The organism is Streptomyces sp. NPDC060031 (genome assembly GCF_042736805.1).
Lineage (GTDB): Bacteria > Actinomycetota > Actinomycetes > Streptomycetales > Streptomycetaceae > Streptomyces.
The window spans coordinates 1-56299 of record NZ_JBHWVM010000024.1; the positions used below are offsets into that span (position 1 = coordinate 1).

The following is a 56299-nucleotide window of genomic DNA, read 5'->3' on the forward strand; positions in this document are numbered from 1 at the left end:
CAGCCCCACGGCGGGGGGCGGGCCACCGGCTCCCCAGCCCGTTACTGTCCCGCACATGAAGATCTCCACGGTTCGGGCGGTCAACGCCCTCACCACGCGCTGGGCCGGACACGCGGCGACGGACGGCACGGGCACGGTGTTCACGGCCCCGGGACTCTGGCCACTGCTGGCCCTCCTGGCCGACGGCGCCGCCGGGCCGGCCCGCGCCGAGCTGGCGGAGGCCGTCGGCATACCCGCCCCGGCGGCGGCCGGGGCTGCCCGGGAGCTGCTGACCGCTCTCGATGGCGTACGGGGCCTGCGCGCGGCCACCGGCCTGTGGGCGCGGCGGGACCTCCCGCTGGAGGAGGGATGGTCGGCCCGGCTTCCCGCCGGGACCCGCGGCGCCCTGACCGGCGACGATGACACCGACAAGAAGGCCCTGGACGTCTGGGCCGCCGACCGCACCGACGGCCTCATCGAGAAGATGCCGGTCGACCTCGACCGGGAAACCCGCCTCGTGCTCGCCTCCGCACTGGCCCTGCGCCTGCGGTGGATACGGCCCTTCCGGCCCGGGACGGCCTGGATCGACGAAGGCCCCTGGTCCGAAAGGCCGTTGCTCGGCCTGAGCCGCAGTACGGCCCTCCTGGACCGGGTCCGCGTCGCGCAGGCTCCGACCGGGCCGGTGAGCCTGCTGGAGGTGGTGGGCGACGGCGGCGTAGACGTCCACCTCGTCCTCGGCGAGCCACAAGCCTCGCCGGGCCAGGTCCTGCAGGCCGGCATCGCGGCCGTTACCCGCGCGATTCCCTCAACGGGCGCGAGCCTGCTCCCCGAGGGCAACCCGGGGCCGGGCCTGCGCATCGAGCGGGTGCCCTCGACGGACCGTCAGGAGTGGCTGCACCTCGAGACGGTGGCCTTCGAGGTGAGAGCGGATCACGATCTCCTGGACCGCCCAAGGCTGTTCGGGCTGGAGAGCGCCACGGACGACCGGCACGGTCACTTTCCGGGGATCAGCACTGACCCGCTGGCCATCGGTTCGGCCCGCCAGTCGGCCGTGGCCCGGTTCCACGCGGAGGGCTTCGAGGCCGCGGCCGTCACCGCGTTCGCCATAGGCGCCGGTGCCGCCGTGCCCCGTCTGCGGTACCGCGTCCGCCGGGCCGAAGTGGCCTTCCACCGCCCCTTCGGCTTCCTCGCGGTCCACCGGACCTCCCGCCTGGTCCTCGCCGCGGGCTGGGTGACGGACCCCCTCCCGTACGAGGAGCCGACCGGCGACAACGACGGTGCGGAGAAATGGAGTTGACCGGATCCGTCAGCGCCGCCCGGCCGAAGGACGGGCGTACGTCGTCTCAGGCGGCCGCGACGGTTTCCGCGAGGCCGTCCACCACGTCGATGAGCCGTCCGCGGCGGCGGTGGGCGGCTCTTTGCAGAGCGGCCCCGGCGCCTTCGGCGTAAACGCGGTCGAGCAGCGTGTCGACGAGGGGCAGGTCGCCCGAGGCGGCGAGTCCCGGGACCGCCCGTGCGCGCAGCCGGGCGACGAGGGCCCACGCCGGCACCGGGGCCCCGCTGACCGGGTCGAGGCCGTCGCCCTGCATGCCGTACGCGGCCGCGCGCCGGTGGGCCTCACGCAGCCTTGCGGACTCCAGGACCGGGGCCGGAACCCCTTCGGCCGCCTCCGGACCCAGGGTGGCGGCGAGGCCTCGTACGAGCAGCGCGAGGAGTACGACGGTGTCGATCCGGGCGTTCACGTCGGCGACGCGGATCTCCAGGGTCGGGACGTGTTCGGACGGCCGGGCGTACCAGTAGATCATTCGCCGGTCCAGCACCGTTCCGCTCCGGACGAGCGCGTCGGCGACCCGCTTGTACCCCGCTTCGTCGAGGACCGGGGCGGGCCCCACGGTGGGCCAGCGGGCGTGCTCCACCGCCCGCCAGCTGGCATATCCGGTGTCTTCGCCCCGGCTGAAGGGGGAGTTGGCGGCGAGCGCCTGGAGGGAGGGCAGCCACGGGCGCATCCGGTTGGCGATCTCGAGGGCCTGGGCCCGGCAGCCCATCCCGATGTGCACGTGGCATCCGCACACCGCCTGGCCGTAGTCGCCGAGGACCGACGCGAAGCGCGAAGCCATCCTCCGGTAGCGGTCGTCGCGGGTGACCGTCAGGGGAAGCTCCGGCGGTATGACGGGGGTTCCGGCCGCGAGCAGCAGACATTCCTCGGCGGCCGCGGCGCGGATCACCTCGGCCCGCAGCCCGGCCAGTTGGGCTCTGAGCGCGGCAGGGCTCGCCGTGGGACTGGTGCACACCTCCACCTGGGCGGTGAAGAACTCCTGCTGCACCAGCGGGCCGAGCGTGCGCGAGGCGGCTTCTATGACGCGGGGTCCACGACCCACCGGGGCCCGGCTGCGGCGGTCGACGAGCAGGAACTCCTCCTCGACGCCCATCGTCAGTGCCGTGACCCGGCTCGGGCCGTTCTCCGTCCCAGGTGCCACGGTCGTTGGGCGGGCTGCGCCTCCGCCTGTGCCTCCGCCTGGGCCTCCAGGATGTTCCGCAGAAGGCTTGGACACGGTCAGTGACATCGGAAACGCCCTCCGGCTACTGGCTGGGCTGCTGATGAGGGGCGCATACCCCTCGGATCGCCGCTCAAGCAGGGGCGCGGCCGTCAGCGTTCCGGGATGAAGGGGAGGTAGTCCTCCCCCCCGGAGGGGATCACCGCGTAACTGGCCTCGGGAAGCTCGTTCCACACGCCGGGCAGGTCTCCCAGCGGCTCGGAGACGACGATGCGGGTTTCGTCGGAGATCTCGCTGAGGTAGTGCAGCTCCGGGTGGAGGTGGCGGACGGTCTCGGCACGGCTGCTGTAGAACAGCGACCGCGACGCGCCCCCGCTGGAGTAGCGGAAGGCCCAGACGCGTTCCCCGTCGCTGACCGCCACCGTCATCTGGAGCGGTTCCGGCACGCCGTGCTCCTTGCCCAGCCGCTCCACCAGCCCCGCCATCCTGGCGACCGCGTCCGGGACGTTCTGGTCGAGGCCGTAGGTGACCGCCAGGTAGAACATCACCTCGGAGTCGGTGGACCCTTCGATGGACGGGAAGAGCGCCGGGTCGACGGCCATGCACAGGTCCCGCTGCAGCCGCTGGAAGTCCGCGATGGCCCCGTTGTGCATCCACAGCCATCGGCCGTGACGGAACGGGTGGCAGTTGGTCTGCTGGACTGCCGAGCCCGTCGAGGCCCGCACGTGCGCGAAGAACAGCGGTGAGCGGACGTGCGCGGCGAGCTCGCGCAGGTTGCGGTTGTTCCAGGCAGGTGCGGTGTCCCGGAACACGGCCGGTGTGCCGTCACCGTCCGTGCTGTACCAGCCGATGCCGAAGCCGTCGCCGTTGGTCGCTTCGACACCCATGCGCGCACGGAGGCTCTGGTTGATCAGCGAGTGCTCCGGACGGTAGAGCACGGCGTCCAGCAGCATGGGCGAACCCGAGTAGGCGAGCCAGCGGCACATGCGCACCATTCCTTTCGCGGCCTGCTCCGAGCGTAACTCCGCGACCGGCCCCCCTCTCGCTGTGACAGGCGACGCGACGCCGCGGGCAGGCGCCCGCACCCACATGCGTGACCGACCGAGTCGTACGCGGCTCTCACCGCCACCCGCGCATTCCGTCAAGTGCGCAGTCCTGCGGCACCAGCGGATCACGAGCCGGAGCAGGACGGTGAGGGTCAGGGCCCAGACGGCCGCGAAGGCCCAGATGAGCGCCGGAGTGGAGGTCGAGACGGCGCACGCGAGCAGAGCAGCGCACGCTGCGCCGAGCAGGCACGGGCCCAGGCCGATCCAGTGGCGGCGGCTCCGGTTCCCGGGCGACGCCCAAGGCCTGATGCCGCGGCGCAGCGTACGCAGCCTGCGTCTGCCCTTGTTTGTCCTGGGCGGCCACCCGGGCCGTGGGCCCCGTAAGCAACGCGGCAGCCGGTCAAGCGGGTGTTACGAGGGGCCGGGCCCGGCCGGCCCGGCGATGCCGAACAGGGCGCCGTCGGGGTCCCGCAGGGTGATCTCGCGGGTGAGGGAATCGGGGTCCGGGCCGGGAAGGCGGCTTCCGCCCAGGGTGGTGGCCGTCTTCACCGCGGTTTCGAGGTCGGGGACCCGGAAGTGGACGTCCCAGCTGGGCCTGACCTGCGGGTCGGGGGCCTCGGCCAGTGCCCCGCCGCGCAGGCGGGCCACCGTCCGGCGCCCGTGGCGCAGCAGGATGCGGTCGTCCTCCTCGTCGTACGCGACTTCGCAGCAGCCGGCGTGGTCACAGGCCCACTCGAGCACTTCCGCGTAGAAGATGGCGGCGTCGAAGGCGTTCCTGGTGCGCAGCTCCAGCCAGGCAGGGGCGGCCTCGCCGCCGATACCCCAGTCGGGGATGGCGGCTCCCTGCCAGATCCCGAACGCCGCCCCGTCGCGGTCGGCGCCGAGCGCCGCCCGTCCGGTGCCGAAGGACAGGGGGCCGACGGCGACGGTCCCGCTGCGCTCGAGAATCCGCGCGGCCGTGACGTCGGCGTCGTCCACGGCGAAGTACGGCGTCCAGGCCACGGGGATCGAGAGCGCCCGGGCGAGAGTGCCGAGGCCGGCGACCGGGACCCCCTCGAGGAAGCCGACGGAGAACCCTTCACCGAGGCGGCCGGGGCGGAAATCCCAGCCGAGCACCGCGCCGTAGAACTCCTGAGCCGCGCTGAGGTCGCGGGTCATGAGAGTCACCCAGCAGGGTGCACCGAATGTCTCGTGACTTGATGTCGACACGCCACCAACCCCATCCGCCTCAGGGGACCCGGACCCCTCCCACATTACTCGCAGGCCGACCACGGTCAGTGACGAAATGATTGCGGGAGGGGTGCGGCCGACGCCGCCGTCCGGACGCTCGGGGAGCCTCGGGCGGTGCGTCTACCAGTAGTGCTTGCGTCCTCCGACCGCGTGTCCGACGGAGCCGAGGATCCACAAGACGACGCCGATGATGAGCAGGATGATCCCGATGGTCCACAGGATCGAAATTCCGAAGATGAAGCCGAGGATCAACAGGACGATTCCAAGTGCGATCATGACGTTCTCCGATCTCGCAAGTCCCTTATGCCCTATTTTGGCGGCGGAATGCGCAAGCCGCGATCCTGCTTGCCGGAGCCGTAGGGCCAGGGTGCGGGTGAGGGGTTCTGCGCGCCGTCTACGAGGAGCGGCTGGCCGACGCCGACGTCGTCGCGCCCGCGCTGCCGGCCGGACACGGGACGGCGGTATCGGGTCCGCCGCCGGCGGAGTCCGCGCAAAGCTCCAGCAGGCGGTCCATCGCTCGCCGGACCTGCTGGAAGTGCTGCCAGGGGTCCTCGGGTTCCCCGGATCCCCTGCGGCCCGTCGGCTGCCCGGTACGGTTCATGGTCTGCTCCGATCCGGCCTCGAACGTGTGGGAAGGCGTATGCCCACCCGAAGCCCCGGTACGCCTGTGGGCCGTACGGAAAACGCAGGGCCCCGCGCGCGCCGGGCCCCCCGCGCGCCGGGCCGCGCCCGGTCGGACGCAGCCGTGGCGTCGGGTGCGACGCCCCAGCTCGGGGCGCGGCGGCCATGGCGACGCGCGCCCGCTTCCCGTGGCTCCCCGGTGTACGTGCCGTCACTGTGACGCTGGTGGGGGACCCGGGTCGGGGCGGCGCTCGGCGCCCACGAGCGTGGACGTGCCGGCGTGGGCGGGGTCGATTCCGGCCGTGAGGCGGGCCCCGGTGTGATCGCCCAGGAGGTCGAGCAATGCCCGCAGCCCGTTCTCGTCGCAGGGCTCGGTGCCGTCCAGGAGGCGGAGCAGCCGTAGGGGCTGCGGCTGCCAGTTGTACGCGAGCACGGTGATGCCGTACGCGCGGGCGTGCTCTTGGAGGCCGAGCAGGCAGCGCAGGCCGGAGACGTCCATGAAGCGCACGTGGTGGAGGTCGCAGGCGAGGACGTCGACGCCGTCGCGGAAGGCGGCGGCTCGGACTCGCGCGAGCGGGGCGTCGGCTTCGTGGTCGAGTTCCCCGGCCAGGGTCAGGTGCACGGTCGGTCCGTAGCGCCGGAGGGTGATCTGGAGGGCGCCGCTGTCGATGGTGTCCATGGCGTCTTTTCGCCTCGCCAGGAAGGGGATCCGTTCATGAAGGCCTACCCCGGATCCACCCGGGGGTACCAGGCGCGGCCCTCGCGGATCCCATGGGCGTGATCATGCTCGTCCGGGGCAGCCCTACCACGTGACCCCCGAGGGGGCCCGGAGGGGGAATGTCACGGGAGGAGGGCGAGCCGGCGCACCGGATGGTGACGAGCGTGCAGCAGGCGAAGGGTGAGGAGGGATTCCGATGCGCTTCCAGAACCGCCAACAGGCAGGCCGGCAACTCGCCGCCACGTTGGAAGAACTGTGGGCGACCCACAGCTGGCCCGAACCGATCGTGCTCGGCCTTCCGCGCGGCGGAGTCCCCGTCGCAGCCGAGGTCGCCCGGACGCTCGGCGCTCCGCTGGACGTCCTCGTCGCCCGCAAGATCGGCATGCCCGGCCGGCCGGAGGTGGGAATCGGCGCCATCGCGGGCGACGACCCGCCCCTTTTCGACCGGCGCGCTCTGCGCATGCTCGGCCTCACCCCCCGGGAACTCACCCCCGACGTGGCTCGGGAACGCGCCGAACTGCACCGCCGCGACGCCCTCTACCGGCACGGGCGCCCCGCCCCCGTCCTGCGCGGTCGCCCGGTGATCCTGGTCGACGACGGACTGGCCACGGGGGTCACCGCCCGCGCGGCTCTGCGCAGGATCCGTGCCGAGGGCCCAGCCGTTCTCGTCCTCGCCGTACCGGTGTGCGCCGCGGGGGCCGCGGAGGAGCTGAGCCGGGACGCCGACCGGGTCGTCTGCCTCCGGCCCCACCGCGACCTGGGAGCCGTCGGGGCCTGGTACGACGACTTCCGCCAAGTCTCCGACCAAGAGGTGATCGACATCCTGGAGCACCAGGGAACGAGGAGACGCCTCGCGAGACCCACCGCACCCACCGCACCCACCGCACCCACCACCACACCTTGGCATCGAACCGGAGCGTGAGGAGGGCGGCATGACGGCCAAGGAGGCGCTGACGCGCTGACGCGCCATCACCACGGCGTGACCTCACCAAGACCGCCGAATCCGAAGGCCGCCTTCGAGCGGAAACTGGACGGCGTCCGCGTCCTGGCCACCCGCCGACGGGATCGACGGCCCGCCCCTGCTCTCCCGTAGCGGAAGGTCCTTCGACGCCACCGGAGTCCTCGGGAAACCGGTGGACGGCGTCGGGATACTGTCGTCATGGCCGTCACCCAACAGCTCGCACGCATTCCCGCGGAGTATCTCGCCGCCCGCCGTCGGTCAGCCGACACATCGCCGAATGGGGATCCGCGCGTCTCCGACCTTCTTGGCCGAATCGACTTCCCGGCGATCCTGGCGACCCTGCCCGCCGACGAGGCAGAGGCCGCTTCCCTGATCGGGCACGGGGCAGAGGGGATCGTCGGCGGCCTGAGGATGTACCTGATACAACACTTCGATGCCCTGCGCGAGTTCTACCGGGCTGCAGCCCAACGGCGCCTGATTCTCGCCGTCTGGTGGGACTGACGCAGGGCGGCACCGGTGCAAGCGCTCCACGATGTCAGAGCCTCCGCTGCGGCCGCTGGGCGGTGACCAGCCTTGCGTCGATCGCCGCGACACTCGTCCCCGGAGCCACGTTCCTCGGCCGCGAAGCCGGTCGGCGCCGTGCGTCCAGGCTCTCGGGCCGCCGGTGGCCGGGCTGGTAGCCACCGGCCGACCCGAGGTGATGGCAGCCCGGGGCTGCGCCGTTGCGAGTGGGCTGCGGCCGTTACGTGGTGGTGGTGCCGGGGCGGTGCGGTGGGGGAGCGGCGTCCAGGAGGGCCCACAGGCGGTGGCCGTCTTCGGCGGTGTCGGTGCCGCAGCTGTCCACGGTGCGCAGTGCCACGAGTTGGGCCAGAAGTCCGTCCCGCTGTCCCACCACGGTCTGTGCTGACGTGAGTTGATGACTGAGGGCGACGATGAGGATCAGGCCGTCCTGGTCGGCGAGGTGGACGCTGACCCGCTTGCCGCCGCCGGTGACGGCCCCCTCGACCAGGAGGCGTACGGCTGACAGCAGGTCCTCTTGCGCCGCCGCATACCCCCACTCGCCTACCTGTGCGAGGGTCCGGGCGGCGGCTTTGCCGGCGGCCCAGGCGTCGGCGCGGAAGGTGAGGGCGGTGGTACGCCGGTTGCGGATCCGCATCCTGGGTCGAGGCCCGAGCAGCGCCGACGTGGGTTTGGCGGCCGGCTGGGGGCGCGGCGCTTCGACCGGCTTCTTCTGTGGCTTGGGCGTATTCGGCGGGTACGAGGGGGGCACCTTCGGACCCTTCCCCTCCGGCAACGTGCTCATGCCGCCACGCTACGCGCATGCGCCGATCCTCGGAGCTAAACGCCCCTCAGCTGCCCTGGAGTTGAGCGGTGCGGTGGCAAGGAGGTCCACGTCGTTGACGATCCCGGCGGTGACGTAGTCGTATTCTGCGACGGGCTTCGCACTCTCCGGCGGCGCGCTCCGAAAGGACGCGGCCGGGACGGTGACCGGGGAGTCCGGGGAGTCCGGGCGCCGATCGCACCGCCGACGCCTCCGGTTCCGCGGCGCCACCCTCAACGACACCCGGCAGTAGCCCACACGGGCGCCTTCCACCTGGAAGCCACAGCGTGCCGTGCCGTACTCGACCATGGCCGGTTGTGTACGGCGCGCCTGCTGAAATTGTTGACGATTCATCAGATGGGGATGACAGTACGGCCATGACGACCCAGGTGATGCGTGAGGCGCATGGTTCCGGCCGATGGGCGTGGGGTGCGGTACTCGCCGTCCTCGCCTCGTCCTCTCTGTGCGCGGGAGCTCCCGCGAGCGCCGCCGCCGGGGTCCCGTACGACGCACGGGAAGCCGAAGTGGGCGTCAGCGGCACGCACTTCGTCGACGGTTACGGGCGCGAGGTCGTCCTGCGCGGCTTCAACGTCTCGGGCGAGACCAAGCTGGCCGAGTACGGCGGGCTGCCCTTCGCCGGCGTCGAGGACGCGCGGAAGTCGGCGCGGGCCCTGCGCGAGCTGGGCGGGGCGAACTCCGTGCGGTTCCTCCTGTCGTGGGCGGCTGCCGAGCCCGTGCGCGGGCAGGTCGACGAGGTCTACCTGAGCCGGGCGACCGCGCAGATGCGGGAGTTCCTGGCCGTCGGACTGCGCGTGTATCCCGATTTCCACCAGGACCTCTTCTCGCGCTACGTCTTCGACAAGGACAGCTGGTACTCGGGCGACGGCGCACCGCGCTGGGTGGTCCAAGCGGGCGGCTACCCGCGCGAGTCCTGCGGGATCTGCGTCCACTGGGGCCAGAACATCACCCAGAACCAGACGGTCAAGAGCGCCATGCGCGATTTCTGGGTCAACCGGAACGGCGTCCAGGACGCGTTCCTCGATACCGCCCAGGCGACGATGACGTACCTCGCGGGTCATCTGGACGCGACGGAGTTCGCGGGCATCGCCGGGTTCGACCCGTACAACGAGCCCTACGCGGGCCAGTACGCGAGCGGCGAGGACGGCGCCCCCTGGGAACAGGGCCGGCTCTGGCCCTTCTATGAGAAGTTCCGGGCGCGCATGGACGCGGCGGGCTGGCAGGGCAAGGCCGCCCTCGTCGAGCCGAACATGTTCTGGAACTCCAACCTCTCCTTCATGAAGCAGCCCGGCGGGCTCGGCGGCGTGGGAACCCTGGGGCCGCGGTACGTGTTCAACACCCACTTCTACGACCAGGCGCGGATGTCCGGCTTCTTCAACCTGTCCAAGGCGAAGGACGGCGAGTACGCCGCGGACTTCAACTCCGTACGCGACCGGTCCACCGCGCTCAACGCCCCGGCGCTCGTCAGCGAGTTCGGCCATCCGCTGACCGGCACGTCGTCCGACAAGGCCCCGTCCGTGGTCAAGGGCCAGTACCAGGCGCTCGACAGCGGACTCGGCGGCCGCACCTGGTGGCAGAACCCGGCCGCCGCCGGACCCGTACTGTCCGCGACCCAGTGGCAGTGGGACATCTACAGCGGCCGCCATCACGAGGTGATGAACGGCAACCCGGGCAAGATCCGCACTGTGGGCGACGCCTGGAACGACGAGGACCTGTCCGCCGTACGCCTCGACGGCAGCGGCGCCCCGGTCCTGCGCCAGGACGCGAGGCTCCTGGACCGGCTGTACCCGAGTGCGGTCGCCGGGCATGCGCTCGCGTTCCTCTACGAGGACCGCTCGCGCGACTCGGGTTCGCTGATGACGTGGAATCAGATTCCGTCCGCCATGCCGGAGTTGACCGGACTGGTCGGCACGGAACTGCCGTACGGAGTGCTGGTCTGGCGTGGCGCCGCCGGCGCGAGCGCGCCGACCGAACTGCACCTGCCCGCCGGCTTCGATCCCGCCCGGACCACGGTCGTCTCGGACCTCGGCGCGGTCACCGGACCCGGGACCACGGGAGCGATCGCCGTCGTCCCCGAGCCCGGCGGCACGAGCGCCCGCCGGATCCTCCTGTCCGGCGCCGCGGAGGGACTGCACTTCGCGCTGGTCAGCGCCGCCCCGGCGACGGCCGAGCAGCGCGCGGCCGTACAGCGGGAACTGGCCCGATGGGCGGCGGCCGCGTTCTGAGGCACCACGGCACCGGCGGCCCGGCGGCCCGGCGGTCAGGTGCTACGGACACGGGCGACGAGGACGGCGGTGTCGTCCTCGACGGGGGCCGTCGCGAGCCGGAGCAGCACGGTGTCGAGTACTTCTTCGAGCGGTACGCCGGTCGGCAGGACGAGGTCGGCGAGGCGCCGGAGCGAGGTGTTGATGTCCTCCTCCCGGCGCTCCAGGAGCCCGTCGGTGTACAGCAGCAGCACCGAGCCGGGCTGGAGGGTCCGGGTCACGGACCGGTAGCCGCTGAAGCCGGTGCCCAGCGGAGGGCCGGGGGGAACCGGGAGCAACAGGGTGCCGCCGGTGGTCCGGATCAGGGCGGGAGGGAGATGGCCGGCGCTGGCGTACGTGCACGTGTTCTGTGACGTGTCCACGAGGGCGAGCAGGCAGGTGGCGACGCGTTCGAACCCGAACATCGTGATCATGTGGTCGGCCTGCTCCAGGATCTCCTCGGGAGCCAGGCCGGTGGTGGCCAGGGTGCGCAGCATGGACCGGTAGTGGCTCATGGCGACGGCCGCTTCGACCCCGTGGCCCATCACGTCCCCCATGACCAGCAGGGTTCGGCCGTCCGGCAGGGCGATGGTGTCGAACCAGTCACCGCCGACCAGCGCGCCGGTGCCCGAGGGCAGATAGCGGGAGGCGACCTCCAGGTCCGGATGCGGCAGCGTCGGCTCGGAGAGGAGCGCGCGCTGCAGCTCCAGGGCCATGGTGTGCTCGCGGGTGTAGTGCCGGGCGTTGGCCAGGCTCACGGCGGCCCGTTCGGCCAGGGCCTGGGCCGCCTTGATGTCCTCCTGCGTGAACGTGGGCGACTCGCCGGCCCGAGCCAGGGAGACGGTGCCGATGGCCTGACCCGAGGCGAGGAGGGGGACGACGAGGGCGGAGTGGATGCCGAGCGCCCGGTATGCGGCGACCCGCTCGGGCTGGGGTGCGGCGGCACGGAAGGCCTCGTCGGAGGCGAGGTTGTCGTAAATCGGCCGTCCGGTCTCCAGGCAGCGGGGGATCGCCGAGCCGGGCTGGTAGTCGATGTACGCGCCGGGCCTGCCGAAGGCCCGCACCTGCTCCAGCAGCTCGGGCGCGGCGGCCATCGCCGCCCGGCGCAGCCTCAGCACCCCTTTGAGCGGCCTGGCGCGACCCGCTCCCTCCTCGGCGAGCACCTCGACGGTGACCACGTCGGCGAGGCCGGGCACCAGGAAGTCGGCCAGCTCGGCGCAGGTGGTGTCGAGGTCCGGGGTGCTCCCGATCCGGGCCGCTGCCGCGTCCACCAGCGTGAGCTGGCGGTGCGCGCTCTCCAGGGCGCGCAGGTAGTGGCGGGGGGCGCTGACCTCCAGGCCGACACCGATCAGCCCGAACACCCGGCCGTCCTCCTCCCAGCGGTGGTACGTGCTGCGCCACTCCCGCCTCTCGAAAGCGGACGCGGCACGGGTGCTGCCGCTGAGGACCAGTTCCCGGGGTTGTCCGTCGAGCAGCACCTGGCGCAGTACGCCCTCGGACCGGTGGACGTGGGGGGAGAGCTCGGCGAGCGTGTGGCCGATGAGGTCCTCGGCGGGGATCCCGTTCCAGCGCGCCATGCGCGGGTTGACGTAGAGGTACCGCAGCCGGGTGTCGAGGACGGCCACGCCGGCGTTCGTGCCGTTCACGATGTGCCGCAGCATCCGGTACTCGCGGTCTGCCGCGGAGTCCAGGGCGTCCACCGCTCCATCCTCATCCGCGCCCACGGCGCCCGCATCCCGGGGCGCCGCCGGACGGGCATGCGAAGGGCCGTGATGGCCCCGGACGAGCGCCGCAACCCCGAGGCCGCCGTCGGCAGCCAGACCCACGATCGCTGGCTCGCGCCCCGCGGGCGCACGGCCAGGGCGGTGCACCCGAGCCCGCGGTACCCGCCGCGCCGGCGAACGCGCACCGGGAGCCGGGCTGCGAAGCGACCGCTCAGCGCGGACGGTCAGCCGACTGTCGACGATCTGCTCCTCGTGGACTTCGGTCAGCCCCTGACCCAGGAGGCGTTCCAAGGCCCCGTACAGGGTGCCGGTCCGCATCGTGACGCGCCCGCCCGAGATGAGCTCCACCTCGCGCGCGATGGCGTGCCGTGGCGGGGCTCGTCGGCGAGCGCGGTCAGAAGGAGGAGGGTCGGTTCCTGCATCGCGCGATCACTCATGGCCGCACGGTATGTCACCCATCGGCATATATCGGCCGGTCTCCGGCACCGCCCCCTCCGCCCGTTCCGCCCGCACCGGCCGCGTTCGCCGGCTGCTGTCCGGTCTCGATGACGAATCCGCTGCGCGGCCGCGTCGGGATCCGGTTCAGCGGGATGGAGAGGTCCTGCTGCGGTACGGCGAAGTCCAGGTCGGCCAGCGCGGGACCGAGCGTGGCGAGCAGGGAGAGCGTGATGTCCTCGCCGGGGCAGCGATGGCCGGTGCGTGCGTCGCCTGCGCCTTGGGGGATCAGTTCATCGCGGCCCGGCTCGCGGCCGAGGAAGCGCCCGGGGTCGAAGTGGTACGGCCTCTCCCACAGGTCGGGGTCGTGATGGTGCCCGTACACGTCGAGGAGCAGCAGGGTCCCGGCCGGGACCTGGTCCCCGGCGAAGGTGAAGTCGTCGACGGCGCGAGCTCCGAGGAAAGGTACGAACGGATAGAAGCGGCGGACCTCATGGGCGAACGCGCGGGCGTGGGCGGGGCCGCCGGAGCGGAGCTGCTCACGCCGGCCGGGATGGCGGTGGAGGGCGTGGGCGGCGAAGACGGCGAACCAGGCGATGGCCACGGTCGGACGGATGATGTTCAGCAGCTCGACGGCCGCCGTGTGCGGATCGAGCAGTGTGCCGTCCGGCTCACGGTGCAGGGCGACCGCCTCCAGCGGACTCCCGGCCACGCAGGCGTGCCGGGACGCGGAGAAGATGCCGTCCGGGTGCGGTCCGTGCCCGCGGAGGTCGGTGACCGCGGCCGCGAGGGCCTGCTCTTGGCGGCGCCGGGCGCGCCGGGCCCGTACGTGCCGGGGCCCGGCGGTGGCGAAGCCGTCGACCATGGCGACGCAGTCCTCGGCGATCTCCCTGGCCGCGTCGTCCGGGACCGGCAGACCGACCCAGTCGCAGACGGCCCGGGTGAGCAGCGTGGCCACCTCGTCGAAGAGCACCACCCTGCGGCCTTCCCAGGTGGGCACGGCCTCGCGCCAGCCCGCCCCGACGCTGTCGGTCAGGGCCTTGACGGCGTCCGGGGCCATCAGCAAGGAGACGAACAGCTCCTTGCGCACCCGGTGGGGTTCCCCGTCCAGGGTGTGCACCGCTCCCCGGCCGAAAAGGGTGTCGAGCACCGGAGCCGGAAGGGCCCCGTGGCGATGGACGTGGCCCTCGTCGTAGAAGAGGGCGACGGCCTCGGGGCCGTGCAGAAGCACCGTGGGGTGGCCCAGCAGCCGGGTGTGGACCAGGGCTGCACCGTCATGCGCCCGGCGCAGGTCCGGGGCCCACCCGTAGCCGTGGGCCACCAGGGACAAGGTGGCGTCGGTCAGCAGAGCGGACATGATCTGCGGCTACCCGGATCGGGGGACCGCAATCAGCCCGGGTTCACGGCGCACGGATTCGACCCGGCCCGGGAGGGTCAGGCGTCCAGGGGGTGCCAGGCCGGCCCGAGGCCATCCTGCTGGACGTGGCCGAACACCACGTCGGCGAAGTGGACGCCGAATCCGATCGTGCCCGGCTCCGCCAGCTCGGCGACGAGGCGGCGGCGGTGGTCGGCGGTCTGGGCGCGGTCGTGGTCGAAGGCCGCGGACCAGTCGGGGTGGCCGACCTGGATCGGCGAGTGCATGGCGTCACCGAAGGCGATCAGGCGCCGTCCGCCCCCGGTGATGACGTACTCGGCGTGCCCGACGGTGTGGCCGGGGGTGATCCGGACGCGCACGCCGGGGAAGATCTCCTGCCCGTCCGTGACCGTACGCACCCGCGGTGCCAGGGCCGCGACCTGCTCGGTCATGCCCTGGGCTTCCAGGAGGTCGCGCCGGTCCCACTCGGGTTCGGAGATCAGGTACTCGGCGTGGGCGAACACGGGCCGGTCGCTGCCGGGGGCGGGGTGGCAGGCCCAGCCGAGGTGGTCGGCGTGGAGGTGGGTGAAGGCCACCGCTTCGATGTCCTCGGGGGCGTGACCGAGTTCGGCCAGGTTGTGCACGAGCGCACCCCCGTGGATCGCGTGGACGGGGCCGTCCGGCGACTCGTGCGTCTGCGGGCCGAAGCCCGCGTCGATCAGCAGCGCACGGTCACCGTGCTCCACCAGCAGAGCGCCGACGCTGCCCGCGAGGTGGCCCGTGGCGTCCAGGTACTCCGGGTGCGCGGCCCACACCTCGTCGGTGGTGTCCTGGAGCAGCTGGAGCGGCCGGAGCCGCACATCACCGTCCGGGACGTACGACACCTTCGTGTCGCCCAGCCATATCGAGCGGATTCCCGCCGGCCGGCGCAGTCGTACGTCCTGGTCCACCGTCAAGTCGGCCATGGGGTTCTCTCCTGTAAGTCGTCTAAGTCGTCAATCAGGTCGTCGCGGCGTTTCCCGCGGCGACGACGCCCACCATAAGCATCAAGTTCGAATCATTCAAGCTAGAAATGTTTCGTCTTGACGGACTTGTTAGGGTGGTGCCATGACGACGCCCCCCGAGCAGCAGGCCATCGCGGAGCGACAGCTGTGCGGTCTGGTGAACGGACTGGCCCAGCGGATCGCGGAGCATGTACGGGAGCGTGCCGCCACTCTGGGGCTCACCGCGCCCCAGGCGACCGCGCTGCGGGAGTTGAGCGGGCCGATGACCATGCGGGAGCTCGCCGAACGCATGAGTTGCGAGCCCTCCAACACCACCTTCGTCGTCGACAAGCTGGAGAAGCAGAGCCTGGTCGAGCGCCACCCGCACCCCACCGACCGCCGCGCCAAACACCTCGTCCTCACCGCTGAGGGCGCCGCACTGCGGGCGCGTCTCCTCGCGCTCCTCGCCGTGGACTCCCCGCTGTCGGGCCTCAACCCGCGGGAGCAGCGCGTCCTTCACGGCCTGCTGGAGCAGGCCGTCACCTCTCCCTGAGCCGCCGCCGGTTGCGGCGCGGCAAGCGTGGGGGTCAGGCGGGCCAAGTGCCGGTGACCCGCTTGGCGGCCAATGCGCCGCTGCGGTCGATCAACGCCTTCACGACTGCGAAGACGGCACCCTGCAGCGCCGCGGCGATGAGGATCTCCCGCCACGACCGGTGCTGGTCGGTGGCCTTCGGCGCGTCGTCCTCGTGACCGAGCCGCTTCCAGACCTGCCTGAACGCGGCGCCGGCCAGCGCGCCACCGGTGGCGCCGAGGGCCAGTCCCACCGGCTTGTAAGCGATCTTCGAGGCCTTCACCGCTGCCTCCGTCCCGTGACCTGCCGCGCCACCAGCCATACGGGGCCCGCGGCGCCCGCGGTCAGCATCCACCGGTCGCGCCAGCACGGCCGAGTCCTGGTCATCGGTGCTCCCTTTCCCTGCTCGTTCCTCGCTCGCGTTCCTTGCGCGCATTCCTTGATCTCGGCGGACCGGCGGACCGTTCTCCCGCGCCCGCTTCGTCTTCGGGGCGACTGCCCGGTCTCGCGCGCGGCTAACCCCGATGCCCCGGGCTGCGCATAAGTCGTTCGCGCGGGGGAAGGCGTGAGTCCAGTCCCCGCAGGATCGACAGCGTCGAGGTGTAGGGCGACGGGCCAGGGAAGGAGGCGGACCGTGGTGCAGATGACGGCCGACAGCGTGGGCGCGCCGTGCTGGCTGAGCCTCATGGCACGTGATCTCCGTGCGGCGGAGGGCTTCTACGGCGCCGTGCTCGGCTGGAGCTTCCGCAAAGGCGGTCTCGGGCAGGCGTTCTCCGTCGCCGAAGTGGACGGTGTGCCCGTCGCGGGCATCGGGGCGGTCGCCGGCGAGTTCGCGGTACCCGTCGCCTGGACGGCGTACTTCGCTGTCGACGACGCCGACGCCGCGGTGGCGCGCATCCGCGGACGCGGAGGCACGGTCGGGGTCGGCCCGGTCGCCTACCCGCCCCGCGGCCGGGCGGCACTGGCCACCGACGTCGAGGGCGCGTCCTTCGGCATCTGGGAGGGTCGCGTCCTGTCCGAATGGCGGGTGGGCGACGGCGAAGCACCCGCGTGGCTGGAACTGCACACCAAGAACGCGTTCGACGCCGCTGTCTTCTACGGCGAGGTCCTGGAATGGGCGGACGGGAGCGCCGGCTGCTGCGAGGTCTCGTACGAGCAGGACCAGGTGGTCCTGCGGCATCAGGGTCAGGCGGTGGCACGCCTGAACAGCGGTCCGGTGGAGAGCGGGTCCCGCGAGCCCCAGTTGCGGCCCCGCTGGCTGGTCCACTTCAAAGTCCCCGACGTGGAGGCAGCCATGGCGGCGGCACTCGAACACGGCGGCAGCATCGTCACGGACAGTGGCCCGTGGCGGGGCACCGGGCAGCAGGTCACGGTGCGGGACCCGGACGGCGGCCTGTTCACCCTCGACCAGACACCGGCCGCCGGGCGGCCGACCGTCCCCGGCGCGTGAGGGGACCCGGCCACGGCGCGGCACGGCCCCGGACGACTCATACTGCACGTACTGCTCGCTCTCACGGACACCGCCCCAGAGCGGAGGGATGGCACCGTCGTGGTTCCTGCTGCGTCCGAACCCCCGCACCCCGTCGTCGAGGAGCCCGCCGTGGCGTGGGCGGTCGGAGTGCTGATGGCGCTCACCCCGTGCACGGCCCCCGCCGCCAGGAGGATCCTGGCCGTGGCGGCGGGCACGGCCGGGATCACGGTCCGCGAGGTGGCCCGAGCGCTGGCGGAGTACGCGCGGGGCGTCCCGGTGCCCAGGCGGGTGGAGAGGGCGCTGCGGATGGCGGTGCGGGCCTCGCGCACCCCGGCCGATGAACTCCCCGGCGGACTGCTGCCGGGCCGCAGCCGGGCCCAGGTGGCACTGGCTCGCTTCCGCGTCTGTCGGGACCGTGTCCGGGCCGCGCCGGGGGATGCCGAGGCCCGGCGAGCACTGGACGACGCCGCGTACACCCTGTGCATACTCATGGGCCGGCGCAACCCCCACCAGGCGGTACGAGCGGCTGAGGAATACCTGGCAACGACCCCGGAGCCCGAGGGGCCCGAAGGTTCTGAGGCTGCACCCTGGTCGGCCGGGCACCGGCCGTGACGACGTCGCCCGCCGCCGGTCGCCGCCTGCCGCGGTGGACGTCGGCGAGGCTCATCCGATGACCCCGGCGTGCATGACGGCCTCGATCGTGGGGAGCCGCCAGGTATGGCCAAAGACATCCCCGAAAGCAATCCGGACCCCGATCCCCGTCTGACAACAGGGCTCGAACCGGGCGGCGGAGTTCCGCCGGGGGAGACTCCGCCCGCTGAGAGGCAGAAACCATGAGCAGTACCGCACCCCACGGTGACGACGTCTACCAGTCGGCCGACCCGGACGACCCGGCCGAGGCGCAACCCGACATGGAGAACGCCCTGGACGAGCCGGGTCTCGACGAGAGCCTCGATACGGGGTACTCGCCGCCCGAGAGGCCCTTGGCGGTCCATGACCACGGCACCACGGCGGAGGAAGGACACACCGGGGAGAGCCTCGACCGACGCCTCGCCCGCGAGGTTCCCGAGGTGGACGCCGATGCCGACGAGCGGACCTGGGAGGAATCCGCCGACGGGGGCGGCGAACCCGCCCAGGCCGGTCCGGTACGGGCGGGACGACTGGCCCCGTCCGAGGAGGCCGGCCCCGGGCACCAGCTCTCCGTCCGGGCCCGCGACGTGGGCGTGAACGGTGGAGCCGCATCGGCGGAGGAGGCCGCCGTACACCTCATCGAGGAGGAGGATGAGGGGGAGGGCTTCGGACCGAGCGCGTGACGGCGCTCTCCCCGTCGTGGGGACGACGGATGACCCGATCAGCCCAGCCAAGGAGGTACCCGCGGAACACCGCTTCCCTGAGAGGACCCGCGGTGCCGAGGAGCGGCATACGTCTGCTCGGCCGGGGCTCTCAGCGTAGGGCGTCGGCGAGAAGCTGGATCGCGAGGGTGGAAGCAGCCAGAGCCGCAGGGCCGTCGCCGTGCCGCAAGGCCTGCCGGGCGGTGTCGAGGGCCGCGTGAGCCCGGTCGGATACTTCGAGGGGGAAGGCGTTCGAATTCAGCGAGACCTCCGCCCGCCTGATGTTCGCCAAGGCCGCATCGCCATCGGAGGCGGAACGGGCGTCCCTCTGCACCGGTGGCTCCCTTCCGTCGACCTGGCCGCTCTTCTCATCGCGAGCGCGTATGCGCCGCGGCACGGCGGCGAGTCCGGACGGGCGTTCCCAGCCCTCGCCGCCAGTACGCCGCAGGCTAGCGCGCGTCGTCGCGTCGGCCGCGGTCCCCGGCCGGCGGGTCACCCTCGCGCCTGATCTCCTCGGGGCTCTTCCCGCGGGCCCGCATGCCGGACTCGGGGTGTACCGGGTCCTGGCCGGGCTGCTGCCGGGGTCCGGGCTCCTCGCGGCCCTTGCCGGACTCCGGGCGCTTGTCCTGCTTACGACTCATGACGGCAACTCCTTCTGACGCGCGGATCACTGTTCCCCCCCGGCCTCACGCTGACACGAAGAGCGACGGCTCGCACGGCGTCGGTCACGATGCGTGGCGCTCGGGTGACACCCCGTCGGCCTCACCGGCCGACTGAGGGGACCCGATACGGGTAGGCGTGTCGACATACGGCCGCAGCCGGTCGCGTGAGCGTGGAGAAGGAGAAGACGGTGACTGCACAGGGCGAACGCCGGATCGTGCTCGTACGGCATGCCAAAGCCGTCCCCAAGGGCACCATCGACGACTTCGACCGCCCGCTGGCCGACCGGGGCCGACGGGAGGCACCGAAGGCGGGCCAATGGCTCGCGGAGTCCGGTCACCCCCTCGGCCTCGCACTGTGCTCGTCGGCGCTGCGGACCCGGGAGACGTGGCAGCTGATGGTGTCCCGGCTGCCCGAACCGCCCCCCGCCGTCTACGAGGACCGGCTGTACAACGCCGACACCGACACCCTGATGGCCGTACTGGCCGAGACGGGCGAGGCCGTCACCGACCTGCTGATGGTGGGTCACAACTCCGGCATCCACGAGCTGGCCGTCGCCTTGTGCGGGACGGGGCCCGAGAGCCTCGTGCGCCGGATCCGCGACGGATTCCCCACCTCGGCGGTCGTGGTCCTGGCCCTGCCCGGGAAGTGGCAGGACGTCGCTCCCGGCACCGGACGGCCGGCGGCGTTCTGGGCTCCGGGCGACTGACGGCCGGCTGAGGGGGCAGGCGCCACTTGCACGAGGAGGTGCGTCATGACGGCCGGACACGAGCACGACGACGACGAACCAGAGGCAGGGCTCACCGCACCCACCCCCGAAACCTGCGTGGTGCACGTCAGGGGGGACATGGACCTCGACCACGCGGAGGAGTTGCGCAGCGCCCTGCTCTTCGCCGTCTCCCATGCGTCGCGTGACGCCACCATCGACATCGACCTGCGGAACTCGTCCTTCTGCGACTCGTCGGGCCTGGGCGTCCTCCTGGCCGCCCGCCGTCGCGCAGAGGAATCGGGCCACGTCCTGCGGCTGACCGCGCCCAGCCACCAGATGCTGCGGCTGCTGGCGCTGAGCGATTCGGCGGCCCTCTTCCCCGTCGGCCCGGCCACGTAGGGCCGGCCACCACACCGGGCTCCGTGCCGCGGGGCGCCCGCGGATGCCGGAGCGCCCGCGATGGGCCAGGCTGTGCGAGAGGTGGCGAGCACCGGTGACGTACAGGGATCGGAGGCGGCGGTGACGAGCGGCAGCGACCCCCAGCACAGCGACCCCCGGCACAGCGACCCCGCAGGCGGCGGGCCCGGCACGGCCGAGGGCGCGGCGCCCGCCGCCCTGGATGCGCGCATCACGCTGCGCGTCAACGGCACCGATCACGACCTACGGCTGGACCACCGCGTCACCCTGCTCGACGCCCTGCGCGGGCACCTCGCCCTCACGGGGCCGAAGCGGGGCTGCGACCACGGCCAGTGCGGGGCCTGCACCGTCCTGGTCGACGGACGGCGCGTCAACAGCTGCCTGCTCCTCGCCGTGGCCCAGGACGGCGCCGCCGTCACCACCGTGGAAGGCCTGGCCGCCCCGGACGGCGCCCTGCACCCGCTCCAGGAGGCCTTCCTGCGGCGCGACGCCTTCCAGTGCGGCTTCTGCACACCGGGCCAGCTCTGCTCCGCCCTGGGAGCGATCGACGAAGCCGCGTCCGGCCATCCCTCGCACGTCACCCCCGACGGCGTCCTCGCCGAGCCCGGCCCGGTCCCGCTGACCGCTCCGGAGATCCGGGAGCGAATGAGCGGCAATCTGTGCCGCTGTGGCGCCTACCCCCGCATCGTCGACGCCGTAACGGACGTGATGGACGTGACGGACGTGACCGAGTGAAGCCCTTCGCGTACCTGCGGGCCACCGGCCTCCAGGAAGCCGTCGCCGCCCACGCCCGCCTCCCCGGCGCGTGCTACCTCGGCGGCGGCACCAACCTCGTCGACCTCATGAAACTGGGTGTCGAGACACCGGCGGCCCTCATCGACATCAGCCGGCTCCCGCTGCACGAGGTGCGGGAGCTGCCCGACGGAGGCCTGCGCATCGGCTCCACGGCCCGCAACAGCGACCTCGCCGCGCACCCGCTCGTACGCGCCCGCTACCCCGTCCTCACGCAGGCGCTGCTGGCGGGCGCCTCCGGACAACTGCGCAACGTGGCCACCACCGGCGGGAACCTCCTCCAGCGCACCCGGTGCCCGTACTTCCAGGACGTGTCCAAGCCCTGCAACAAACGCCGGCCCGGCAGCGGGTGCGCCGCCCGTGACGGGGTCCACCGGGACCATGCCGTCCTCGGCCACTCGGCCGCATGCATCGCCACCCACCCCTCCGACATGGCCGTCGCCCTGGCAGCCCTCGACGCCGACATCGAGCTGTACGGCCCGGACGGGGAGCGCACGGTGGCGATGACGGCCTTCCACCGGCTGCCCGGAGACCACCCCGAGCAGGACACCGTCCTGCGGGACGGAGAGATCGTCACCGCCGTAGTCCTGCCGACCGCCCCGCCCGGCGCGGTGTCCCTGTACCGCAAGGCCCGCGACCGTGCCTCGTACGCCTTCGCGCTGGCCTCCGTCGCCGCCGTCCTCGAACTCGACGACGGCGGCCGCGTCTGCCGTGTCCGTCTCGTCTTCGGAGGCCTCGCCCACCGCCCCTGGCGCGCCACCACCGCCGAAGCCCGGCTGAACGGCGCCGAACCGACGGCCGCCAACCTGCGGGAGGCCGTCGAGGAGGAGCTGGCCCAGGCACGCCCCCTCCGGGACAACGCCTACAAGGTGCCGCTCGCCCGCAACCTGGCCCGCGACGTCCTCGCGACGCTCGCCCGCCGGGCACAGGCCGCTCCTCGCAACCCGTAGCCCCACCGCGCAGCACCCCGTGGCAGACGGAGCCGAACCCCTACGAGGAGCCGCAATGCGCCCCACCGCACTCGGTACCCCCGCCGAACGGGCGGAAGGCCGCCAGAAGATCACGGGCACCGCCCGCTACGCCGCCGACCACGCCCCCGAGGGCGGCGCCCACGCCCGCGCGGTACCCGCGACCGTCGCCAGTGGCCGCGTCACCGCCATCGACACCGGGGCCGCACGGGCGCTGCCCGGGGTGATCGACGTCCTCACGCCCTACAACGCCCCGCGCCTGGGCCCGTCGGACGATCCCACGCTCCAAGTGCTCCAGGACACCGCGGTCCCGCACCGCGGCTGGTACGTGGCGCTGGTGATCGCGCGGTCCCCGGAAGCCGCCCGGGCCGCCGCGGCCGCGGTCCGGGTCACCTACGAGAGCGCGCACCACGACGTCGTACTGCGGGCCGACCACCCCGGCCTCTACACGCCCGAGACCGTCAACGGCGGGCACCCCGCCCACCGGGAGCAGGGGGATCCGGAGGCGGCCCTCACCGCGGCGCCGGTCCGGGTCGACTGCTCGTACGAGGTTCCCCCGCTGCACAACCACCCCATGGAGCCGCACGCGGCCACCGCCGTCTGGGACGCGGGACGCGAGCACCTCACCGTGTACGACTCGAGCCAGGGGGCCGGCCTGGTGCGTTCCGCCCTGGCCTCCCTCCTGCGCCTGCCCGAGGAGCGCGTCACGGTCGTCTCGGAACACGTCGGCGGAGGTTTCGGCTGCAAGGGAACGCCTCGCCCGCACGTCGTCCTGGCCGCCATGGCCGCCCGCCACACGGGCTTCGCCGTCACCCTCGCCCTGCCCCGGCGTCAGCTGCCCGCGACGGTCGGCCACCGCGCTCCGACCCTGCACCGGGTCCGCCTCGGGGCCCGCCCGGACGGAACCTTGACCGCGTTCGCGCACGAGGTCACCACCCATACCTCCCGCGTCAGGGAATTCGTGGAGCAGGCCGCGGTCCCCGGCCGCGTCATGTACGCCGCCGCCGACCGCCTCACCACACACCGGGCCGTCGCCCTGGACGTCCCCACGCCGTCCTGGATGCGCGCCCCCGGGGAAGCGCCGGGCATGTACGCGCTGGAGTCGGCCATGGACGAGCTGGCCGACGCGCTCGGCATCGACCCGATCGAACTGCGCATCCGCAACGAGCCCGCGAAGGAACCGGACAGCGGCCGCCCCTTCAGCAGCCGGCACCTCGTGGAGTGTCTGCGGGAGGGCGCCGAACGCTTCGGCTGGACCCACCCGCGTGCCGCCCGCAGGGACGGGCCGTACCTCGTGGGCCGGGGGGTGGCGGCCGCCACGTACCCGTACCTCGTGACCCCGTCCACCGCCCGGGCCCACGCCCGGCCCGACGGCACCTGCGTCGTCGAGGTCAACGCCACCGACATCGGCACCGGCGCCCGTACCGTCCTCACCCAGGTGGCCGCCGACGCCCTCGGGGTCCCGGTGCGGTCGGTGACCGTGGCCATCGGGCACACCGGCCTGCCGCAGGCCACCGGCGCGGGAGGCTCCGCCGGCACCGCGTCCTGGGGCTGGGCGGTGCACGACGCCTGCACCGCCCTGCTGGCCCGTACGGAGCGCCACCACGGGCCCCTCCCCGCCGCGGGACTCTCCGCGTCGGCCGACACGGCCCAATCGGCGGGGCAGAAGTCCCCCTACGCCCGCCACGCGTTCGGTGCGCACTTCGCCGAAGTCCAGGTGGACACGGTCACCGGGGAGGTACGCGTGCGCCGCATGCTCGGCGTCTTCGCCGCCGGCCGCATCCTCAGCCCCGTGCTGGCACGCTCGCAGTTCGTGGGCGGCATGGCCATGGGCATCGGCATGGCCCTGACCGAGAACAGCACGCTCGACCCTGTCCACGGGGACTTCGTGGAGAGCGATCTCGCCGCCTACCACGTACCGGTCCATGCCGACGTGCCCGACATCGAAGCCCACTGGATCGACGAGCACGACAAGCACCTCAACCCCATGGGCAGCAAGGGAATCGGCGAGATCGGCATCGTCGGCGCCGCCGCCGCGATCGGCAACGCCGTGAGCAACGCCACGGGACGACGCCTGCGGACCCTGCCCCTGACCCCCGACCGGGTCCTGGCAGCGCTCGGCTGACCCGGGCCCGGCGGCCGAGCGCACCGTACGGCGGCGTTCGGGGGGACCTGGCCGCCGCGCGGTTTGTCGGGCTTCGTATGATCCAAGGGAGTACACGGCCGCCCCGACACCGGGCCTCCGCAGTGTCCCCGGCCCTGCCGATCGCAGGGGCCGTCACAGCGGTACGAGCCGAAGCCGCTCCTGCCCCTGCCGATCACCGCCGTCGGACCCACGTCCGTCGGCCCCTCCTCGAAGACGCCATTCTCTTGAGCACCGACCGGACCATCACACTCCCGCCGTCGCCGTCGCCGTCGCCGTCGCCGTCGCCGTCGCCGCAGCCCGCGCCCGACCGGCCACCCGCCCGGGTGCTGCCCCGCCTCGTGGGACGCGCCCCCGCCCCGCCGTCGCCGGGCGCCGCCCTGCACAGCGTCAGCGCCGCCACCGCCGTCATGCTGGCTCTGGTGGCCATCGGCGCCGTGGTCCACGAGCCCGTCCTCATACCGCCGCTGGCCGCGTCCGCCGCGATCGTCCACAGCGTGCCCGGCCTGCCGCTGGCCCAGCCCCGCAGCGTGATCGCCGGCCACCTGCTCTGCGCCGCCGTCGGGTACGGGGCCCTCGCCGCCCTGGGCAGTGCCCCCTGGGTGGCGGCCGTCGCGGCCGGCCTCGGCCTGGCCCTGATGACCGTGACCCGCACCCCGCACTCCCCGGCCTGCGCGACGGCCGTCGTCATCGTCCTGAGGACACCCGACCCCAGGACCTTCGTGCCGCTCCTCGCCGGATCGGTGGTCCTCCTCGTCCTCGCGGGCTGCGCCCTTTCACGCGCCCGCTCGGGCAGCGCCCGGTACCCCGTGTACTGGTGGTGACCTACCCCGGCAGGGGTGGAGCGGGCCCGCCACAGGTCGCGGAGCAACGCGACCTCGGCCATGTGGTGGATGAATTCGAGGTTGGCGCCCGCCAGGACGGTGACGAACGGGTCGCCGGGATCGGAGCCGTACGGGTACTGCGAGAAGCCGACCGTGTCGAGCTGCTCCCCGGTGACGGCGGCGACGCTGTCGCGCCAGCGGTCGATCAGGTCCCAGAACCGCTCGAGTGACAAGGCGGCGCAGGGGGTGAAGTCGACCAGCAGCCTGGGCTCCCGCCGCCGTTCACCGAAGGTCCACTCCCATTGGCCCGCGAAGCACGAGTGCAGGTGCGCCAGCCGCCACGCGATGGTGGCGACCGGCGCCTCGTCGGGCTCCGGCGCACCGGTGTGGGCGAGGACCTGCTCGACCCGGTCGGCGCTCACGCTCCAGTCTTCGGCGATCTTGGCGACCGTCATGCCGTCGGCAGCCTGCCGGGCGATCTCGGCGTACTCGTTGGCCGGGATGTCCGGGGCGCCCTTGTCGAGCACCCATTCGCCCGGCCCGTACGCCCTCGGCGTCACTGCCTCTCCCCGGCGCCGGATCGACCAGCAACCGGCCACCGGCTCCCACAGGTACTCCTCGTCACCGAGCCCCGCCAGCCGCACCCGGGCCATCTCCCTGGCCTGGTCGAACTGGGCGAGCAGCAAACCCAGACGGTCGGTCCGCGGGCCCTCGGTCTGCATCCCTGGCTCCTTGCCGTCGCGTCTCGTACCTCACCGGGCCAGCGGAGGCTAACGGCTCATCTCACGGGGCGCGACCGATTTCCGCGCCCACGCAGCGGCGCTGCGGTTCAGCGGCACAGGGCCGTTTCCACGACGGTGTCGACACGCTTCCTGGCGGCCTCGTCGGTCAGCTGAACGGTCACCGCGACGTGGGCCGCGCGGCCGTCGTCGGTCACCCCGCCCCGCGTCTCGTACCCCGGCAAGCTACCGCCGTGGCCCCAGTAGACGCCGCCGCCGCACGACAGGGGCAGTGGCTTGCTCACGAGCCCCAGTCCGTAGCGGGCGCCGGGGCCGAAGGTGGATTCGGTCCTTTCCCCGCCGACGGTGGTGCGCATCTCGGCGAGCTGGGCCGCCGGGAGGAGACGGCCGGCCAGGAGCGCGGTGAAGAACCGGTTGAGGTCGGAGTTGGTGGAGATCATCTGACCTGCTGCCCAGCCCCAGGACGGATCCATTTCCGTGATGTCGCGCAGAGGCGCGCCTGCCGATTCCTGGTAGTAGCCCTGGGGATGGGGCTCCCGGATGGTCGCGTCACGGGGGGCGGGGAAGTAGGTGTGGCGCAGCCCGACGGCTTTGACGACGCGCCGGTCGATCTCCTCGGCGAGGGGCCGTTGGGTGACCTGCTGGACGATCAGGCCGGCCAGTACGTAGTTCGTGTTGCTGTACTTCCAATCCTTCCCGGGGGCGAAGTCGGCCTCGTGCTGGAGCGCGATGTCGAGGAGCTCGCGGGGTTCGTAGTACCGGACGTCGTCGCCGAGGTGACTGGTGTAGTTGGGAAGCCCGCTGGTGTGCTGCAGGAGCTGACGGACGGTGATGCGACCGCCGTCGATCCCCTTCCCGCGGACGAGGCCCGGCAGGTAGGTGTCGACCGGTTGATCGAGGCCGATCTTCCCTTCACCGACGAGTTGCAGCACGACCACCGCGGTGAACACCTTGGTGTTGCTGCCGATGCGCACCTGACCGTCCACGGGCACCTTCGAGCCGGTGGCCAGGTCGCCCACTCCCGCGGTGTAGGTACGGGTACGGTCCTCACGGTTCTTGACGCTCGCCAGCGCGGCGGGCAGGCCTTCGGAGCGCACCAGCGTGCTCAGCCTCTGCTGGACGGTGTCCGGCCGGGTGGCGGCGAAGGCCGCGGGCGGCGCCAGGACACCCATCGTCATGACGCCCACGGCCACTACGGCCGCGGACGCCACAGCACCGCGCCGGCCGTTCCGCTGCCGCCCGGAGGGACGAAACCTCTGCCATGCCTGCTCACGCATGAGTCAACTCCTAAGGAATCATGGGGAAACCAGTGGGACGTGCCGGCTTCAGCATGTCCGGACGCGACCGCCCGGGACGACCCTGCTACCCGCCCGGCTCCAGGTAGGGCTAACCCCCGGTGGGGGGCCGGGCAGAATCCTGGGCTGTGATGATCACCGCGCGCGAACTCAACAGGGCCACGCTCAGCCGCCAACTGCTGCTGGAACGGGAGCCGCTGGCCGTCCCCGCAGGAGTGCGGCGCGTGGTCGCGCTCCAGGCGCAGCACCCGGCCTCGCCGTACATCGCGCTGTGGAACAGGCTCACCGGTTTCGCTCCGGCCGAGCTCGACGCCGCCTTCGCCGCACGCTCGGTCGTCAAGGCGACCCTGATGCGGATCACCCTGCACGCCGTGCACGCCGAGGACTACCCGGTGTTCCGCGCGGCGATGCAGCCCACCCTGTACGCCTCCAGGCTCGGGTTCCGCTTCGCCGCTACGGGACTGACCCCCGCGGACGCCCACGAGCTGATGCCGGAACTGCTGGCCTTCGCCCGCCGGCCGCGGACCTCGGCGCAGATGCAGGCGTGGGCCGAGGAGCGGTTCGGCGCCGAGAGGAAGGACGGGGCGTGGTGGGGGCTGAAGGGGTACGCGCCGCTGCACCATGCCCCGACGGACGCACCCTGGTCGTTCGGCCAGCGACCGTCGTTCGTCGCTGCCGGAACCCCTGCCCCGCCTGCGGGCCGAGAGGCGGAGCCACGGTCGCTGCAAGCGCTGGTCCTGCGCTACCTGGCGGGGTTCGGGCCCGCCTCGGTCGCGGACGTGGCACAGTTCGCCATGGCGCAGCGGGCACCCGTTCGCGCGGCGCTGAACGCTCTCGGGGGCGCCGTCGAACAGCTCCAAGGTCCGGACGGCAGCACGCTGTTCGACCTCCCGGGCGCTTCCAGGCCGCCCGCCGGCACTCCCGCCCCGCCCCGGCTCATGGCCATGTGGGACAGCACCCTGCTGGCCTACGCCGACCGCAGCCGGCTGATCCCTGCCGCCTACCGCCCCTTGGTGATCCGGCGCAACGGCGATGTGCTGCCCACCCTGCTGGTGGACGGCCACGTCGCCGGCGTGTGGCGCCCGCTGGACGACGGCATCGAGGCCACCGCCTTCCATCCCCTGTCGCCCGCCACCTGGGACGGGCTCGCCGAAGAGGCCCAGTCGCTGACAACCTTCCTCAACGACCGCGAGAGCACGGTCTACAGCCGCTACCACCACTGGTGGGCAAAGCTCCCCGAGAGCGAGGTGCGCAAGCTGTAACCAGTGTGGGCCTGCTCCTCCCTCGGGGCGGCGCCCATAACCCCAGGGCTGTGACATGTGTACCGCCGGGGTCCGTACATGCGCATCTGCCGGGGGAACCGCCCCGCTCCCTAGCGTGGTGGACATGACGCAGACGACGAAGACACCGCGTACGGCGGCGGACGCTCCGGCGGCCACCGCGCCGGGTGCGCAGGCCGCGATCCGGTTCCGGGGCGCCGCCAAATCCTTCGGCCCCGTCCAGGCCGTCGCGGGCATCGACCTCGTTGTCCGGCGCGGTGAGACGGTCGCCCTGTTGGGCCGCAACGGCGCCGGGAAGTCCACCCTCATCAGCCTGCTGCTCGGCCTGAACGAGCCCGACGCGGGCAGCGTGCGCCTCTTGGGCGAGACCCCCGAGCAGGCGGTACGGACCGGGCGGGTGGGTGCGATGCTCCAGGAGGGGCGCGCCGTCCCGCGGATCACCGTACGGGAGCTCGTCGCCTTCGTGGCCCGCACCTACCCGGCGCCGCTGCCCGTCGCCGAGGCGCTGGAACTCGCCGGCCTCACCGCCCTCGCCGGCCGACGCGTCGACCGGCTCTCCGGAGGCCAGGCCCAGCGCGTCCGCTTCGCCGTCGCCCTCGCGGGCAACCCGGAGCTGATCGTGCTCGACGAGCCGACCGCCGCCCTCGACGTGGAGGCCCGCCGCGCCTTCTGGGAATCCATGCGGGGCTACGCCCGCCGCGGCAACACCGTCCTGTTCTCCACCCACTACCTGGAGGAGGCCGACGCCCACGCCGACCGCATCGTGGTCCTCGACCGCGGCCGGACCGTCGCCGACGGCACGGGGGAGCACCTGCGCCGCGCCGCGGCCTGCGGCTCGCTGGTCTCCTTGGACCTGGCCAGCCGCTCCTCCGGCTTCCTCGCCGCACTGCCCGGGGTGACCGCCGTGGAGATACGCGGAGACCGGGCGCGGCTCCGTACGCACGACCCGGACGCCACCGTCAGCGCCCTCGCCGCACTCGACGCCGTGCGGGGCATCGAGGTCACCGCGCCCTCGCTGGACGACGCCTTCCTCGCCCTCACGGGCGCCGCCACCGCTTCCGAGGGGAACACCCGATGATCACCGCCTATGTCCGCCTGGAGGTCCGCCGCACGCTGCGCGACACCACCTTCGTCGTCTTCGGCATCGGCATGCCGGTGCTGATGTACCTGCTCTTCACCAACCTGGGCAGCACCGGCGAAACCGAGTGGAAGACCGCCTCCATGGTGGCCATGGCCGCCTACGGGGCCCTCGGCGCGGCCCTGTCGACCGGGACCGGCGTCGCCGAGGACAAGGGCGTGGGCTGGCTGCGCCAGTTGCGGGTCACCCCGATGTCCCCCCGCCAGGTGGTGGCCGGCCGGGCCCTGACGGGGTCGGTGATCGTGCTGCCGGCCATCGCCGCGGTACTCGCCGCGGGCGCGCTCGTCAACGGGGTCTGGCTGGAAGCCTGGCAGTGGGCCGCCGTCTCCCTGGCGCTCTGGCTCGGCGCGCTGCCCTTCACCCTGCTCGGCATCGGCAACGGCTACCGGCTCACCGCCCAGACCACGGGTCTGGTCAACGTCGGCTGCAGCATCGCGCTCTCCGTGGCCGGCGGCCTCTGGTTCCCGGTCGAGCTGTTCCCCCACTGGATGCGCTCCCTGTCCGCACTCACCCCGACCCGTCGCTTCGCCGAGATCGGCCAGACCCTGGCCACCGGCGCGGCCCCCGGCCCGATCGCCGTCGCGGTGGTCGCCGGATGGGCCCTGCTGTTCGGCTCGTACGCCGTCCTCTCGTACCGTCGGTCCGCGAGGACGGCATAGGCCATGGACGGGGAACGGGGAGCGGGCATGCGGAGCAAGCGGGGAACCGGGTGGGAACGGATGCCCGACTGGCCGGCCCGCAAGGCCGAACGGTGCGCTGCGAAGAAACCGCGCACGGCGGGCGGCGAGGAGCCCGACGACGACCGCGGCCCGATCGGGCCGCCCAACGCCTTCACCCTGCTGCCCTGGCTGCTCTTGGGGATGGGCGCCATCTCCAACGTCATCCACGGGGAGACCCCGAACCCCTGGATCGGCGGCCTGGGCCTGTTGGTCTTCAACTCCCTCTACATCACTCTGGTGTTCCGCGCCTTCCACAAGCCCGCGCGGGAGGCGCCCAGCACCCGCTGGTGCCTGGTCGCGCTGCTGCTCGTCACCTGCACCCTCGCCCTCGCCTACGGGCACAACTGGCTGCTGTTCTTCCCCCTGGCGGCCCTCGCCACCGGGGCGGTGGTCCGCGGCCGGAGGCTCGGCCCGGTGATGCTCGGCGTCACGGCCCTGGCCGGTGTGATCTCGGGGCTGCAGCAGGACTGGGACGCCCTCGGGATCGTCTACGGAACCTTCCTGTCCGGCATGGTCACCGCGGCCATCCTGGCCTTGTCCGAGACGGTGGGGGAACTGCGCGACACCCGGCAGGAACTGGCCCGGGCCGCCGTGGACCAGGAGCGGCTGCGCTTCTCCCGCGATCTGCACGACCTGCTCGGCCACACCCTGTCCGTGATCGTCGTGAAGTCGGAGGCGGCCCGCCGGATCGCCCCCCGCGACATGGAGGCGGCCCTCGACCAGGTCCGCGACATCGAGTCGGTGGGCCGTCAGGCGCTCGTCGAGATCCGGGAGGCCGTCACCGGGTACCGCGAGGCGAGCCTCGCGGCCGAACTCGACCGCGCCCGCGGCGCGCTGACCGCTGCCGGCATCGAGCCCGTCGTACGGCAGTCCGGCGCCCCGCTGCCCCCGCAGGCGGCGGCGCTGCTGGGCTGGGTGGTCCGCGAGGCCGTCACCAACGCCGTCCGGCACAGTGGCGCCGCCACCTGCGAGATCGAGCTGCGCAGCACCGCGGAACGAGCCAGCCTGGTGATCACGGACGACGGCGGCGGCGTAGGCTCGACCCCGCCGGGCAGCGGACTGACGGGCCTCACCGAGCGCCTCGCCGCGGCGGGCGGCACCCTGCGCAGCGGCCCGGCCCCCGGCCGGGGCTTCCGGGTCACCGCCGAACTCCCGGTGGAGGCGGCCGCGGAAGAGAACGAGGAGAGCCGATGATCAGAGTCCTGCTGGCGGAGGACCAGGGCATGATGCGCAGCGCCCTGGCCCTGCTGCTCGGGCTGGAGGAGGACATCGAGGTCGTGGCGCAGGTCGCCGCGGGGAACGCGATCGTGCCCGCCGCGCTGGAAACCCGGCCCGACGTGGCTCTGCTCGACATCGAACTCCCGGGCCGCAGCGGCCTCGACGCGGCCGCCGAACTGCGCACGGCGTGCCCGGGGTGCCGGGTGCTGATCCTGACCACCTTCGGCCGCCCGGGCTACCTGCGCCGGGCGATGGAGGCCGGAGCCGCGGGGTTCCTGGTGAAGGACGGGCCGGTGGAGGAACTGGCCGCCGCGATACGCCGGGTGCTCGCCGGGGAGACCGTGATCGACCCCTCGCTCGCGGCCGCCGCGCTCAGCGCCGGGCCGAGCCCGCTGACCCCGCGCGAAGTCGACGTACTGAACGCCGCGGTCGACGGCGCGACCGTCGCCGACATCGCGGCGAAGGTGTACCTGTCGGAGTCGACGGTGCGCAACTACCTCTCCGCGGCCATCGGCAAGACCGGTACCCGCAACCGCATGGAGGCCGTGCGCGCGGCCCGCCGCCAGGGCTGGCTCTGACGGCCCTGGACGGCCGGCCTACGGCGCTGCTGTCGGCGGGGCGGGTTGCGGGGAGCCCTGGAGGGAGAGCGCGGTGAGCAACACCAGCGAATCGGTCCAGCCCAGCGGCGCGACCGAGGACGGCAGGCCGGCGCCGTTGACGGTTTCGGGGAGCTCGCCCAGTCCGTTCCGCTTGGACAGCACCCAGTCCAGAGCCCCGGCCGCCTTCGTCTGCTCGCCCGTACCGGACCAGGCGAGGGCGAAGAACGTGGTGCTGGCCGTCCAGGCGTACGATCCCCAGCTGAAATCGGGGTCGTTGCCGGGGGAGACCCCGCCGTTGGGCAGCAGCAGCGCCCGGTGGGTGGAGTCCAGTGCCTCGCCGAGACCGGGCGGAGAGGTGTTGAACGGGGGCGCCATGAAGGCCACCGCGCTGTCCCTGCCGTGCTTGCCGTCGACGGTCCGCTGGTAGCCGAGCGGGGCGAAGGCGGTGGCGATGCCGGCGGACAGCCGCCGGGCCGCAGCGCCCCAGCGCTCCGCGTCCTCGCTCATGCCCAGCCGGGTGGCCAGGTCGGCCGAGGCGTTGAGCCCGGCCAGCAGGGGAGCGGCGGTACCGATGTTGGTGGTCGCCGTGTCCAGCTCCCAGTAGTCCGGGGAGGCCGGGGGCAGCCCGTTCGCCCCCAGGGACCGCGCGGCGTGGTCGGCTGCCCCGCGCACCATCGGGTAGAGCGCGCGCAGCCGTTCGTCCCGCCCGCCCGGGGGCGCGGCCCGGTACCACTGCCAGGTGGCCCAGGGCACCCAGCCGTTGCCGTCGAGCTGCCACTTGCGGGCGTCCGGAGGGCCGCTGCCGTCCAGCCTGGTGCGGGCCTCCCAGGTCCCGTCGGCCCGCTGGGTGAGGGCGTCGTAGCGCAGGATCCGGTACGCCTCCTCGTCGTGCCCGGTGGCAGCGAAGGCAGCCGCCGCGAAAGCGCCGTCCCGGGGCCAGGAGTACTCCCAGGCCGGTGACCATCCCGCGGCGAACGCCCCGTTGGGCTTCAGCAGCGCCCGCATCGACAGCAGGGCCCGCTGCGCGGCGGCCCGCTGCGCGGTGGTGGCTCCGGGCACCTGGCCGGCGGCCAGCCAGGCCCGGCTCTCGGCGGCCTGCGCGAGGGCGTCCGGGTCGTTCGCCTCGACCACGGTGGAGGCGGACCCGCCGACCGGCAGGTAGCGCCACCGGCCGGACGGCAGGCGCAGCACGTTGCTGCCGTCGATGTAGGAGGCGCCGACGGCGAAGGAGGGCAGGACGGCCTCGGTGGCCACCAGGTTGGTCAGCAGCCCCGCGGTGCGGGCCGCGAGGGCCGAGGCCGGCACGTAGCAGGGCTCGCTCTCCCCGCAGCGCTCGCCGCCGGTGGGATTGACGTGGAAAGCCAGGCGGGAGGTGTCGCCGTGCCAGCCGCCCCAGTACGCGGCGTCGTAGTTCCAACTGGTCTGCGAGCCGGGCACCGACTGCCGGGTGCCGTGCCAGGCGATCGGTTTGTCCTGCGTGGTGGTCGCCTGGACGAACAGGTAGTACGTGGCGCCCGCGGTGACGGGGGCGTCGACCGGGAATTCGGCCCAGCCCGCTCCGGCGCCTCCCAGGGCCGCGAGGTTCAGGGTCTTCGAGGCGAGCGCCGAGCCCGCGTCGCCGCGGACGCGGCGGACCTGGACGGTGACGGTCCCGGTCGAAGCTCCGCTGCTCAGGTAGACGCTGACCCGGGAGAGCCGTGTGCCGTCCGCCGTGAAGGCCTGGGCCGCGGCGTTGTTGGTGGACTTCACGCTGAAGAGGGCGGTCTCGTGCCGGGTCTGCCCGTCGTAGGCGACGGCGGCCGAGGTGTCCGCGGCGGCGCCGGTGTCCGCGGTGTCCGCAAGGGCGCCCGTCAGCGCCAGGGAGAGCAGGGCGGGCAGCAAAGCCCTCGCAAATGCCATCGGCTGCACGGCCTTCCGCTAGTGGACGGGCGCGCGGGGGCGGAGGGTGCCGGGGCGCCTGGAGCTGGACCCACCATGCACGCATCCGGTCCGGGGGAAGGGGGAGTCGGTACGTGTTCCTCCGGATTGGCGCGCAGCGACATCCGATCGTGTGACAGCGGATGCGGACACGCGTGCGGCTCGCCGCGGACGATGCGGGTCGTGGCTCAGCGGCGGTGGATCCGGTCGACGCCGTACCACTTCGACACGCAGGCGGCGACCCAGTCCCGCTCGTAGTTCCCCGTGAAGAAGGGCTCGGCGAGACTGCCGATGTACAGGGGCCGGTAGCCCACGTCCGTGGTGCCCCGGGCGGCCTCGGTCCGGATACGGGAGTTCTGGGCGTCCCAGGCCACGGAACGGGTGACGGTGGCGGTCGTGAGCTCCTGGACGTTCGGGACGAGCGCGCCCACCGAGGCCAGCGCCAGGCAGCCCGCCGCCAGGGCGCCGGTCACGAGGACCGCGTCGGCGGTGCGGCGGCCCGAGAGCCACCGGCGGCCCGAGAGCCACCCGCCGCCCCACGCCCCGAGCAGTGCGCCGTAGCCGCAGAGCGCCAGTTCCATCGGTACGAGATAGTTCGTCCAGGTACGGGCGTACGTCCACCCGGTCGGACCGTAGCCGCTGCGCAGGCCCACCACCACCGCGAACGACCCCAGCACGACCACGGGCACCGGGAGCAGCAGCAAGGCGATCAGCACCTTGCGCGGGATGGTCCGGCGCGGGTCCCGCTTCCCGGGACCGCGCCCGGCAGGCCCACGGAGCCTGCCGGCCAGGCCCAGGAGGACGCCGACGGCGGCGGCTCCGAGGTAGGCCCACTGTCCGGTGACGGAGTCCCACATGCGCAGCCAGTCCTCGAAGATGCCCCGGAGTTCGCCCGCGGAGAGCACGGACTCCTTCTCCGGCTGCTGGGCCCGGCGCCACCGGGCGCCCGGGGAGGTGTACAGCACGACCAGACCGCAGACGAGGCCGGAGCACCAGGCCAGGCACCAGGTGAAGGGGTGCCAGTTCCGCGCCAGGCCGAGGCGGGGCAGGCAGAGCAGCCCGACCGCGGCGGCGAGCAGCCCGCCGACGAGCGCGAACGGCTCGCTCAGGGTGCCGAGCGCGAAGCCGATGAGGAACGCCGAGGCGAAGCCGGCCACGCGGACGGCGGTACGGGGATGGCCGACGGTCCGTACGGCCAGCAGGAGCGCCCACAGGCCGATGACGCTCGGAACCGTGTGGGAGATGGTCGCGGGGGCCCACAGCAGTACCTGATAGCTGCGGGTGCCCCCGAAGTAGAGCAGCGCCTGGACGACCAGGGCGCAGGCGGTCAGGACCAGGAGGCGGGGCCTGCCGCCGAGGAACCGGATGAAGTCACGCCCCAGCAGGACCAGTCCGGCGGTGAAGGAGACGGCGATGACCGTCGGCAGGACCTTCGTCCCGGTCAGGCCGTCGCCGTAGACGACACCGCTCAGGAAGGCGTTGGCGATCCTGCCGTTCTGGGTCGTGTAGAAATCGGACGTGATGCCGAATACTCCCAGGTCCCGGGCTTTCCACGCGGCGCACCAGTCGTCGGACGCGGGCCGCAGGTAGAGACCCAGGAAGCACCCGACGGCGATCAGCGCTCCGGCCGCCGCGACGAGCATCGCCCCGGCCGCCGGGAGGAGTCCGCGCAGCAGGGGGCGGCGGCCGGTTCCCCGGCCCACCGCGGAGGGAGGGGTCCGGACGTCCTCGCCCTCGACCGAAGCAGTGCTCATTCACCACCCCTTCGCAGCGGGGCCCGGCCGCAGAGAGGGCCGATGCGCCCGCCGACTGCGGTGACCGCACGGCCCGAGAACACCCATGATGTGCACGGTTCACCGCCACCGGCATCCCGGGTGCGCCAGGACGGCACCCGCCCGCCAGGTCCTCGGCGCCCCTCGCTCACCCGGGTGGCGGGTGTTCCGTGGCAGCCTCCGCAGGGCTCTTCCAGGATGGGGACTCCGGGCCCCCGCGTACGCGGGCCCGGCGGAGGGAGTGACGATGCCCGGTGTCCCGCTCGGCCGTTGGGCGGTCGTCACGGTGGCCCTGGCGGGCATCGCCGTTCCCGTGTGCGTCGCCGGCCGTCCTGCCGGGCGGCACACCGGCGCGGCGCGGCCCGTGCTCGTGGGGCCCGTGGGCCACCAGAGCCGTGGCGAGGCGGAGGGCAGTTACGCGCCCCGGTCGATGCTCGCCGCCCCCACCGTCGGTCTCCTGTCCAACGCGACCGCCGTCGAAGGCGTTCCGCCGTTCGTCGCCGCGGGCGCGCGGTACATCGAGGGCAGCAACGTCCTGCGGTTGGCGTCCGGCCGGTGGAAGTACCTTCCCGCCGCCGGCACGGCATCGGTCGTGGTCGCCCCCGGCCATCCGGCGGCGTGGCAGCAGATCGTGCAGAGCCGCGCCTGGCTGGCCTCCGGCCGGGTCCCGGGCCGGTCGCCGGCGCAGCGCGCGGCCGCCGGGCGCGCCCTCCTGGCCGTACGCGCCCTGCTCCGGCCCAACGGCGCCCTGGCGGCGGGGTGGAGTCCGGGCTGGAAGTACTCCTGGCCGCGCGACTCCGGCTTCGCCTCCGCCGCGTTCGCGCACACCGGCCATGACGCCGAGGCGTACCGCATCCTGTGCTACAGCGCCGCGACCCAGCGCGAGGACGGCACCTGGGAGGCGCGTACGAAGCTCGACGGATCCGGGCCTCCCGACGGCAGGCGGTGGCAGCTCGACGCCAACGGCTGGGTCCCCTGGGCCACCTGGCAGTGGTACCGGACGGCCCCTCGGACCACCCGCCATGCCCGGCTGATCACCCTCTACCCGATGATCCGAAAGGCCGCCGACCACGCGGCGGGCTCCCTGCGGGCGGACGGGCTGCCCCCGGCCTCCCCCGACTACTGGGAGCTGATGACGACCACCGCGAACATCGGTACGGCCGCGCCGCTGCTCGCCGGGCTCAACGCCTCCGCCGACCTCGCCCGGGAGGCGAACCGTCCGGACGACGCGGCCCGCTGGACCCGGGCCGCGCGGCGGCTCTCCTCCGCGATCACCGCGCGCTTCCTGCCCCTGGGATACCAGCGCACCGTCGACGGACGGCACGGGCTCGACAGTGCGGTGGCGTTCATGGCGCCCCCCTTCAACGCGGCCCCCGCCGGTCTGCCCCGGGCGCTGGACGCCACGTACCGGGCGCTGCTCCTGCCCAACGGGGGGCTGACCCCCGGAAACGACCCCACGGCTCCTTGGGGCGGGAACGCCTGGACACCCAGCACGGCGTTGTTCGCACTCGCGTGGGCCACAACGGGGAGGCCGCAGAAGGCCGGTCAGGTCATGGACTGGATCCTCTCCAAGAGGAACTCGCTCGGCGAGCTGCCGGAGAAGGTGGACAAGGAGGGCGGACCCTCCTCGGTGGCCCCCCTCGCGTGGACGGGTTCGATCGCCGTCCTGTCCCTCGTGGCGCTCGACGGTACGACGCTCCCCACCCCGCCCCTGCGGAATTAGGGGGTCAGACCGGCTCGGTCCCGTCTCCCGGCGGGGGAGCGGTGCGCACCCTCTCCAGCGCGGCCAGGAGGTGACGGTAGGCGAGCCGTTCGGCCGCCACCGCCCGCCGGAGGGGGAGGTGGTGCGGATCACGGCGTGACCGGGCCTGCGCCGCGGCTGCCAGGCGCAGCTCCCTCGCGCGGTCCACCTCGTTCCTGGCTTCGACGTACGCGGCGTCGAGCAGCCGGTGGTCGAGGACCTCGGCGAAGGCACGCTCCGCCAGGACGTCGAGCCGGTCGAGGTCGTCGGCGCAGCTCGCGGGGGCCGTCTCGGTACAGCCCTTTTCCAGGGCCTGGGACAGCGATCCCAGGGTCGCCCCGAGCTCCGGGTACCCCCAGGCCGGCGCGGCGTCGTCCCTGCACCCGGTGGCGAGGACCATCAGCGCGGCGACGGAGGCGACGGCGCGGACCGTTCCCGGCCCCGCGCGCCCGCGTGCGGTGGGGAAAGCGGCCATGGCAGCCCCGATCGCCGGTGGTCAGGTGGTCGGGAGCCGGCCTCTGCCGGACCCCGACGTGGTCCGGCCGCCATCCTCGCCCGCACCGGTCAGCGCTGCCACCCGGAGCCCGCGCCCCCGGCCTGCGCGATCGTCGAGGGCTGGAGTGCCCGGTGCCACGGGGAGGAGGGCGGGCGGCTGCCGGGCGGCTCGGATCCGGCCGGGGGAGGGGGAGCCGTCGTGATGTGCAGACCCGCGTCCAGGCCGAGGGCTGCGGCGACGGCCGTGCCGTCCGGCTCGGCCACGGCCGCCGGTGCACCGGTGTAGAGCATCTGGGACTCGTACCAGGACGGCGCACTGCCCGGGCCCGACACGCCGACCGTTCCCGTGCCCGCGCGGCCCGCGAGCAGGGGGCCGGCGACGCCGACGGCGCCGTAGCCGCCCTCGCCGCCCGCCTCGGTGACCGGGGAGAACGCCGGCGCGGGTCCGCCCGCGGTCGCCAGGCTCGTACCGACGGTGCCCGTGCCGGGGCGGCGGAAGTACAGGCGGACCGAGTCGCCCTGCGGGCTCGCCGAGAGCGGGCCGGTGGTCGCCGGCAGCCCGGTCGGGACGGGGCCGCCGAGCGGGGCGTCCGGGGTCGGCTGGACCCAGGCCAGCACGGTCTGGGCCGTGGCCGCGTACACGTGGCGCCGCCCCGCCCCGTCGGTCGTGGCGACCGGGTCACCCAGCAGAGCGGCGCCGCCCAGGGCCCGCCACGCGCCGAAAGTGCCGTCCGGGGTCGCCTGTGCGCGGGCGCGCAGGGTGCGCCGGGAATCGCGTACGTACACGGTGATCCGGCCCCCGCGGTCCACGGCGACGGCCGGGGCACTGATCGCCGAGGTGCCGGATATGTCGTCCGTGTCCGGGGTGCCGAGCGACTGCCACGGGCCGAAGGCACCGTCGGGCGCGTCCTGGACGGCGTACACGAGGTCACGCCCGTACTCCTGGGGTGTGGCGCCCAGGGTGGTGCGGGTGCCGAAGACCGCGATCCTGCCGTCGGGGAGCCGGGCCGCCGTCGCGCCCGCGTCGATCCCGGCGCCGGAGAGGAACCCGGGACCCTGCCAGGGGGCCTTGGGGCCACTGCGCGACCAGTACGCCATCCGGCCGTCCAGCACGGCGAAGGCCCACAGGCGGCCGGAGACGCCCTCGGTCATCCAGGACGTGCCGTCGCCCCGGCTGTAGCGGATGGTCTGGCTCCATCCGGCGCCGGCGGGCCGGGTCGCCGTCTTGCGGTCGCCGCAGCCGGCGGGGCTGCCGCACCAGTCCTGGTGGTCCGTCCAGGCGTAGGTCTTGAGGTAGCCGAGCTTCTCCTCGGCCGCCTGCGGGTCGAGGGTCGGGGGCAGGGAGGTGTTGGGGTAGCTCACATAGTTCTGGACCGAGAAGTGCGGCCGGTCCGTGGACCTCGCATAGCGTTCGGCCGCGGCCTGCACGAAGCGGGCGCCGTACATGTGGTCCTGGTGGTCGAGGAAGGCGCCGCCGCCCTGCACCCGGCCGGGCGTCGGGTCCTGGGTCCGTATCGTCGTCGGCCGGTACATCGCGAAAACGCCCGCGATGGCCTCCACGGCCTGCTCCTTGGTGTACGAGAACGCGGGCTTGACCGGCGTCCCGGAGGTCAGCTGGGCGTCCAGGGCGGGAACCCTGCCGTCCCACAGGCCGCGCAGGCTGTCCGGATTGTCGCCGGAGATGCTGCGGGCCTCACGCAGCTGCATCCACACCAGGTTGACCTCGGGCCTGGCGACGAGGACGTCCATCTCCGCGCTGCCCCCGCCGACGGTGGGTACGGACTTGCGCTGCCAGGCGCTGGTGCGTTTGCCGGTGGCCATCTGCGCGTAGGCGGCCCGGATGCCGTTCTGCCGGGCCTCCGCGTAGGCGGCGCGGTCGGCGGGGCGCGCGGGGTCCTCCAGGTGCGGGCTGTGGGCCTCGTTCCTGCCGTCGGACTCGCCGGAGGTCAGGTAGACGGTGGCGACCTTGACGCCCGTCGATATGGAGCGGCTCAGGTCGGGGTTCATGAAGAAGAGGTCGTCGTCGGGATGCGCGACGACCTGGAGGACCGTGCCCTCGGTCACACTCGGCCGGAAGGCCGCCTCGGCGGCCGTCGGCTCCTGCGCGTTCCCGTATCCGTAGGCCCAGGTCGTCACCCCGGCGGCGCCGACGGTGAACGCGGCGAGCAGGGCCGCGAGGCGGGTGCGGCTGGCCAGGGACATCGAGAACGCCTTGAGGATCGGTCCGGTGCGGAATTCCGCCGAGGGGGTGAGTCGGTGCCCCGATGGCTCCATCACTTCCGGAGACGACCGGGGCCGATTATGCATCGGACCTCTGCGACTGACACACCATCAAGAGGCATATGTAGGCATATCTAGTTCAATGCGAGATATGGGAGATGTGTCCCATATGTCACTACTTGGGCAGTGATCGCGGCGGGCGGGCGGTAGCCCCGTGCGTCTGCTGTGAATTTCATGAGTTGAAGTCAGATGGCCAAGGGTTTTTGGTCTCTATGCGGTGGAAAATGCCGTATTTCTGTGTGGGATTGGGGGAGGTGACGTTGCTATTTCGTTAATAGTTCACTTCTTGACCGCAGTGGTTATGCCGAGTTGACTGCCCCTACCTCGGCCGTCCGAACACGGCCTCGTCAGGGAGGTTCAAAACGTGAAGGCACATCTGGTTCGTGCTTCCGTCGCAGTCGTCGCTTCCGCGGCCACTCTCTCGCTCGCCGCGTGCGGTGGTGCGGAGCAGGGTGGCGACGGACCGGAGGGTTCTGTCAAAGGCGGCGCGATCAAAGTCGGGCTCCTGCTGCCGGAGAACCAGGCCGCGCGTTACGAAAAATTCGACAAGCCTCTGATCGAGAAGGAGATCGCCGGCCTCACGCGAGGAAAGGCCAAGGTGGTCTACGCCAATGCCAAGCAGGACGCGACCACGCAGAACGCACAGGTCGACGCGATGATCGCCAATAAGGTGAACGTCCTGATCATCGACGCGGTGGACTCCAAGGCCATCGCCGGCTCGGTCAAAAAGGCCAAGGACGCCGGCATTCCGGTCGTCGCATACGACCGCCTGGCCGAGGGCCCGATCGACGCCTACACCTCCTTCGACAACGAAGACGTCGGCAAGGTCCAGGGCAAGGCGCTCCTGGAGGCCTTGGGCGACAAGGCCAAGGACGGCCGGATCGTCATGATGAACGGCTCCGTCACCGACCCGAACGCCAAGCTCTTCAAACAGGGCGCGCACTCCTTCCTCGACGGGAAGGTGAACATAGGCAAGGAGTACGACACCGTCGACTGGAAGCCCGAGAACGCCAGCACCAACATGGCGGGCGCGATCTCGGCGCTCGGCAAGGACAAGATCATCGGCGTCTACTCGGCCAACGACGGCATGGCCGGCGGCATCATCGCCGCCCTCAAGGCGGCCGGCCTGTCCACCCTGCCCCCGGTCACCGGGCAGGACGCCGAACTCGCCGGTGTGCAACGGATCGTGGCGGGCGAGCAGTTCATGAGCGTCTACAAGCCGTACGCTCCCGTGGCCGAGGCCGCCGCCACGATGGCCGTCGCGCTGGCCAAGGGCGAGAGGATCGACGACATCATCAATCAGGTGGTCGACAGCCCGACCACCAAGCGGGTCCCGGCGGTGCTCCTGCCGAGCATCTCCCTCACCAAGGACAACGTGAAGACGACCGTGGTCAAGGACGACGTCTACACCGTGGCCGAGATCTGCACCGACAAGTACAAGGCCGCCTGCGAAGCCATCGGCCTGAACTAGTGCTGTGACCGGATAGGTTCACCGGTCCCGTCGCCCCCAGTGCGGTATACGTCCCATGGGGCCCACCCGGTCCCCGCGAAGGGAGTGGTTGCCGTGGAGCGCGCGACGTGCTGCGTGGTGGGAGGCGGGCCGGCCGGAATGGTGCTGGCGCTGCTGCTGGCCCGGGCCGGTGTGGAGGTGACGGTGCTGGAGAAGCACGGCGACTTCCTGCGCGACTTCCGCGGTGACACCGTGCACCCCTCGACCCTGTCGCTGCTGGACGACATCGGCCTCGCCGAACGGTTCGCCCGGCTGCCGCAGCGCCGGGTGACCTCGGTGCAGCTGCCCATCGGGCCGGACCGGTCCCTGGTCACGGTCGGGAACATCGGCGCGCTGCACGGGAAGTACAACTACATCGCGATGGTGCCCCAGTGGGACCTGCTCGACCTCCTCGCCGACGAGGCGGCCCGCGAACCCTCCTTCCGCCTGCGCATGGACACCGAGGCGACCTCCTTCCTCGTCGAGCGCGGACGGGTCACGGGCGTGCGCTACCGCACCGCGGACGGCTCCGCCGGCGAGCTCAGGGCCGCCCTGACCGTGGCCTGCGACGGCCGTGGCTCACTGGCCAGGGCCCTGCCCGAACTCGGCCTGGAAGACTTCCCGTGCCCCATGGACGCCTGGTGGTTCCGCCTGCCGCGCCGTGAGGACGACCCCAGCGGACTCGTGGGCGCCCTGGGCGACAGGTTCTTCACCGCGCTCATCGACCGCGGCGACTACTGGCAGTGCGCCGCCCTCATCCCCAAGGGAACCGACGCCGAGCGCCGCGCCGAGGGCCTGGAGCGCTTCATGACCCGCTTCACGGCCGCGGCCCCGTGGCTGGCCGACCGGAGCGACGCCGTCACCTCCTGGGGCGAGGTGAAACTGCTCGACGTACGGCTCGAGCGCCTGCGCCGCTGGCACCGCCCCGGGCTGCTGTGCATCGGCGACGCAGCCCACGCGATGTCACCCGTCTTCGGCATCGGCATCAACCTCGCCGTACAGGACGCGGTGGCCGCGGCCCGCCACCTCGTACGGCCGCTGCGCGAGGGCACCGTAGGACTCCGCGACGTGCGCCGCGTCCAACACCGCCGCTGGCCCACCACCGTGGCCACCCAAGGCCTCCAGCGCGTCGCCCACACCCAGGTCATCGCACCGCTGCTGGCCGGCCGCACGGCGTTCGGCGATCCTCGACGGGCCAAGCGGATGACGGAGCTCGTCACCGAATCCCGGTGGCTGAACCGGATCCCGGCCTACTTCCTCGCGTACGGAGCCCTGCGCGAGCGCCCCCCGAGGGAATCGCTCCGCTGACGGTACGGCTCGGTGATCACGGTCCGTTCGGCCGAGCCCGCCGCGCGCGGTCGCGCCCGCCCCTGAAGGATGCTGCTGACCGTGACCGCAGGCCAGCAACCCAGGCGGGAGCCGCCCGTGTACGCCACAGCCGAGACCCCCGAGCGCCCGCCCGAGGACGGCCCGCCCGAGGACCGCCCACCCCGGGACCGGCCACCGCGGGCGCGGGGCCGGGCCGGGCGCCGGTGGGCCGTCCTGGGTCTTTGCCTGGTGCTGGGCGCCGCCGGTGCGAACGCGGCGGCCGCGGCCGGCCGGCCCGACGCGGCGCCCGGGCGCTGCGACCGGGCGCTGCGACCGGGCGCCGACCGGTGTCGCGGCGGAGGACCACTGGCTGGACTTCACCGTGCCGGCCGGGCTGATGCCGGACGCGCGGTTCGACGGCCGCCCCGCCCGCCTCCAGGTCCACCGGGTCCGGCCCGTGTACGCCCGCGGCAAGTGCGCGGGCGGACCCACCAGGGCCGCCGTGCTGGTCCACGGCCGCCGGGTCTCCGGACCGGCACAGTTCGACGTACGGCACCCCGCCCCGGGCGGCGGCGACCTGAGCCTGCAGACGTCCCTGGCCCGGGCGGGGATCGACACCCTCGCCCCGAGCCTGCTCGGCTACGGGCTCTCGACGCGCTTCCAGGACGGACTGGACGACCCCGGCAACGCGAGCCTGCGCCCGTACGAGGCGGACGGCAGCTGCACCCACCCCGAGGGCTGCGACCGTACCCACAACCCGGTCTTCCCCCTCGACCAGCAGGGATCCCTGCTCCTGACCAATCCGCTCGGCGGCGAACGGATCGCGCACTCCAGCAGCGCCCGGTTCGCCCGTACCGACGTCTGGGTACGCGACATCCGCCAGGTCGTCGACGACGCCGTTGCCCGGGCCAAGCCCACGGGCGGCAAGGTGACCCTGATCGGCTACTCGCTCGGCGGGGTGCACGTCGCACGCGCCCTGTACGCGGGCAACACGATGGTGCCCGGGGCCGCCGACACCCTCCGCAAGGTGAACCGCGTGGTGTTCATGTCCTCGCTCTTCGGCTTCCCGACCGAAGAGGTCACCCCGCCGGCCGGGTTCGCCACCTTCCCCCTCACCCTGAACACCCGCCCCTCCCCGACTCGATTGCCGCAGCCCCGGGACCAGGCGTGCACGGGGCGCGTCGTCCCGGGCGCCGCGGACACGCTCTGGGACCGGATCCTCGCGCAGGACCCGATCGGCCGGGACTGGGGAGGGACCGAGCCCGGCAACCCGACGGGCCTCAACCGCACCCCCACCTTCTCCACGTACGGCTGGAACGCCGACGTCGCGGGCCGGCTGACCCCGCCCACACTGGTCATCCACGGCCTGGACGACATCGACCCGGCCGCGCCGCCCACCAACGCGACCGCCATCTACGACGCCCTGCCCGCGACGATGACGAACAAGGCGCTGGTCCACGTGGCGTGCGCGACCCACGAGCTGCTGCTGGAGGGCTGCACCGGTGCGCGCTGCCTGCCGCAGGCCGCAACCGTCTACGGCGGTCGCCCCGGGGTGCCCTGGGCCGGCCCGCAGGCCACGGTCAAGGCCGCCCTGGCCGAGTGGATCAAGAGCGGCACCTTCAACGGCGCCGCGACCGGCCGCTTCCTCGTCGACGAGAGCGGCGTGGCCGAACCCGTCGGCTAGCGCGGTGCGGGGAAAGGCTTGGGCGCGGCGGCGGTCGGGCTGCTAGCTTCTCGTCGAGACCGTGACGTCACTTGAGGAGGTGGGACCCATGAACGCTGTACGCATCGGGTGCTCCCCCTCTCCACGGTCAGGCGATTGACGTAGATGTCGCCGGGAGCGCCTCCAGAAGGCAATCCCGAGAGGCAACAACCATGCGCTTCACCACGGAGACGTCGTCGAACGGCGTCATCGAACGTGCTTTCACGCTGGGTGACATCACCGGCGTACTCTGGTCGCCCGCGTCCGGCTCCGACCGCGCACCCCTGGTGCTGATGGCTCACGGCGGCGGCCAGCACAAGAAGGCGCCGGGGATCCTGGGCCGTGCGCACCGCTTCGTGACCGACTGCGGTTTCCACGTCGCCGCCATCGACGCTCCCGGACACGGCGACCGGCCCCGCACGCCGGCGGACGACCGGCACATCGCCGCCCTACGGCAGGCCCAGGCGGCGGGCGAGCCGCTCGGCCCGGTCGTCGTCGCGCTCCACATCGACCTGGCGGCGCGTGCCGTGCCGGAATGGCGGGCGACCCTGGACGCCCTCCAGGAACTGCCGGAGATCGGCGCCGATGGGCCGGTCGGCTTCTGGGGGATCATGCAGGGCACCGGGATCGGGGTGCCGTTGGCGGCGGCCGAACCCAGGATCACCGCGGCGGTCTTCGGTTGTCTCGGGCACGAATCCCTGACCGAGGCGGCGGCGCGCATCACCGTCCCGGTCGAATTCCTGCTCCAGTGGGACGACGAGCACATCGACCGCCCGTCCGGTCTCGCGTTGTTCGATGCCTTCGCTTCGAAGGAGAAGACGTTGCACGCCAACGCCGGGGGACACGGGGAGATGCCCAGGTTCGAGGTCGACAGCGCGACCCGCTTCTTCGCCCGCCATCTCGGCCGGGCCGGCACGTCACCGGCCTGACGCGACGGGGTATCGGCGTCCGGCGCACCAGCCGGTCGCCGATACCCCTGCGCAGCCGAGAACAAAAAAATTCGGGCGGCGATGTCGAGAATCCGTGCCTGGCTCCGTCCCTGCAGTGAAGGCGGCCAGAATGGGCCGCACCAACAGAGGAGAACCGCGATGGCCAAGTACCTGTTGCTCAAGCACTACCGCGGTGCCCCGGCTGCGGTCAACGACGTCCCCATGGACCAGTGGACGCCGGAGGAGATCTCGGCACACGTGCAGTACATGAACGACTTCGCGGCCCGGCTCGAGAAGAGCGGCGAGTTCGCCGACGGTCAGGCGCTCGCCCCCGAGGGGGCGTGGGTCCGGTACGACGGCGAGGGTCGCCCCCCGGTCACCGACGGCCCGTTCGCCGAGACCAAGGACCTCATCGCCGGCTGGATGGTCATCGACGTCGACAGCTACGAGCGCGCCGTCGAGCTGGCCGGGGAACTGTCCGCCGCCCCCGGGGCGGGCGGGAAGCCGATCCACGAGTGGCTCGAGGTGCGCCCGTTCCTGGCCGCGCCGCCCACCATCACGGAGTGACCTCATCGATGAACGAGGCCCTGCTCCGGAGCCTCACGCCGAGCGTGCTCGGGATCCTCGTCCGCCGCGGAGCCGACTTCGCGGCGGCCGAGGACGCCGTGCAGGACGCGCTGGTCGAGGCGCTCCGCGTCTGGCCGGCCGACCCGCCGCGGGACCCCAAGGGCTGGCTGGTCACCGTGGCATGGCGCCGGTTCCTCGACGCCACCCGGGCGGACGCCGCCCGCCGCCGGCGTGAGGACCTCGTCGACGAGGAGCCGGCGCCCGGGCCCGCGCCCGCGGTGGACGACACGCTCCAGCTCTACTTCCTGTGCGCCCACCCGTCACTGACGCCGTCGTCCGCGGTCGCGCTCACGCTGCGCGCCGTCGGCGGGCTGACCACCCGCCAGATCGCCCGGGCCTACCTGGTGCCCGAGGCGACCATGGCGCAGCGCATCAGCCGGGCCAAGCGCACCGTCTCCCACGTACGGCTCGACCAGCCCGGCGACGTCGCCACCGTGCTGCGCGTCCTCTACCTGGTCTTCAACGAGGGCTACTCCGGCGACGTAGACCTCGCCGCCGAGGCCATCCGGCTCACCCGGCAGCTCGCGGCCCAGGCCGACCACCCCGAGGTGGCGGGGCTGCTCGCCCTCATGCTGCTCCACCACGCCCGGCGCGCCGCCCGGACCGCGCCCGACGGCAGCCTCGTGCCGCTCGCCGAACAGGACCGCGGCCGGTGGGACACCGAGTCGATCGCCGAAGGCGTCGAGATCCTGCAGGCGGCCCTCGCCCGCGACCGGCTGGGCGAGTTCCAGGCCCAGGCCGCGATCGCGGCACTCCACGGCGACGCGCCCAGTGCCGAGGAGACCGACTGGGCGCAGATCGTCGAGTGGTACGACGAGCTCGCGCGCCTGACCGACAGCCCGGTCGTCCGGCTCAACCGCGCGGTGGCGGTCGGCGAGGCCGACGGGCCGCGCGCCGGCCTGGCGGCGCTCGGGGCCCTGGACGACTCGCTGCCGCGCCACGCCGCGGTGGCGGCGTACTTCCACGAACGCGACGGCGACCTGGCGACGGCGGCACGGCTGTACGCCGAGGCGGCCCGAAAGGCACCCAACCTCGCCGAGCGCGACCACCTGACGCGCCGGGCCGCCCGCCTCAACGCCCGCGGAGGTCGCTGACGGGACGCGCTCGGATCGGCCCGCGGCAGACGCGGCCGAGGGCTGCTCCCGCTAGCCAGCCACCGTGTTGAACTGGGGTTTTCCCCCGTTCAAGTCGGAGGAAGACCCCAGCGCGACCCCCTCCCGCCCCAGGTCATGATCGTTTCACCCCAGTGGAACGCCGTACCGAGGAGTGATCAGGATGACCGCGCACAAGAAGGCGATCGGCCGACGGGGGCTGCTCGCAGCAACGGCCGGGCTCGCCGCCACCGCCCTGCTGGCCCCGGCAGCCTCCGCCGCACCCACCGCACCCGCGACCACGGCGACGGACGGCAGGCAGGCCGACGCGCTCCGCGCGCTGGAGCGCGCCGCCCACCCCCTGCGGTCGACGGAACCCGGCGGCCCCACCACCGACCTGCGGGCGCTGGCGGCCATGATCGGCGATGCCAAGGTGGTCGGACTGGGAGAAGCCACCCACGGCTCGCACGAGTTCTTCGCCATGAAGGAACGCGTGTTCCGCCACCTCGTCGAGGAGAAGGGCTTCACCACCTTCGCCCTGGAGATGAGCTGGACGGCCGGCCTGCGGATCAACGAGTACCTCCAGGGCGGAGCCGGCCACGCCCGGCAGATCGCCAAGGAGACACTGACCGGATCCCCCTGGGAACGCGAGGAGTTCGTCAGCCTCATCGCCTGGATGCGGCGGCACAACGACCGGCACCCCGACCGGAAGGTCCACTTCATGGGCAACGACGTCGGAGCGCCCAAGCTCGGCGACGCCGTCTTCGACCGGGTCACCGCCCATGTCCGCGCGAGCCACCCCCAGGACCTTCCGCGCCTCGAAGAGCTCTATGCGGGCCTGCGCCCCCTCGACGACGTCTTCGCCTACCTGCGCAAGCCCCTCGCCGAACGACGCCAGAACGCCATCACCGCCCAGCAGGCACTCGACCTGGTCACCGCCAACAAGGGCGCCGGCGGCGACGCCTACGAGTGGGCCGAACAACACGCCCGCAACATCGCCCAGACGTTCGCCTTCGCCTCCCTCGACCTGTCCGATCCGGCGTCGGTGTCCGCCGCGGAGCACCTTCGCGACCAGGTCATGGCCGACAACACCGTCTGGTGGCAGCGCCGCACCGGGCACAAGGTGCTGCTGTCGGCGCACAACGGCCACGTGGGCTACCTGTCCTCCGACCCCGTGATGTACCCCACGACCCAAGGCGTCTTCCTGCGCAACGCCCTCGGCCGGGGTTATGCCGCCATCGGCTTCACCTTCGACCGCGGGTCGTTCCTCACCGCGACCACCCTCGGCGGGGCCTGGGGCAAGGTCACCGTCCCCCCGGCCACGCCCGACATGCAGGAGTACACCCTCGACCGGGTCCGCCACCGCGACTACTACCTCGACCTGCGCACGCTGCCGGCCGCGGGCCGCACCTGGCTGAACACACCCCGCCCCGTCTACGAGGCCGGTTCGTCCTTCAAGAACGACCCGCTCCCCACCCTCGCGATCAGCCAGGCCTACGACATCCTCATCCACCTCGACCAGGTCCACGAGGCCACCACGCTCTGACCACCGGCCCCGGGCCCCGGCACGATCCACCGGCCGCGGCCACCCGCCGCGGCCGGTCGCGTCGACCGAGGCGAACCCGGCCGATCGAACATACGATGACGGGAACCGGCGCAGGTCGCTCGCTGCGCCGCCAGTCCGGGCCGCTCGGGGCGGGAGACGTATGCCAGAGGTCGCCGAAACAGCGCGGACCGTCATCCTGACCGTGGACGACGACCCGGGAGTCTCCCGTGCCATCGCCCGTGACCTGCGGCGCCGCTACGGCGCCACGTACCGGATCGTGCGCGCCGAGTCCGGCGAGTCCGCGCTGGGGGCGCTGCGCGAGCTGAAGCTGCGGGGCGACCTGGTGGCGGTGGTCCTCGCCGATTACCGCATGCCGCAGATGAACGGCATCGAGTTCCTCGAACAGGCGATGGGCGTGTACCCGGGCGCCCGGCGCGTGCTGCTGACCGCGTACGCCGACACCAACGCGGCGATCGACGCGATCAACGTCGTCGACCTCGACCACTATCTGCTCAAGCCGTGGGATCCGCCGGAGGAGAAGCTCTACCCGGTCCTCGACGACCTGCTCGCCGCCTGGCGCTCCAGCGACTACCGGCCGGTGCCCGCCACCAAGGTGGTCGGGCACCGCTGGTCGGCCCGCTCCTCCCACGTGCGGGAGTTCCTGGCCCGCAACCAGGTGCCGTACCGCTGGTACTCCTCCGACGAGCCGGAGGGACGGCGTCTGCTGGAGGCGGCCGGGGCGGACGGGCAGCGGCTGCCCCTGGTGATCACTCCGGAGGGCGCCGTGCTGGTGGAGCCGGAGGCGTCCGACCTCGCCGCCCACGTGGGGCTCGCGACGACCCCGGCCGCCGACTTCTACGACCTCGTCGTGATCGGCGGCGGGCCGGCCGGGCTCGGAGCGGCCGTGTACGGGGCCTCCGAGGGGCTGCGCACCGTACTGATCGAGCGGTCGGCGACCGGCGGGCAGGCCGGACAGAGCTCCCGCATCGAGAACTACCTCGGCTTCCCCGACGGCGTATCGGGCGCGCAGCTCACCGAACGCGCCCGCCGCCAGGCAGGCAGGTTCGGCGCCGAGATCCTCACGGCACGCGAGGTCACCGGGCTGGAGGTCAACGGAGCGGCACGCGTCGTCCGTTTCTCCGACGGCTCGAAGATCGCCGCGCACAGCGTCATCCTGGCCACCGGCGTGTCGTACCGGCAGCTCCAGGCACCGGGCTGCGAAGACTTGACCGGCTGCGGACTGTATTACGGTTCCTCGCTCACCGAGGCGTCCTCCTGCCTGGAGCAGGACGTGTACATCGTGGGCGGCGCCAACTCCGCCGGGCAGGCGGCGGTGTACCTCGCGCGGGGCGCGAAGTCGGTGACCATGCTGGTGCGCGGGGAGTCCTTGACGGCATCCATGTCGTACTACCTGATCCAGCAGATCGAGGAGACGGCGAACATCACGGTACGCACCCGGACCGTCGTCGAGGCGGCGCACGGCGACGGGCACCTGGAACAGCTGACGCTGCGCGACGTGGACAGCGGTGTGACCGAACTCGTCGACGCCCAGTGGATGTTCGTGTTCATCGGCGCGGCCCCGCTGACCGACTGGCTGGACGGTACGGTGCTGCGCGACGAGCACGGCTTCATCCTGGCCGGGCCGGACCTCACACCGGACGGGCGACCGCCGGCCGAATGGGAACTCGACCGGCCGCCCTACCACCTGGAGACCAACATCCCCGGCGTGTTCGTGGCGGGCGACGCGCGCGCCCAGTCCGCGAAGCGCGTCGCGTCCGCCGTCGGAGAGGGAGCCATGGCCGTCATGCTCGTCCACCGGTACCTGGAGCAGTCATGAGCGGACAGGTCATGCCGTGCAGCCCGCGCGAGATCGCCTCGCTGTTCCTGTTCGAGAAGCTCTCCCCGGAGCAGCTCGGACGGCTGTGCAGCGAGGGGGTGGTGGAACGGTTCGAGGCCGGTCCGGTGTACACCGAGGGCGAGCCGGCCACCTGTTTCTACGTGATGATCGAGGGCACCGTCGTCCTGTCCCGCCGGGTCGGCGGCGACGACGTGGAGGTCAGCCGGACCTCGCAGCGCGGGGTGTACGCGGGGGCCATGCAGGCCTATCTGGGCGACCGGGTGCCGCAGACGTACAACAACTCGATGCGGGTGAGTGAGCCGACGCGCTTCTTCGTGCTGCCCGCGCAGTCGTTCGCGGACATCATGCAGGAATGGTTCCCGATGGCGGCGCACCTGCTGGAGGGGCTGTTCTTCGGCTCCAGGAACACACAGCGCGCCATCGGACAGCGCGAACGGCTGCTGGCCCTGGGGTCGTTGTCCGCCGGTCTCACCCACGAGCTCAACAACCCGGCCGCGGCGGCCGTCCGGGCCACCGCCACACTGCGGGAACGGGTGGGCAAGATGCGGCACAAGCTGGCCGTCATCGCCCGCGGCCCCTACTCCCGCGAGGCACTCGCCGGCCTCATCGAGATCCAGGACCGCACCGCCGAACGCGTCGCCAAAGCACCGACGTTGAGCCCCCTGGAGGCTTCCGACCGGGAAGACGAACTCGCCGACTGGCTCGACGACCACGGCATCCCGGAGGGCTGGCGGATCGCGCCCACCTTCGTGCAGGCCGGACTGGACACGGACTGGCTGGAGCAGGTCGCGGCGACCGTGGCCGAGGACATCCTTCCGGGGGCCATCGGCTGGCTCAACTACACGGTCGAGACCGAGCTGCTGATGGACGAGATCGACGACTCCACCACCCGCATCTCCCACCTCGTGGACGCGGCCAAGCAGTACTCACAGCTCGACCGCGCTCCGCACCGGGTCGTCGACGTCCACGAACTGCTCGACAGCACCCTGCTGATGCTGTCCGGCAAGATCGGTCCCCGGGTCCGGGTGGTCAAGGACTACGACCGCTCGGTACCGGACGTACCCGCCTACCCGGCGGAGCTCAATCAGGTGTGGACCAACCTCATCGACAACGCGGTCTTCGCCATCGGGAGCACCGGCGGCGACGGCACGCTCACGGTCCGCACCGCTCGCGAGGGAGACCGGCTGCTGGTGGAGTTCCGCGACACCGGGCCCGGCATCCCGGCCGACATCCGCGGCCGCATCTTCGACCCCTTCTTCACCACCAAGCCGGTCGGTGAAGGCACCGGTCTCGGCCTGGACATCTCCTGGCGGATCGTCGTCAGCAAGCACCACGGCAGCCTCCAGGTCGAGTCCGCGCCGGGCGACACCCGTTTCCAGGTACTGCTGCCGCTGACCGTTCAGGAGCCCGGGACCGAGGCCGGGCCCGCAACCGCAACCGCAACCGCAACCGGATCCGAGAGCACCGAGAGCACCGAGGAGTCAGCGTGAGCGACATCAATGGACTCGACCCGGGCGTCCCGCCCAGCGGCACCGGCTGCGTCGAGTGCGACGCGGCGGGCGGCTGGTGGTTCCACCTGCGGCGCTGCGCCCAGTGCGGCCACATCGGCTGCTGCGACTCCTCACCCGCTCAACATGCCACCGCCCACTGGAAGTCCACCGGTCACCCCCTGGTGCAGAGCTTCGAACCGGGGGAGGACTGGTTCTGGGACTACGACAGCAACGAACTGTACGATCCCGGCCCCGAGCTCATGCAGCCCGGTGCCCACCCGGCGGACCAGCCCGTGCCGGGACCGGCCGACCGGGTCCCGCAGGACTGGACGCGACTGCTGCACCGTTGAGCGTCCTTCGCAGCCGTACGGCTCCGGCAGCGCCACGATCCGCCGACACCCCGTTTCATCGGGATGTCATCGGCCGCTGCCACTGTCGTCCGGTGACCTTGGCCCATCGCGTTCCGCATCGGAGAGCACGCGCGCAGGCCAACTACATGCGGAGGACGGAATGCGAACACGAAGGACGGCGGCCGCGTTGGCCGGTCTTCTGATGGCGGTCGGGCTGCCGGCGACACAGGAGGCCACGGCACAAGCGGCGGCTTCGTGCGAGGGCACCTACACGATCGTGGTCGGGGGCACGGGCAGCTCCTGGAACGACGACGGCTTCTCCGGCAACATCCAGCAGCACGTGGGGTACCCCACTCGGATCCCCAACGGTGCCAGCGCCCGCGCAGGCGTCAACGAGCTGAACCGGCTGGTGCGCAACCAACGCGCCGCGTGCCCGGGCCAGCACGTCAAGATGGCCGGGTACTCCCTGGGTGCGGCGGTGGTGCACATCTGGGTCACCGAGAACTGGCAGACGTTCAACAACGTCAACGCGATTCTCATCGCGGACCCCAAGCGCCAGGGCCCTCCCGGAGCCAACGGCGGAGCCGTGCCCTTCGGCGGTGTCATCGGAGCCCCGCTCGCCGGCGCCGACAGGTTCTTCGGCAACGTGCCCGTCAAGACGATCTGTCACTGGGACTACGTCTGCGACGAGTCCGCCGGCATCTGGACCTACCCGAACAACCACGTCAGGAACTACCCCGAAGACTTCAACATGGATCACCACAACGACGGCGCCAGCGAGCAGTGGTACAACGGCGCCTGGTATCCCTGGTAGCCAGGAAAGCCAATCGGCCGGGCGCGTAGCCGGATGCTTGGTGATCCGGTTGCGCGGCCCGGCCGACATGCCCGTACTTCCGTCACCGCGTGGTCCTGGTGAGGCCGAGGCCGGCTTCGTCCCCGCGCAGAATCATCTGGTGCGTCCGCCGCAGCATCCGACTCGGAGGTACCCCCAGTTCGTCGGTCAGACGGCGGCGGGCGCGGTCGAACACGGTCAGTGCGTCGGCCTGCCGGCCGTGACGGTACAGGGCGCGCATCAGCATCGCGGCCACCGGCTCGTTCAGGGGGTGCGCCGTGGACAAGGCGAACAGCCCGGCGATCGCTTCGGAGTGCTGGCCCAGCCGCAGCTGCCACTCCAACTTCCGCTGCGCGATCGCGATCCTGCGCTCGGTGAGCCGCAGCCGCTCCAGCTCGGCCAGCGGTCCGGGCAGGCCGGCCAGAAGCTCCCCGCGAAACAGGTCCAGCGCCTGGGAACACAGGCGGAGCGCCTCGGCGGGGTCGCCCGCCCGATCGGCCGCAGCCGTGTCGGTGACCAGTTCCTCCATGCGCGACACGTCCACTTCGACCGCTCCGGAGACCAGCCGGTAGCCACACCGGTTGTGCTCGATCACCGAGTCCGGGCTGGCCCCGATGCGCAGGGTCTTGCGCAATCGGTAGACGTACACCGGCACCACATTCGTGACCGGCGGCTCCATCCCCCATACGCCGTCGAGCAGTTCCTGCCGGCTGACCGTCCGCCCCGCGCGCAGCGCCAGCGCCGCGAGTACGGCTTGCTGGCGCAGATGCCCCAGGTTCAGGGGCCGCCCGTCCTGCCATGCCCGCAGCGGTCCGAGCACGGAGATCCGCACCTTCGGTCCGGCCGCCCGGACGGCGGCGGCGGTCCGCACCACAGGGATCCCCGCCTGCGTGCGGGGGCCGCAGCCGGGGACGACCAGGCCGCAGTCGAAGGCGTGGACGATGGCGGCGGCCCGGTCGCGCAGCCCGAGTTTCACGAGGATCCGCGCGAGGGTTCCGGCCACGGCGTCCTCGGGGATGGCCAGGGCGGCGGCGATCTCATCGTCCCGCAGGCCGCAGCCGACCGCGTGGAGCAGCTTGCGCTCCTGATGCCTGAGCACGGTGGTGGTGGGCCGGCCGGTGGTGGCGGTCGTCGGCATCGCTGCTCCCCGGGCGCCGGGCTGGTCGGTCTGGCGGACGCCGTCGACAAGGTAGCGGCGGGAGCGCCGGGTAAGGCATCCGGAACGATCCGGAGTGACACCGCGCGGGAGTCCCTAACCGCTGGTCGACGAAGCGGTTCCTGTGAGTGCTTCGGCAAGCCAGTCGGCGGTCGTGGGCAGCCAGTCGGGCTGGGCGTTGCCGAGCAGGTGGTCGCCGTGCGGGACGAGCAGGTACCTGCCCCGCGGCGCGAGGCGGGCCAGCGGCTTCCCGTTGGTCACGCCGGGGATGGTGTCCTGGCCGCCGTCCACCACCAGGAGCGGACAGTCGATACGGGGAGCCAGGACGGTCAGGTCGACCCGGCCGACGAAGTCGCGCGCCGCCTCGGCTCCTTTGGCGCGCCGGGCGATGATGTCCCGCACGAGGGGCGGCACGGCGTCCCAGTCGAGCCGGAAGGGGCCGCTCACGGTTGCTGCGGCCGCCACGCGGGGTTCGCGCGCGGCGCTCCGCGCGACGTAATAGCCGCCCAGGCTGAGCCCGATGAGGCCGACGCGGTCGACGCCGAGCGCGTCGATGACCTGCCCGATCACGCGCTCGTAGTCCGGCCGGACGGCCGTGGTGGCCGCGAGCGCGCCTTGCCCCGGCCCGTCCATGGTGAACACGGCCAGGCCCCTGCGCAGCAGGGCCGAGGTGACGGTGTGGAACTCCTCCTTGCCGGAGTCCAGACCGGGTACGACGACGACGGTGGCCGGCGCGCCGGCCGGGCCGCGCAGCCAGCCGGTGAAGGTGGGGCCCGTGATGCGGCGGGAGCCGGGCTCCAGGAGGGTCAGGGCGCGGCCCATGGCGGCGTCCGCCTCCGCGCAGGCGTGCGCGTGGTCCGTGTGCGGCGCCAGGGTGGCGAAGTGGAACCAGCGGGCCGCCGCCTGGTGGTACTCGCCTGCCGTGACCGGTGAGACCGCCTGCTGGGCTCGGGCCGCGTACTGCCGCGCGGTGCGGATCAGCGCCTCGCTCCAGCCGTCGAGGGAGGCCGGCTCGCCCGCGACGCGCAGGTATGCGTGGGGATCGAGCCCGGCCCCGGTGGCTCTGGTCAGCTGGGCGGCGGCGAAGTCCGCCGCGAAGTCCGCCGCGAAGTCCGCCGCGTTCATCGTGCTGCTCCCGTGGTCAGGACGGCCTTGCCGCGGATCCGGCGCTCCCGCAGGTCGACGAGGATCTGGGCGGTCTGCCCCCAGTCGCCGACCCGGCCGATCTCCGGGTGCAGCCGCCCACGGCCCACCAGCCGCACCAGGGTGGCCAGATCGGCGCCGTACGGAGCTCCGGCGTAGTGGAAGTGCCGGATCGAGGCGCCTTCCGGACCGGCGAAGAAGTCAAAGAAGTTCAGCGTCACCGGAGTACGGCTGACCTGGCCGAACCAGATCAGTGTGCCGCCGGCGGCCAGCTTCGCCAGCGCGAGCGGCAGGACGGCGCCACCGGTGGACTCCAGTACCAGGTCGAACGGGCCCTGCGCCTCGGCGACATCGTGCACGACCGCTGCCGCGCCGAGCGCGAGCAGCCTTTCGCCGCGCGAGGCGGTGGCGCTCACGGCGGTGACGTCCGCGCCCGCGGCGGCGGCGAGTTCGGTGACGTAGTGGCCGACCCCGCCCGACGCGCCGGTCAGCAGGACGCGCCTGCCGGTCACACTGCCGGCGGTGCGCAGCAGCCGCAGCGCCGTGATCCCGGCCAGCGGCAGGGCCGCG

Annotated in this window: 51 protein-coding genes and 4 pseudogenes (1 of these 55 cut by a window edge); 33 read left to right on the forward strand and 22 right to left on the reverse strand. The window is 72.7% G+C overall.

Annotation, left to right across the window (positions count from 1 at the left end; genetic code table 11):
• Window positions 1-55: 55 nt before the first annotated feature.
• Entirely contained in the window at window positions 56-1276 is a 1221-nt protein-coding gene (locus ACFWB8_RS13480) for a serpin family protein (protein WP_385225461.1), read from the forward strand.
• 46 nt (window positions 1277-1322) lie between these two features.
• Here the strand turns inward: ACFWB8_RS13480 and ACFWB8_RS13485 are convergent, their stop codons facing one another.
• The 6 genes from ACFWB8_RS13485 to ACFWB8_RS13510 form a co-directional block, all read right to left on the reverse strand.
• Window positions 1323-2456 carry a glutamate--cysteine ligase gene (locus ACFWB8_RS13485; RefSeq protein ID WP_385225463.1) on the reverse strand — a complete coding sequence of 378 codons (1134 nt, stop codon included), beginning with the start codon at window positions 2454-2456 and terminating at the stop codon, window positions 1323-1325.
• A 170-nt stretch (window positions 2457-2626) separates the two neighbouring features.
• Complete coding sequence (locus ACFWB8_RS13490) at window positions 2627-3460, reverse strand: class II glutamine amidotransferase (protein WP_385225465.1); 834 nt, start codon at window positions 3458-3460, stop codon at window positions 2627-2629.
• Window positions 3461-3931: 471 nt separating this feature from the next.
• Window positions 3932-4678, reverse strand: coding sequence for a VOC family protein (locus tag ACFWB8_RS13495; RefSeq protein WP_385225467.1), 747 nt, complete (start codon window positions 4676-4678; stop codon window positions 3932-3934).
• Window positions 4679-4870: 192 nt separating this feature from the next.
• Window positions 4871-5026, reverse strand: coding sequence for a DUF6131 family protein (locus ACFWB8_RS13500; RefSeq protein WP_385225469.1), 156 nt, complete (start codon window positions 5024-5026; stop codon window positions 4871-4873).
• Window positions 5027-5144: 118 nt separating this feature from the next.
• A complete protein-coding gene (locus ACFWB8_RS13505; protein ID WP_385225471.1) occupies window positions 5145-5351 on the reverse strand; it encodes a hypothetical protein in 207 nt (68 codons plus the stop codon).
• Window positions 5352-5582: 231 nt separating this feature from the next.
• Window positions 5583-6050 carry an STAS domain-containing protein gene (locus tag ACFWB8_RS13510; protein ID WP_385225473.1) on the reverse strand — a complete coding sequence of 156 codons (468 nt, stop codon included), beginning with the start codon at window positions 6048-6050 and terminating at the stop codon, window positions 5583-5585.
• A gap of 235 nt (window positions 6051-6285) precedes the next feature.
• Between ACFWB8_RS13510 and ACFWB8_RS13515 the strand changes: the two genes are divergently transcribed.
• Both ACFWB8_RS13515 and ACFWB8_RS13520 read left to right on the forward strand, forming a co-directional pair.
• Window positions 6286-7011 carry a phosphoribosyltransferase gene (locus tag ACFWB8_RS13515; protein WP_385225475.1) on the forward strand — a complete coding sequence of 242 codons (726 nt, stop codon included), beginning with the start codon at window positions 6286-6288 and terminating at the stop codon, window positions 7009-7011.
• A gap of 237 nt (window positions 7012-7248) precedes the next feature.
• On the forward strand, window positions 7249-7551 hold the full coding sequence (locus ACFWB8_RS13520; RefSeq protein WP_385225477.1) for a hypothetical protein: 303 nt from the start codon (window positions 7249-7251) through the stop codon (window positions 7549-7551).
• Between the two features lie 241 nt (window positions 7552-7792).
• On the opposite strand, the gene ACFWB8_RS13525 is transcribed toward ACFWB8_RS13520, so the two are convergent.
• Window positions 7793-8353, reverse strand: coding sequence for a hypothetical protein (locus ACFWB8_RS13525; RefSeq protein WP_385225479.1), 561 nt, complete (start codon window positions 8351-8353; stop codon window positions 7793-7795).
• A 395-nt stretch (window positions 8354-8748) separates the two neighbouring features.
• On the opposite strand from ACFWB8_RS13525, the gene ACFWB8_RS13530 reads away from it, so the two are divergent.
• Window positions 8749-10614: a cellulase family glycosylhydrolase gene (locus ACFWB8_RS13530; RefSeq protein ID WP_385225481.1), complete on the forward strand. Its 1866-nt coding sequence runs from the start codon at window positions 8749-8751 to the stop codon at window positions 10612-10614.
• Window positions 10615-10649: 35 nt separating this feature from the next.
• Here the strand turns inward: ACFWB8_RS13530 and ACFWB8_RS13535 are convergent, their stop codons facing one another.
• A complete protein-coding gene (locus ACFWB8_RS13535) occupies window positions 10650-12332 on the reverse strand; it encodes a SpoIIE family protein phosphatase (RefSeq protein WP_385225621.1) in 1683 nt (560 codons plus the stop codon).
• Between the two features lie 63 nt (window positions 12333-12395).
• Here ACFWB8_RS13535 and ACFWB8_RS13540 point away from each other — a divergent pair.
• Window positions 12396-12473 (forward strand): annotated as a pseudogene (locus tag ACFWB8_RS13540) (methyltransferase); the annotation flags it as partial.
• Window positions 12474-12581: 108 nt separating this feature from the next.
• Here ACFWB8_RS13540 and ACFWB8_RS13545 read toward each other — a convergent pair.
• The 3 genes and pseudogenes from ACFWB8_RS13545 to ACFWB8_RS13555 form a co-directional block, all read right to left on the reverse strand.
• Window positions 12582-12793 (reverse strand): annotated as a pseudogene (locus ACFWB8_RS13545) (PadR family transcriptional regulator); the annotation flags it as partial.
• 14 nt (window positions 12794-12807) lie between these two features.
• Window positions 12808-14148 (reverse strand): cytochrome P450, encoded by a 1341-nt coding sequence (locus ACFWB8_RS13550; protein ID WP_385225483.1) that lies wholly within the window; start codon window positions 14146-14148, stop codon window positions 12808-12810.
• Between the two features lie 77 nt (window positions 14149-14225).
• Window positions 14226-15110, reverse strand: coding sequence for an MBL fold metallo-hydrolase (locus tag ACFWB8_RS13555; RefSeq protein ID WP_385225485.1), 885 nt, complete (start codon window positions 15108-15110; stop codon window positions 14226-14228).
• A 142-nt stretch (window positions 15111-15252) separates the two neighbouring features.
• Between ACFWB8_RS13555 and ACFWB8_RS13560 the strand changes: the two genes are divergently transcribed.
• Complete coding sequence (locus tag ACFWB8_RS13560) at window positions 15253-15681, forward strand: MarR family winged helix-turn-helix transcriptional regulator (RefSeq protein ID WP_385225487.1); 429 nt, start codon at window positions 15253-15255, stop codon at window positions 15679-15681.
• Between the two features lie 34 nt (window positions 15682-15715).
• Here the strand turns inward: ACFWB8_RS13560 and ACFWB8_RS13565 are convergent, their stop codons facing one another.
• Window positions 15716-15982 (reverse strand): DUF4235 domain-containing protein, encoded by a 267-nt coding sequence (locus tag ACFWB8_RS13565; RefSeq protein ID WP_385225489.1) that lies wholly within the window; start codon window positions 15980-15982, stop codon window positions 15716-15718.
• Between the two features lie 360 nt (window positions 15983-16342).
• Between ACFWB8_RS13565 and ACFWB8_RS13570 the strand changes: the two genes are divergently transcribed.
• From ACFWB8_RS13570 to ACFWB8_RS13585, 4 genes and pseudogenes are all read left to right on the forward strand, one after another.
• Entirely contained in the window at window positions 16343-17149 is an 807-nt protein-coding gene (locus tag ACFWB8_RS13570) for a VOC family protein (protein ID WP_385225623.1), read from the forward strand.
• A 99-nt stretch (window positions 17150-17248) separates the two neighbouring features.
• Window positions 17249-17782 carry a DUF5133 domain-containing protein gene (locus tag ACFWB8_RS13575; protein WP_385225491.1) on the forward strand — a complete coding sequence of 178 codons (534 nt, stop codon included), beginning with the start codon at window positions 17249-17251 and terminating at the stop codon, window positions 17780-17782.
• A gap of 117 nt (window positions 17783-17899) precedes the next feature.
• Window positions 17900-18004, forward strand: a pseudogene (locus ACFWB8_RS13580) (DUF6480 family protein); the annotation flags it as partial.
• Window positions 18004-18483 carry a DUF5709 domain-containing protein gene (locus ACFWB8_RS13585; RefSeq protein WP_385225493.1) on the forward strand — a complete coding sequence of 160 codons (480 nt, stop codon included), beginning with the start codon at window positions 18004-18006 and terminating at the stop codon, window positions 18481-18483. The pseudogene ACFWB8_RS13580 and the gene ACFWB8_RS13585, both read left to right, overlap by 1 nt.
• A 467-nt stretch (window positions 18484-18950) precedes the next feature.
• Here the strand turns inward: ACFWB8_RS13585 and ACFWB8_RS13590 are convergent, their stop codons facing one another.
• Window positions 18951-19142, reverse strand: a complete 192-nt coding sequence (locus ACFWB8_RS13590; RefSeq protein ID WP_385225495.1) for a hypothetical protein — start codon at window positions 19140-19142, stop codon at window positions 18951-18953.
• A 209-nt stretch (window positions 19143-19351) separates the two neighbouring features.
• Between ACFWB8_RS13590 and ACFWB8_RS13595 the strand changes: the two genes are divergently transcribed.
• The 6 genes from ACFWB8_RS13595 (at window position 19352) to ACFWB8_RS13620 (ending at window position 25014) form a co-directional block, all read left to right on the forward strand.
• Complete coding sequence (locus ACFWB8_RS13595) at window positions 19352-19870, forward strand: SixA phosphatase family protein (RefSeq protein ID WP_385225497.1); 519 nt, start codon at window positions 19352-19354, stop codon at window positions 19868-19870.
• Between the two features lie 45 nt (window positions 19871-19915).
• Window positions 19916-20269, forward strand: coding sequence for an STAS domain-containing protein (locus ACFWB8_RS13600; protein ID WP_385225499.1), 354 nt, complete (start codon window positions 19916-19918; stop codon window positions 20267-20269).
• Window positions 20270-20329: 60 nt separating this feature from the next.
• Window positions 20330-21022 carry a 2Fe-2S iron-sulfur cluster-binding protein gene (locus ACFWB8_RS13605; RefSeq protein WP_385225501.1) on the forward strand — a complete coding sequence of 231 codons (693 nt, stop codon included), beginning with the start codon at window positions 20330-20332 and terminating at the stop codon, window positions 21020-21022.
• Window positions 21019-22029, forward strand: coding sequence for an FAD binding domain-containing protein (locus tag ACFWB8_RS13610; RefSeq protein WP_385225503.1), 1011 nt, complete (start codon window positions 21019-21021; stop codon window positions 22027-22029). Before ACFWB8_RS13605 ends, ACFWB8_RS13610 begins: the two co-directional genes overlap by 4 nt.
• 55 nt (window positions 22030-22084) lie before the next feature.
• On the forward strand, window positions 22085-24172 hold the full coding sequence (locus ACFWB8_RS13615) for a xanthine dehydrogenase family protein molybdopterin-binding subunit (RefSeq protein WP_385225505.1): 2088 nt from the start codon (window positions 22085-22087) through the stop codon (window positions 24170-24172).
• Window positions 24173-24600: 428 nt separating this feature from the next.
• On the forward strand, window positions 24601-25014 hold the full coding sequence (locus ACFWB8_RS13620; protein WP_385225625.1) for an HPP family protein: 414 nt from the start codon (window positions 24601-24603) through the stop codon (window positions 25012-25014).
• A gap of 14 nt (window positions 25015-25028) precedes the next feature.
• Here the strand turns inward: ACFWB8_RS13620 and ACFWB8_RS13625 are convergent.
• Window positions 25029-25736 (reverse strand): annotated as a pseudogene (locus ACFWB8_RS13625) (DinB family protein); the annotation flags it as partial.
• Between the two features lie 107 nt (window positions 25737-25843).
• Window positions 25844-27031 (reverse strand): serine hydrolase domain-containing protein, encoded by a 1188-nt coding sequence (locus ACFWB8_RS13630; RefSeq protein WP_385225507.1) that lies wholly within the window; start codon window positions 27029-27031, stop codon window positions 25844-25846.
• A 146-nt stretch (window positions 27032-27177) separates the two neighbouring features.
• Here ACFWB8_RS13630 and ACFWB8_RS13635 point away from each other — a divergent pair, with 146 nt between their 5' ends.
• The 5 genes from ACFWB8_RS13635 (at window position 27178) to ACFWB8_RS13655 (ending at window position 31982) form a co-directional block, all read left to right on the forward strand.
• Window positions 27178-28311 (forward strand): winged helix DNA-binding domain-containing protein, encoded by a 1134-nt coding sequence (locus tag ACFWB8_RS13635; RefSeq protein ID WP_385225509.1) that lies wholly within the window; start codon window positions 27178-27180, stop codon window positions 28309-28311.
• A 199-nt stretch (window positions 28312-28510) separates the two neighbouring features.
• A complete protein-coding gene (locus ACFWB8_RS13640; RefSeq protein WP_385225627.1) occupies window positions 28511-29407 on the forward strand; it encodes an ATP-binding cassette domain-containing protein in 897 nt (298 codons plus the stop codon).
• A complete protein-coding gene (locus tag ACFWB8_RS13645; RefSeq protein ID WP_385225511.1) occupies window positions 29404-30126 on the forward strand; it encodes an ABC transporter permease in 723 nt (240 codons plus the stop codon). Before ACFWB8_RS13640 ends, ACFWB8_RS13645 begins: the two co-directional genes overlap by 4 nt.
• 60 nt (window positions 30127-30186) lie before the next feature.
• Window positions 30187-31380 (forward strand): histidine kinase, encoded by a 1194-nt coding sequence (locus ACFWB8_RS13650; RefSeq protein ID WP_385225513.1) that lies wholly within the window; start codon window positions 30187-30189, stop codon window positions 31378-31380.
• A complete protein-coding gene (locus ACFWB8_RS13655; RefSeq protein ID WP_385225515.1) occupies window positions 31377-31982 on the forward strand; it encodes a response regulator in 606 nt (201 codons plus the stop codon). The genes ACFWB8_RS13650 and ACFWB8_RS13655 overlap by 4 nt, the downstream gene beginning before the upstream one ends.
• Before the next feature lie 18 nt (window positions 31983-32000).
• Here ACFWB8_RS13655 and ACFWB8_RS13660 read toward each other — a convergent pair whose 3' ends face one another.
• Together ACFWB8_RS13660 and ACFWB8_RS13665 are read right to left on the reverse strand one after the other, a co-directional pair.
• The gene (locus ACFWB8_RS13660; protein ID WP_385225517.1) at window positions 32001-33902 is read right to left on the reverse strand and encodes a hypothetical protein; all 1902 of its coding nucleotides are present in this window, start codon (window positions 33900-33902) and stop codon (window positions 32001-32003) included.
• 206 nt (window positions 33903-34108) lie between these two features.
• Entirely contained in the window at window positions 34109-35674 is a 1566-nt protein-coding gene (locus tag ACFWB8_RS13665; protein WP_385225519.1) for a DUF6056 family protein, read from the reverse strand.
• A 265-nt stretch (window positions 35675-35939) separates the two neighbouring features.
• Between ACFWB8_RS13665 and ACFWB8_RS13670 the strand changes: the two genes are divergently transcribed.
• Window positions 35940-37415 carry a hypothetical protein gene (locus ACFWB8_RS13670; RefSeq protein WP_385225521.1) on the forward strand — a complete coding sequence of 492 codons (1476 nt, stop codon included), beginning with the start codon at window positions 35940-35942 and terminating at the stop codon, window positions 37413-37415.
• A gap of 4 nt (window positions 37416-37419) precedes the next feature.
• On the opposite strand, the gene ACFWB8_RS13675 is transcribed toward ACFWB8_RS13670, so the two are convergent.
• Both ACFWB8_RS13675 and ACFWB8_RS13680 read right to left on the reverse strand, forming a co-directional pair.
• A complete protein-coding gene (locus tag ACFWB8_RS13675; RefSeq protein WP_385225523.1) occupies window positions 37420-37908 on the reverse strand; it encodes a hypothetical protein in 489 nt (162 codons plus the stop codon).
• 89 nt (window positions 37909-37997) lie between these two features.
• Complete coding sequence (locus tag ACFWB8_RS13680; protein WP_385225525.1) at window positions 37998-40130, reverse strand: PIG-L family deacetylase; 2133 nt, start codon at window positions 40128-40130, stop codon at window positions 37998-38000.
• 454 nt (window positions 40131-40584) lie between these two features.
• Between ACFWB8_RS13680 and ACFWB8_RS13685 the strand changes: the two genes are divergently transcribed.
• The 11 genes from ACFWB8_RS13685 to ACFWB8_RS13735 all read left to right on the forward strand — a co-directional run bounded on the left by ACFWB8_RS13685 (window position 40585) and on the right by ACFWB8_RS13735 (window position 53412).
• A complete protein-coding gene (locus tag ACFWB8_RS13685) occupies window positions 40585-41679 on the forward strand; it encodes a substrate-binding domain-containing protein (RefSeq protein WP_385225629.1) in 1095 nt (364 codons plus the stop codon).
• A 93-nt stretch (window positions 41680-41772) separates the two neighbouring features.
• Window positions 41773-43005: an FAD-dependent oxidoreductase gene (locus ACFWB8_RS13690; RefSeq protein ID WP_385225527.1), complete on the forward strand. Its 1233-nt coding sequence runs from the start codon at window positions 41773-41775 to the stop codon at window positions 43003-43005.
• 265 nt (window positions 43006-43270) lie between these two features.
• Window positions 43271-44689 carry an alpha/beta fold hydrolase gene (locus ACFWB8_RS13695; RefSeq protein ID WP_385225529.1) on the forward strand — a complete coding sequence of 473 codons (1419 nt, stop codon included), beginning with the start codon at window positions 43271-43273 and terminating at the stop codon, window positions 44687-44689.
• A gap of 191 nt (window positions 44690-44880) precedes the next feature.
• On the forward strand, window positions 44881-45636 hold the full coding sequence (locus ACFWB8_RS13700; RefSeq protein ID WP_385225531.1) for a dienelactone hydrolase family protein: 756 nt from the start codon (window positions 44881-44883) through the stop codon (window positions 45634-45636).
• A 159-nt stretch (window positions 45637-45795) separates the two neighbouring features.
• Complete coding sequence (locus ACFWB8_RS13705) at window positions 45796-46203, forward strand: YciI family protein (protein ID WP_385225533.1); 408 nt, start codon at window positions 45796-45798, stop codon at window positions 46201-46203.
• Window positions 46204-46211: 8 nt separating this feature from the next.
• Window positions 46212-47357 carry an RNA polymerase sigma factor gene (locus ACFWB8_RS13710; RefSeq protein ID WP_385225631.1) on the forward strand — a complete coding sequence of 382 codons (1146 nt, stop codon included), beginning with the start codon at window positions 46212-46214 and terminating at the stop codon, window positions 47355-47357.
• 181 nt (window positions 47358-47538) lie between these two features.
• A complete protein-coding gene (locus ACFWB8_RS13715) occupies window positions 47539-48900 on the forward strand; it encodes an erythromycin esterase family protein (protein WP_385225535.1) in 1362 nt (453 codons plus the stop codon).
• A gap of 160 nt (window positions 48901-49060) precedes the next feature.
• Complete coding sequence (locus ACFWB8_RS13720) at window positions 49061-50737, forward strand: FAD-dependent oxidoreductase (protein WP_385225537.1); 1677 nt, start codon at window positions 49061-49063, stop codon at window positions 50735-50737.
• On the forward strand, window positions 50734-52248 hold the full coding sequence (locus ACFWB8_RS13725) for an ATP-binding protein (protein ID WP_385225539.1): 1515 nt from the start codon (window positions 50734-50736) through the stop codon (window positions 52246-52248). Before ACFWB8_RS13720 ends, ACFWB8_RS13725 begins: the two co-directional genes overlap by 4 nt.
• A complete protein-coding gene (locus ACFWB8_RS13730) occupies window positions 52245-52598 on the forward strand; it encodes a UBP-type zinc finger domain-containing protein (protein ID WP_385225541.1) in 354 nt (117 codons plus the stop codon). Before ACFWB8_RS13725 ends, ACFWB8_RS13730 begins: the two co-directional genes overlap by 4 nt.
• Window positions 52599-52758: 160 nt before the next feature.
• Window positions 52759-53412: a cutinase family protein gene (locus ACFWB8_RS13735; protein WP_385225543.1), complete on the forward strand. Its 654-nt coding sequence runs from the start codon at window positions 52759-52761 to the stop codon at window positions 53410-53412.
• Between the two features lie 82 nt (window positions 53413-53494).
• Here the strand turns inward: ACFWB8_RS13735 and ACFWB8_RS13740 are convergent, their stop codons facing one another.
• From ACFWB8_RS13740 to ACFWB8_RS13750, 3 genes are all read right to left on the reverse strand, one after another.
• The gene (locus ACFWB8_RS13740; RefSeq protein WP_385225545.1) at window positions 53495-54568 is read right to left on the reverse strand and encodes a BTAD domain-containing putative transcriptional regulator; all 1074 of its coding nucleotides are present in this window, start codon (window positions 54566-54568) and stop codon (window positions 53495-53497) included.
• Window positions 54569-54682: 114 nt separating this feature from the next.
• Entirely contained in the window at window positions 54683-55711 is a 1029-nt protein-coding gene (locus ACFWB8_RS13745; RefSeq protein WP_385225547.1) for an alpha/beta hydrolase family protein, read from the reverse strand.
• On the reverse strand, window positions 55708-56299 hold the 3' portion of the coding sequence (locus ACFWB8_RS13750; protein ID WP_385225549.1) for a zinc-binding dehydrogenase. Its footprint extends 332 nt past the window's final position; the window shows 592 of its 924 coding nt (coding positions 333-924); its start codon lies beyond the right edge, outside the window; its stop codon occupies window positions 55708-55710. Before ACFWB8_RS13750 ends, ACFWB8_RS13745 begins: the two co-directional genes overlap by 4 nt.

Coding starts and splice junctions, on each gene's coding strand:
- ACFWB8_RS13615 (WP_385225505.1), top strand. CDS start 22,085: ATGCGCCCCACCGCACTCGGTACCCCCGCCGAACGGGCGGAAGGCCGC.
- ACFWB8_RS13660 (WP_385225517.1), bottom strand. CDS start 33,902: ATGGCATTTGCGAGGGCTTTGCTGCCCGCCCTGCTCTCCCTGGCGCTG.
- ACFWB8_RS13505 (WP_385225471.1), bottom strand. CDS start 5,351: ATGAACCGTACCGGGCAGCCGACGGGCCGCAGGGGATCCGGGGAACCC.
- ACFWB8_RS13560 (WP_385225487.1), top strand. CDS start 15,253: ATGACGACGCCCCCCGAGCAGCAGGCCATCGCGGAGCGACAGCTGTGC.
- ACFWB8_RS13745 (WP_385225547.1), bottom strand. CDS start 55,711: ATGAACGCGGCGGACTTCGCGGCGGACTTCGCGGCGGACTTCGCCGCC.
- ACFWB8_RS13680 (WP_385225525.1), bottom strand. CDS start 40,130: ATGTCCCTGGCCAGCCGCACCCGCCTCGCGGCCCTGCTCGCCGCGTTC.
- ACFWB8_RS13650 (WP_385225513.1), top strand. CDS start 30,187: ATGCCCGACTGGCCGGCCCGCAAGGCCGAACGGTGCGCTGCGAAGAAA.
- ACFWB8_RS13645 (WP_385225511.1), top strand. CDS start 29,404: ATGATCACCGCCTATGTCCGCCTGGAGGTCCGCCGCACGCTGCGCGAC.
- ACFWB8_RS13630 (WP_385225507.1), bottom strand. CDS start 27,031: ATGCGTGAGCAGGCATGGCAGAGGTTTCGTCCCTCCGGGCGGCAGCGG.
- ACFWB8_RS13570 (WP_385225623.1), top strand. CDS start 16,343: ATGACGGCCGACAGCGTGGGCGCGCCGTGCTGGCTGAGCCTCATGGCA.
- ACFWB8_RS13735 (WP_385225543.1), top strand. CDS start 52,759: ATGCGAACACGAAGGACGGCGGCCGCGTTGGCCGGTCTTCTGATGGCG.
- ACFWB8_RS13490 (WP_385225465.1), bottom strand. CDS start 3,460: ATGTGCCGCTGGCTCGCCTACTCGGGTTCGCCCATGCTGCTGGACGCC.
- ACFWB8_RS13670 (WP_385225521.1), top strand. CDS start 35,940: ATGCCCGGTGTCCCGCTCGGCCGTTGGGCGGTCGTCACGGTGGCCCTG.
- ACFWB8_RS13515 (WP_385225475.1), top strand. CDS start 6,286: ATGCGCTTCCAGAACCGCCAACAGGCAGGCCGGCAACTCGCCGCCACG.
- ACFWB8_RS13555 (WP_385225485.1), bottom strand. CDS start 15,110: ATGGCCGACTTGACGGTGGACCAGGACGTACGACTGCGCCGGCCGGCG.
- ACFWB8_RS13605 (WP_385225501.1), top strand. CDS start 20,330: ATGGGCCAGGCTGTGCGAGAGGTGGCGAGCACCGGTGACGTACAGGGA.
- ACFWB8_RS13665 (WP_385225519.1), bottom strand. CDS start 35,674: ATGAGCACTGCTTCGGTCGAGGGCGAGGACGTCCGGACCCCTCCCTCC.
- ACFWB8_RS13600 (WP_385225499.1), top strand. CDS start 19,916: ATGACGGCCGGACACGAGCACGACGACGACGAACCAGAGGCAGGGCTC.
- ACFWB8_RS13590 (WP_385225495.1), bottom strand. CDS start 19,142: ATGAGTCGTAAGCAGGACAAGCGCCCGGAGTCCGGCAAGGGCCGCGAG.
- ACFWB8_RS13525 (WP_385225479.1), bottom strand. CDS start 8,353: ATGAGCACGTTGCCGGAGGGGAAGGGTCCGAAGGTGCCCCCCTCGTAC.
- ACFWB8_RS13710 (WP_385225631.1), top strand. CDS start 46,212: ATGAACGAGGCCCTGCTCCGGAGCCTCACGCCGAGCGTGCTCGGGATC.
- ACFWB8_RS13740 (WP_385225545.1), bottom strand. CDS start 54,568: ATGCCGACGACCGCCACCACCGGCCGGCCCACCACCACCGTGCTCAGG.
- ACFWB8_RS13510 (WP_385225473.1), bottom strand. CDS start 6,050: ATGGACACCATCGACAGCGGCGCCCTCCAGATCACCCTCCGGCGCTAC.
- ACFWB8_RS13720 (WP_385225537.1), top strand. CDS start 49,061: ATGCCAGAGGTCGCCGAAACAGCGCGGACCGTCATCCTGACCGTGGAC.
- ACFWB8_RS13520 (WP_385225477.1), top strand. CDS start 7,249: ATGGCCGTCACCCAACAGCTCGCACGCATTCCCGCGGAGTATCTCGCC.
- ACFWB8_RS13495 (WP_385225467.1), bottom strand. CDS start 4,678: ATGACCCGCGACCTCAGCGCGGCTCAGGAGTTCTACGGCGCGGTGCTC.
- ACFWB8_RS13480 (WP_385225461.1), top strand. CDS start 56: ATGAAGATCTCCACGGTTCGGGCGGTCAACGCCCTCACCACGCGCTGG.
- ACFWB8_RS13715 (WP_385225535.1), top strand. CDS start 47,539: ATGACCGCGCACAAGAAGGCGATCGGCCGACGGGGGCTGCTCGCAGCA.
- ACFWB8_RS13585 (WP_385225493.1), top strand. CDS start 18,004: ATGAGCAGTACCGCACCCCACGGTGACGACGTCTACCAGTCGGCCGAC.
- ACFWB8_RS13655 (WP_385225515.1), top strand. CDS start 31,377: ATGATCAGAGTCCTGCTGGCGGAGGACCAGGGCATGATGCGCAGCGCC.
- ACFWB8_RS13700 (WP_385225531.1), top strand. CDS start 44,881: ATGCGCTTCACCACGGAGACGTCGTCGAACGGCGTCATCGAACGTGCT.
- ACFWB8_RS13705 (WP_385225533.1), top strand. CDS start 45,796: ATGGCCAAGTACCTGTTGCTCAAGCACTACCGCGGTGCCCCGGCTGCG.
- ACFWB8_RS13500 (WP_385225469.1), bottom strand. CDS start 5,026: ATGATCGCACTTGGAATCGTCCTGTTGATCCTCGGCTTCATCTTCGGA.
- ACFWB8_RS13530 (WP_385225481.1), top strand. CDS start 8,749: ATGACGACCCAGGTGATGCGTGAGGCGCATGGTTCCGGCCGATGGGCG.
- ACFWB8_RS13620 (WP_385225625.1), top strand. CDS start 24,601: ATGCTGGCTCTGGTGGCCATCGGCGCCGTGGTCCACGAGCCCGTCCTC.
- ACFWB8_RS13675 (WP_385225523.1), bottom strand. CDS start 37,908: ATGGCCGCTTTCCCCACCGCACGCGGGCGCGCGGGGCCGGGAACGGTC.
- ACFWB8_RS13550 (WP_385225483.1), bottom strand. CDS start 14,148: ATGTCCGCTCTGCTGACCGACGCCACCTTGTCCCTGGTGGCCCACGGC.
- ACFWB8_RS13725 (WP_385225539.1), top strand. CDS start 50,734: ATGAGCGGACAGGTCATGCCGTGCAGCCCGCGCGAGATCGCCTCGCTG.